The sequence below is a fragment of the Empedobacter sp. UBA7620 genome (genome assembly GCF_002484185.1).
Classification (GTDB): domain Bacteria; phylum Bacteroidota; class Bacteroidia; order Flavobacteriales; family Weeksellaceae; genus Empedobacter; species Empedobacter falsenii_C.
Genome location: NZ_DLJI01000030.1, coordinates 1 through 57671 on the forward strand (window position 1 = coordinate 1; position 57671 = coordinate 57671).

Below are 57671 nucleotides of genomic sequence, written 5' to 3' on the forward strand. Positions count from 1 at the left end.
GACTTATATAGAAGAACTGGCAATTTTGCAAGATCAGATTTGTATTAGTGCAGGAAAAAGAGGTTTACAAATTATTCTAAATCCCGAAGATTTAAAAAATTTAATTGAGGCTAAATTTGAAGATATTACACAATTTGATTCATAATTTATTTATTATTCAGAATAATTTTTTCTAAAATAGTTGGAAATTTTGCTTCATCTTCAAACGTCAAATCTGGATTCGCATACACAATAATTCCATTTTTATCAATCACATAAGTCGCTCTATTATTGTAACCTAAACGATTATAAGAATTATACAGCAACGAAATTGCATAATTCTCATCATTCAAATACGTAATATTATTTGTTCGCAAAGCTGATTTCCATAATTCTAACAACGGATTTGTAGAACTAGAAACTGCGTAACTTTTTACATTCTGCAACAATGGATTATGATCGATTAATTGAATTTGAGCAGCACAAGTCATTGCAGCTTTTGTATCAATCGAAGTAAAATCAGGCAAAATTTGTCCACTAAACGCCGCAGGATAAAACGTTAAAACTTTAAAAGTCGATTTATCATCCAAAAATTTCTCTGTTGAATTAGTCTTATAATTTGGGCCATTCAACATAAAATCTGGTGCTTTATCGCCTACTTTTAAGGTGTTATTATCTGTGATATTTACTTCTATGTTATCTATTTTAGACGTTCTTTTAATCAATCTTTCCAAAGGTTTTAGATGTTCGCCTTGCGCACGATAATCATTATCTCGCATCAAAATTTTATTGTTTTGATCCACTAGAAAAAGAATCGAACTTTCTACTAAAACATTGTTAGAATTTGACGTAGGAATTATACTCGATATTGAATTTTGCTTGAAAGGTTTCAAACCAATTTTATTGTAAACTTTTCCAGTTTCATCATAAATCACCTTCGTTCCATCCAACTTATTTTGGTTGGTCGTTTCATTAAAAGCAAACGTTTGTTGCGGTTCTTTACTCCATTTATCATCTTCATTTACAATATAAATCACATCAATTTTTGGAGAATTTTGAGACGAAAATGCCAAATTCTTTACAAAATAATAATTCAGCGAAGTTGTCATCATGCTCGCATACGGATTCGTTTTGTATAAACTTGGCGTAAATACAATAATTTTCAAGTTTGAAGATTGATTGATACTTTCAATTTTATTAATCGGAAACTGAGCACCAACATTCAAATTTTGAGCTTTTGTAAAACAAAAACCGCATATAATTAACACTATCGAATAGATTCGTAACATAAAATGTTTATTTTAAATAAACTAATATATAAAAACTACCACAAGATAACTAAAATTCTACTTTCTCAAAAAAACTATTCATTAAATTCTCATTAGAATTGACGATTAACTTTTGAAATTATCGAGTCTTTTTCGCAGTAAATCAGTTATCTTTGCGTTGATTTTAATTTAAAAATTACACAAATGGAATTCAATGTTAGCAATGCTTTGAAACAATTAAATAATAATTATTCAGAAGATAAAGCGTCAGAAATTATCGAAAACTTATTGTATAATTCGACTGATTTTTCTGATGAAGACCATGAAATAATCAATCAATTGGGAGATAAATTTCTACGAATTGCTGCACAAATTTTTGTGGAAGATTTGGCGTATGATTTCAATACTTTGGTGAATTATTGGGAAGCTTTTATTGGACAATTAACAGAAGAGCAATCTCAAAACTTATTGAATTTCGCGATCGAACAGACGGATACAGAATTTGTAGAGGATTTTATTATTGGATACCGAAAATTTTATTCAAATCCGAAAGAAAGTATTACGTTTTTCAATAAACTGAATGAAGACGAATTTTACGAAATTAAATTCTTCAAAGCACGTTGTTACGAGGTTTTAGGAGAAAATGAAAAAGCTGTGGAAGCTTATAATAATTACTTAAATTCTGCACATTTCAAAAAAGAAGAAAATGCTGAACAAGCTGCTGTAAACGAGTTTTATATCAGTCATAGCATTGCGCCTTTGTTGGTGAGCATGAAAAAATATGATGAAGCCAAAGTTTATTTTGATCGTGTTTTAGGTAATATCGAATTTGAAGATTATTTAGCTAATTTTGAAGGTTCTAATCAACAAGAAATCAAAAGTTTCTTGGAGGATTATGTCACAACTTTGGAAGAAACTGACGATAAAAAAACTGCTGAAACAATTTCAAAAAAAATAATGCAATATTTTTCTTAGAATTACAACATTCGAAAATATAGTATTGATTTTTTATAGAATACTCATAAATAGGTAGATTTAATATTTTATTAACATTAATATAAATCCTATCTATCTGAGTATAAAAAAATAAATATTAATTTATTTATCAAATTAAGAAATTCACCTACCTTTGTACTATAAATAATTTATTCATAGTTGTTAAGGATAATGAAGTTGATTTTCTGAAGAAGAATATCCTTAATCAAATAGAGTTTTTTTTATAGTATTTTTAGGTTGGTTAGTGGTTCAATGCAAGTTGAACCATTTTTTATTTCTTATAACCATAAGCGCAATGTCTGCAACCATTTTTGCAACATTTTCCTTTCTGATAATGGAAAAATTCTGTAAAAACCCAATACCCGTTTTCGATATAATAATGTATATGAGGAACAAATTCCGAAGGCATTGTTGGATGTGGATATTGTTGATCTAGTTCTACAAAATAATTCAGTTTTTCTATACAAGAATTGCACAAACATTTGTAATTCGTCTTCTTTAAAAACTCTTTTATTTCGTCTTTTATAACAATTGTAGTACAAGCACAATTCGCAATGTCATCTACCTTACACTCCATTGTTTCGTTACAACGCGAACAATTTTCGATCATTTTTTCGGATTATTTATTTGATTTTTGAAAATACGAAAAATTCATAAACTTATCTTAAATCATCTCATTGAAATTCTCTATAACCATCATAAATAAATAGTTATAAATTAATTCTATCTAGACATAAAAGAAATCATTTAAGAATAATTGATTTAAAGTCAAAACTTTAAGAAATTTGTAAAAGAATAAAAGATAGACATTATCATTATTCAATTAGTGTTTTTATAGTAGTTTTGATTGGTTAAAATCCTCGGAATAATTTTCCGAGGATTTTTATTTTTTTAATCTATCAATCAGTAAACCAATCACAAAACCGATAATCGATGGAGCAATCCAACCTAAATCGTATTCGAAAAATGGAATTTTGTTCAGATTTTCTATTGTCGATTCATCTAACTTTCCTAATAATTTTAATAATCCTAAAATTGCAATGATTGTAGACGCAATTAATGCAAAAATATAAGGTGTTTTACTTTTAATTGTTTTTCCAAACAACACTATATAAATAACTAACGTGATTGTAATTGGATATACGAAAGCCAAAGGTGGATATGCAAAATTAATAATTTCGTCTACACCTTTTATCGATAAACCAAACGAAATTATTGTACATAAAACCACTAAAACAGTGTAGCTTACTTTCCCGTTTGTTAAACGTCCGAAAAATGTACCTACCGCTGATGTTAATGCGATTGAAGTGGTAAGACAAGCAAACGCCATACATAGAGCAATTGCAATTAAACCATATTGCCCTAATGTATTTCGAGAAATTTCTATTAATAATTCGGCACGAGAAATTTCTGGATTTGTGATTCCAGAAGTAGCTCCCAAATAAATCAATCCACCATAAACAAATAACAAACAAGTCGTAGACAATAATCCTGATATGATTACAATTTGAGATTTACTTTTGGTATCTGTATATCCTTTATCTCGTGCAGCTGAAATAATAATTCCTGCAAATATAACAGAAGCTAAAACATCTAATGTTTGATAACCTTCTATAAAACCTTTCGAAAAAGATTGCATCATCGTTAAATCTGAAGGCAAAAAGTCAGCAGTTGGATGTATAATTCCGATTATAATTAACAATGCCAATAAAATCAACAAAACTGGAGTTAAATAATTCCCGATAACATCTACAACCTTTGATGGACGAATCGCTAAACCTAATGTTATAACGAAAAAAATTAATGATCCCCATATTGGATCTAATGTTGGAAAAAATGGCTTTAATCCCACTTCGAATGTTGTTGCCGCAGTACGTGGAATCGCAATTAACGGTCCAATACAAATCATAATAATTGTACCTAAAATAGCCGCCAAATGTTTGTTTACACGATGCCCTAAATCATTAAAATTATCACCCGAAAAAACAACAGATAAAATTCCAGTAAATGGCAATAAAATTCCAGTTAATCCAAATGCAATCATTGCTACAAAATAATGAGAGCCTACTTCCAATCCAATTAATGGAGGTAATAGAAGATTTCCTGCTCCAAAAAACATTGCAAACAACGCAAATCCAAGCGTTAAAATATTGGATAACTTTTTACTTTTCATATATTTAATAATTCTAACTGTTCTAAAAAAATGGTTTGCAAATTACTACAATTGCATTTTGAAGCCCTAAACTTAGTAGAATTATTCGATAAACACACTGCTTATTTACAAATTTGACAGTTTTGAATAATAATTTTTATATTTATTAAAATTTAAACTTCATAAATTATGAATGTTTTAATCATCGATATCATCAAATCTCAACTCATTTGAAATTTTATCTAAAGAGGCAATTCGTCTTTGTAAAATAGATTGATTGAAATATAAACAATCGCTAAAACATAAAAAATAATAGAATAATTAGCTGTTTTCTTATTAAAATATTTTTTTACAACACCATAAATAATGTAACCTATAATAATCAAAAATACAATGTTCGTTACTAAAATAAATAAGATGATAATTCCGAAGTAAACATTCATAATAGAAAATTATTAAGCTTTTAATTTTAAAATTTTTGCGATAATATTTATGAGATAAATATTAAACATCATAAAACAGATTGATATTGAAGGATATCCGAAAACGGCGAAAAGTATTATAATCAAACTAAAAAATAGCATTAAAACAACCGCTAAAAAAATCGAAAAATAATTTAGATAACTAAAACCTATCGTTTCTTCATCATCAAAATTAGTGTAGAATATTGCAGCAAAAAAATTGACTATAACTAAAAGAAACAATAAATAACCTAAAAACGGCAAATAAAAACTTAAATCATGAAATCCACGAATAATTGTTTCATCCAAAACAAAAGCCGCTGAAATACAAAGCCATGTAATGTTAGTCCAAGCAAATATTTGTCCAGAATTGGAGAAAATTTTTCCTAAAAACAACTCCGAAATCTTATCAATTTTCAAATAAAATGACATTGCAAATAAGCAAATCACAAGCTCTAAAATAAAAATAGAAAAGCTGAAAATTGTATCATTATTTTTAACCACAATATCCGTAAAGGAAATTGCCATCAGTACAAGACCGATGACAAAAATCCCTAAAAATAAGTGTGCAAATGTTATTTTGTTTTGTTCCATTCGATGTTTTTTGAATAGTACATTAAGATTGCAACAATGATAAACAACCCTATACTTCCTACTAATAACGCGTGTTCTTTGAGTTGTAAAACACTGTAAATAAATGTGTATAATAAGATTAACATTAATGTAATTTTGAATGCTAAACCAAATGATTTTAGGAGAGAATTAACGAAAAATGTTATCAATAAAATGGTTGCACCAGATGAAATAAAGTAAGCAATATCAAATCCTAAATATTCTGACAACGATAACAATAACACAAAATTGACACAGATTGCAAATCCAACTAACGCATATTGTACCAAGTGAATGTTGAAATTATTTCGGCTTTCGATAAAGAAAAATGCTACAAATGTTAATCCAATGAACAGAATCGCATATTTTGTCGAACGATATGTTTTGTCATAATGATCGTTCATCTGCAAGAAATTAACGCCAAAACTATAATCAGAAAAGTTAGAAGCGTCTTGCCAAATCTGTCCTTGCAAAGGATTTTGTTGATAAATAGACCATTTTACATTTGTTTTTCCATTCTTCGTTTCGGGATCAGAATTAGGTAAAAAATTTCCATCATATTTCAAATCTTTCCAATTTGTAGCCAAATCAACTTTTGTATTAATCGCAGATGGAATGATATTCAACATTTGAGAACCTTTCATCACCAAATTGATTGAAACTTGATTAAAATCGAATGTAGAAGGATCTATTTTTTGAGACATCATTTGCACAGGCATCACTTTTTTAGTGGTACTCACTTGTTCCAAATATTCTCCATTTTCTACTCTAACTTCTGGTTGAATAGTAATTGTAGAAGTTATATTATCCATATTCAATGGATAATTTTTGTTGTTAGATTGTACAATTACTTTGTTCTCATATCCTTTAGAATCAGAGATTCCAAAAACAATTTTAGTCGAAACTACATTTTCTGCACTTACTTCCACTTCATTAAGCATTTCGCTATAATTCTTAAATTTCGAATTGATATTCAGTTTCGAATTGTAAACTACTGCTTCATAAATACTACGACTTTTTAACTGCGTATCAATCGTTCCATTTATATTTAAATCATTAGCAGAAATATACTTTTTCACTTGTTGCTTCACAACTTTTCCTTGTCCATCATTTACATTTTCCATGTAAGTAACCTCGATAAAAGGACCATAAATCGTCTGTTTCCCACTCCATTTATCTGAAATTTCGGTAATTACTTTTTCCTTGTTTCCTTGTCGTTCTTCAATTAAATTTAATATGAACGGAATCGGAATTAAAAGTCCTAAAACTAAAAGACATACCAAAAATCCTTTTATCATTGTTTTGTTTTGTGAATAAACTGATTGATTTTCAGGTTGATATTCATTTTTTAAATCATTGTTTTCCATAAGTTTGAATTTTATTATTTATTTTAAAAAGTACTTTGTTTTTCAAAGTTCAAATGCAAAAAAAATTATTTTATATTCTTTATTAATTTTTCAAGATAGTTCAAATGCTCCTGAAAAGCTTGTTTTCCAAGTGCTGTTATCGAATAAGTTGTATTCGTTTTTCGACCTATAAATCCTTTGTGTACAGTAATATAATCGTTTTCTTCTAGGTTTTTTAAGTGCGAAGCCAAGTTACCATCAGTCAAATCTAAAAAGTCTTTCAAATCCTTAAAAGAAATTTCTTCATTCATGACCAAAGCACTCATAATTCCCACACGAATACGATTATCAAAGACTTTGTTTAATTTATTAAGATTAAAATCCATGTTGCAAATTTAAGCTTTGTAATCATATTTTCGTACCATCCAAATCCCAAAAATTAGATGTAAAAGCCCGAAACCGATAAACCAAAACAATAAACCATTGAAAATAAAATAGAAAGCCAATAACCCTAAAAATATTTCACACATTGCCAAATATTTTATTTCTACAATTGTGTCACGTTCTACCGTATACAAAGCTAAGCCGTAAAACAAAAGCGTTGCTGGAGCTACATAAGCAAAACTAAAATTATTGATAAAGATTAAACTTACTAATCCTCCAACGATTAAAACAAAAAGAAATTTACGCAATATTCGTTTTGTAACTGGATTTATAAATTTAACGCCGTCTTTTGCCGATTTTTTAGTCATAAAAAAGAAACCTCCAATACAAGCAATTATTAAAGTTACAATTCCTAAAATGAATAATTTAATCTCTAAATTTTTCATTAAAATAGGCGTCAATGTTCCTCTGTAATTTACTTGAAGCGCATCTTGTAAAATCAAAACATAAGCGATAAAAGCAGAAATCATTCCCACTACTCCAACCCAAACACCGCTCCATCCACTAATGCTTGTGAATTTTGAGGTGCGTTGCATCATCGATTTGATTTCGTTTAAACTTTCTACAGGATTATTTGTGCTCATATCAAAAGTACTTTGTAATTCAAAGTTAATATAAAAAATGATTCTACAAAATATTTTTTCAAAAAAAAATCCAATTTCTAAATGAAATTGGATTTTAAAATATAATGAATCAAATTATTCTTAAGGATTTGTAGACCACAAAGATGCTGATGCCAACATTGCACGTTTATCTAGTTTTAATAAATCGACAATTAATTGAGCAAAATCCTCTGGTTGTAACACTTTTTCTGGATCTCCGTCTGTGATTTTCAATACATCTTTTGACATTTCAGATGCAATTGTACTTGGAGTTAAGGTCGTAACTCGAATGTTTTTCTTTCTTAATTCGAACATCAACGATTCTGATAAACCTATCAATCCCGCTTTTGATGCTGAATAAGCAGAAGTAACTGCGTTTCCTTTTAATCCAGCCGTAGACGAAACATTAATAATATCACCGCTTCCTAATTCTACCATCGAAGGAATTACAGCTTTAGAAACATAATATGGTCCGAATAAATTTGTTCTTACAATCTCTTCCCAATCATTTTCTGGCATTTCCAAAAAACTTCCGAAAGCCGCTATACCAGCATTATTAATCAAAATATCAAACGCTCCAAAACTCTCAATTAAACGCTCAAGTTGCATTTTCACTTCAACTTTTTCGGCTACATTAAAAATGGAATAATCCGCTTTTACACCAAAACTTTTAATCTCTTCTACAGTTTCTTCTAATGTTTTTGTATTTCGTCCTGTCACAGCTACATTAACACCTTCTTTAGCCAATGCCAAAGCAACAGCTTTTCCTAAACCTCTACTACCTCCTGTGACTAATGCATTTTTTCCTTTTAAATCTTGCATAATTATTTTATAATTAGAATTTTACAATTTATTTTTTGAAGATTTTTTATAATTTTGAAGTACAAAGATAAACAACATAGATTTCTAGTGAAAATATTTTTTATCTACTTAATTATAAGTATTTTTATTCCTTAATTACACACTGAATGGATAAATATTTATTTTTTACTCTACTCCTTATCAACGTCCTCTCTTTTTTTTTATTCAAAATAGATAAAAAAAATTCAATTATTGGTAAAAGGCGTATTTCCGAGTTAGCACTTTGTTTTGTGACTTTGATTGGCGGGACAATAGGTTCTCTTATGTCAATGCAGATTTATCGTCATAAAACAAGAAAAAAGTCTTTTATTTTTAAAATAGTAATGATTATAGCAATACAATGTAGTATATTAATTTTTTTAGTTGATCGAATTTAATTGTTCTAAAATTTAAACCTACGAGCATCTTTTTTCTCAGCTTGTTGTTTCTTTTGATTCAATCTTTTTTGTTGAGAAGCTTTCGTAGGTTTAGTCTTTTTTCTAAACTTTGGAATAATCAATGCTTTTTCGACCAATTCTAACATTTTCTTTGTTGCAGATTCTTTATTGTCCAATTGAGAACGAGATTCTTGTGAATTGATTTGTAGAAATCCTTCTGAATTAATCTTATTTTTTAGCTTTTCTGTAATTAATGCTTTTTCTTCCTCCGAAAAAAACAGAGAAGATTCAATATTCCATTTTGCTAAAACCATTGTTTCAACTTTGTTTACATTTTGTCCTCCAGCTCCACTACTTCGTGCTGTTTTATATGTTATTTCAGAAGAAAAGTCTTTCATCACTTATTATTTTTATTGAATAAAATATGAGAAATCAAACAAATTAAAGTAAAAAATACGCCAACAGCAACCACTCCATTCCACTGAAATTTATCCCATGCATTTGCAGCAATAAATGTTCCTAAAGATCCACCAATAAAATAGCTCGTCATATAAACCGTATTCACTCGATTTCCTGCTTTAGCATCTAATCCAAAAATAATGGTTTGATTGGAAACGTGCATCGCTTGCAAACCTAAATCGATTAAAATTACGCCTACAATTAATCCCCAATATGTATAACCAAATTCATAGAAAAATCCCCAAGAAATTAACATAATGATGATGGAGTAAAGGATAATTTTTGAGGTCGACAAAACTTTTGAAACTCTACCAACTAACGCTGCTGCCAATGCTCCTACTGCACCAATTAATCCAAATGCTCCAGCGACATCGCTTCCAACAAAAAAAGGTGCTTCTTCTAAGTGAAAAACCAATGTTGTCCAAAATGCACTAAATGCTGCAAAACCTGTAGCTCCGCGAAAAGAAGCTAATCTTAATTGTGGTTGAGTCTTTACTAAATCTACAATCGATTTCATCAAATTACCATAAGTTCCTTTGAAATTTGGCTGTATTTCTGGTAAAAATATATAGATGAATATCCATAGTACAAACATTAAAATTGCACCTATCAAATAAACTTCTCGCCATCCTAAATATTCGCCAATAAAGCCACTAAAAACGCGAGAAAGTAGAATACCAACAAGCAAACCACTCATAACCATTCCGACAGCTTGTGCTTTTTTTTGAGGTTCTGCTAATTCAGATGCCATTGGCACAAAAACTTGCGGAATAACTGAGGTGAAACCGATTAGAAAACTTAATGGAAAAAGCCAACTTACGGATGGTGCGAAATACATTCCCAAAAGAGCTGCAATTATAAAAACAAAATCGATTAAAATCATTCGTTTTCGTTTCAATAAATCTCCTAAAGGAATAATAAATAACAATCCACACGCATAACCTATTTGTGTTAGCATTGCAATATTAGATACTTTACTTTCGGAAACATTAAAGTCTTTTGCAATTAATGACAATAAGGGCTGATTGTAATAATTATTCGCCACAACCAAACCACTTCCAATAATCATTATCCATAAAATGATTGGAGTTAATCTGGGTTTCATTTGTAAATTTTCCATTCTAATATTCGCTTGCTTCGGTCAAAAGTTTCACATCATCATGAGATAATTGTACATTTACTGCTTCTACAAAAGCATCAAGATGTTGTTCCTTAGTTGCACTCGCAATAGGAGCTACAACTGTTTTCTGATCCATTAACCAAGCCAAAGCAACTGCCGAATAAGAAATATTATATCGTGTAGAAATAGTTTGTAAAGCGTCCAAAATTTTAAATCCTCTTTCGTTCAAATATTTTTTGATTCCTTGCCCGCGCAAACTTTGTTGTAAATCTTCTTCAGTTTTATATTTACCTGATAAAAAACCACTCGCTAAACTGTAATAAGGAATAACAGCTAAATTATATTTCTCTGCAACAGGCTGCAAAAATTCTTCAAAATGCTGACGATCATACAAATTATATTCAGGTTGTAAAGTTTTGTATTGCGGTAAATTGTAAAGTTCTGATTTATCCAACGATTCAATCAATCGTTCTGAAGAAAAATTAGACGCACCAATATATCTCACTTTCCCTTCTTTTATCAATTGATTATAAGCCGATAAAGTTTCTTCAACAGGTGTATTTATATCATCATAATGTGTTTGATACAAGTCGATATAATCTGTTTGTAAACGGATAAGTGATTCTTCTACTTCTTTTAAGATATGAGCTTTTGTAGTATTTGGCTTATCTTGAATCATATTTCGTCCACCAACTTTCGTTGCCAAAACGATTTGATCTCTCACTCCTCTCGATTTTAACCAATTTCCAATAATTCTCTCAGATTCTGTTCCGACATTGCCTTCAATCCAATACGAATAGTTATTTGCAGTGTCTATCGCATTAAATCCTCTATCCAAAAATCCATCTAAAATTCGAAAAGATTCTTCTTCATTCAATGTCCAACCAAAAACATTTCCTCCGAAAAAAATTGGTTTTATCTCTAAATCTGTATTTCCTAATTGTACATTTTTCATGGGTATAAAGATAAAAAAAAGCTACTTTGCAGTAGCTTCTTGTTGTAAAATTTTTTGACTCACACGTCGAAAAATGTAACTTTTAAGATACTTTATGGTGTCTTCATAGGTTTAGAAAACAAAGCATCAAAGTTTAATACTTAGTTTGAAATCGATACTGCAAATATATATACTGAATAATATCTATCATTAAAATAGAGTTTAGATTTCGTTAATTCACGTTTCAGCAAGGTGAATTGTAAATTTATTCAGGTGAAATTTTAATCAACTTTCAAAATCATTCGAACTTTTGTTCCTTTTTCATGAAAATCTATAAAAATATTTTCTTCAATATTATGATTAAGCAATCGTAAACGCTCATTAATTATTTTAAGTGCTTTCGAATCGTGAGTTTTATTTTGCGTAATTTGTGTTGTATTTCCCTTTCCATTATCTTCAATAATTATTTCTAAATAATCACTTTTTAATCTAATAATCAATTTGATAATCGGTTGTAAATGATTTTGATCAAATGCGTGAACAAAAGAATTTTCGATAATTGGCTGAATCAACATTGGCGGAATTTTGATACGATAAATATCCAATTGGCTATCAATTTGAACATCAAATTCTATTTTATTTTTCCATCTAAAATTCTCAACTTCAACATATAATTTCAAGAAATCAATTTCGTCTTTCAAACTAATTTCATCTTTTGTTGAAAGATTTAACATCTGACGAATCAAGTGAGAAAAACGTCCCAACGAATTTAACGCATTATCAATATCATTATCCAAAATATAAAACTGAATAGAATTCAACACATTGAAAATAAAATGCGGATTCATTTGCGATTGTAAGGCTGTTAACTTCGTTTCGGTTAATTGTCGCTCTAATTGCAAACGTTGATTTTCTTGTGTATTTTTCTCATTTAATTGACTAATTTTTAATTGATTAAATTTATTTAACGTCTTGATTTTATTTGTATTATAACGATAAATAATTAATCCTAAAGTTAAGACTGACAACAAAATAAAATAAATGTTCAAGTAAAAAGGTTCGTCAACATTCAACGAAACCAAATCAATAATTTGTTTTTGTCCGTTGCTTGTATCTGTTATTTCTAATTGAATACGATATTTACCATATGGTATATTCCGCAAATAAATAGATGGGTTATAAAAATACTCGTTCCACTTTTCATCAGGATTTACACGATATCTGTACTTATAACTTTGAGCGAAATTTGCATCAACCACAGCAAAATTTAGTGTAATATTGTTCTCATTATTTTTTAAATTCAAATCTTTATCAATCAAATCAAACCACATAAATTTATCTATCCCAAAAGATTCATCATTAATTTTAAAACTTGTAATAATAATCTCTTTCGACTGATTTTTTTGCTTTAATAAATTCTCAAGATTTAACTTATAATATCCATTTTCAACACCAATTGTAGCCGTTTTTCCGTCAAAAATAGAAGAATGTATATCCTTATTCACAAAACCTTGTTCATTGCCAATCATATATGTTTTACCATTATTGAAAACGAGTAAATTACGATTGGTTCCGATTAAAATTGAGTTCCCAAAAATGTCAATTGAACTAATATTTTCTCCACCAATTTCACGAATATTAATTACTTTTTTTGTGATTAATTCATCTCCTTTTATCTCTAAAATATAAACTTTCGCAAATTCTGTTGCAACCAACAACTGATTATCTCCAACGCATTTTATCATTTTAATTTTAGATTCTTTAAACTGATTATTTTGCAAATACGAAATAAAATTTTCATTTTCATACTTGAATAATCCATCTAAAGAAGATCCAAAAAATACAGCTTTTTTATTTTGACAAATCGAAACAACATCTTTCGGTACATTGGCTTGTGCAGCAGAATATGAGTGATATTTTAGGTTATTCAAATCATCAAAAACTAAAATTCCACCAAAAGGATTTGTCTGAATAAATTGATTATTAAAATACGTAAATTGACTTGTTCGATTAGGTAAATAATCTTTGAATTCTCCATTAAAATCTAACTCGAAAAGTCCTAAATTAGTTGCTATAATGAATGAATTGTGACGGATAATCATTTTATAAAAACGAAGGTTTTTTTCTTTCAAATCAAAATCTATTTCATAAAAATCTTTATTCGATTGACTTAAAAAATCTTTGAATTTTGACTTATTTCGAAGCATATATTGATAAAAAGCATCTCTCTTTATCTGCTTATTAAATACATTGTTCTCCTGAAAATAAAGACCTTCTGGCGTTAAAAAATATTGTGTATTTTCAACTTTTAGAATTTCAATGACTTTTTTATTATCAATCGTAGAAAAATCTAAAAAATGATTAAAATGAACTTCAAAAAGTCCTTTATCAGCACTTCCTACATAAATTAAATCATCCGTTTTACTACTAAAAACTCGATATGGATAATCCGAAGTGATTTTAAAATTTTCTGTTTGATCTGTTATTTTATTATTCTTTAACTCCGCAACCATACCATTTCCCGCACCCGTTTCGTAACCAGCTAATAAAAGAGAATGACGTTTATCTGAAATGTTGTGATTTCTAAAAACTGGAAAATCATACGTTTTAAAATTCAATTTTTTATTCAAGAAATCGTTTATCGGAATAACATTAAGACCTTTAGACGATGACAAATACAAATCATTATTATACAAAAAACTATAATTAATTCGATTGAAAGGATTGACCAACTTCAACTTATCACGATGAACTTCATAAACACCATGATCGATTGTTGCAACATAAACTTTATTTTGATATTCGAAAAAAGACACCGCTTCGAACACAATATTGTTATTTTTTTCGAAAGAAGGATTGTAAATTTTCTTTGATTTTGTATCAATAATCGAAACGCCTCCTTGCGCAGCAACATATATTAAATCATCTAAATAAAATAAATTTCGAACGCGATCCGAAACCAACCCTTTCGCTGTATTAATTTGTTCAAAACGTTGACCTGTAAATTTCAATATTCCTTGTCCATAACTTCCAAACCAAACATTATGCTGTCTATCTTCTATTATTGTCCAAACATTATTGTATTGTACTTTCTCGAAGCGTTTCATCATTTTGAAATTATCCATGTCTTTCACAAACACGCCAAAACGAGTTCCAACCCATAAAATTTTTCGAGAATCTTTGTAGACACTCAAAATCTCATTGGCAGGCAAACCATTTTCGTACGTGTATTGTTTTGTCAAAACATATTGCGCAGAAAGTTGATGAGAGCAAAGAAATAAAAGAAGTAAAAAAATGAAGTTACGCAACCACATTCGATAAAATTTTATACCCCAAAGAAGTCACAGGCAGATTTGATTCGCCGTCTTTTGGATGACAATTAAGAATCAATAAATTGTTTCGTTTATCAAATTTTTTAGCAAAATTAATATTGACTAAATATGATCTATTAACACGAAAAAAATTGGTTTGATCAATCAAGTTTTCTACCTCTTTCAGCGTTTTAGTTACCATGTACGCCTCTTTTTCGGTAAAAATTGTACAATAACTATCATCCGCTTTGCAGTAAATAATATCTTCAATTTTCAGTACCAAAACCTCTGTTATAGATGGAATAAAAATAATTCCATGTTCATTTTTGAAAACATCTTTCAGATTATCAGTTTCTACCTCATCTTCAAAATCATCTGCAATATTGATAATCTCTTTCGAGGTTTTTGTTTGATTTTGACGTTCTACAAAACGATTCAATAATACTTTAAGGTCAGAAATTGAAATAGGTTTCATCAAATATCCCAAACATCCCCATTGATTTACGGCTTCTAAAATATAGTCTGAATGAGCTGTTGTAAAAATGACATCAAACGTAATATCATCAAAATAATCAAATAATTTAAACCCAAATTCCTCTGGCATCTGAATATCCAAAAAAACTATATCTGGTTGATTTTCCTTAATTTTTTCAACACCTTCTTTTACAGAATTCGCAGTATCAATGGAAACAAAAAAATCTGGCAAAGCATGTTGAATAATTTTCTTTAACCCTTGTTGAGCAAAGTGTTCATCGTCTATAATAAGAGCTTTGTAATGATTCATTTGAGTTTAATTTGTACAAATATAAACTAAAAAAGGATGCTCCGTAGAACATCCTTTGATTATGATTGAAGTAATATTTTTAAACTCTTTTCGATTTTAATTGTAAAAAGATTGCTGCAATTATTGATCCGACCGAAGCCATAATAAAGCCAACCCACAATTGTGAATTAAATCCTAATCCCATTGCAATCGGAATTCCTCCTAAAAATGCACCTAAAGCATTTCCGATATTAAAACTTGCTTGACCAGCCGCTGCGGCTAAAGTTTCAGATCCTTTTCCATTATTAATCAACATCATTTGAATTGGGGAACCAATTGTAAACGCAATTAATCCTGTAATAAACGACATGATATAAGCCATTATTTGTATATGAGAAGTGAAATAAACAATCACTAAACAAACCGCCATCGACGCAAAAGAGATGATTGCAGCTTTATTTGGTGACATGGTATCTGCCAATTTTCCACCTATAAAATTACCGACAAACATTCCTAAACCAATCAAAGTCATAATTATTGGAACTTTTGTTTTAGGTAAATCTGCCACATTTGTCATTAATGGAGAAATGTAACTTATCCACGCAAATAATCCTGAAGTTCCAATAGAAATCATCACAATTAATACCCAAGCTTCCCATTTTTTGAAAAAACTTAATTGTTCTACTAAACTTCCTTTGTTTGTATTTTTAAGATTCGGAACCCAAAGAGAAATCGCTAACATCGTGATTAATCCTAAACTTGCAATAATCCCAAATGTTAATCGCCACGAAAAAACTTGTCCTAATTTTGTTCCTAATGGAACACCGACCAAATTCGCAAACGTTAATCCTGCAAACATAATCGAAATAGCTTGCGCTTCTTTTCCTTTTGTTGCTAATTGTGCTGCCACAACAGATCCTACTCCAAAAAACGCTCCGTGAGGCAAACCAGACATAAAACGAGCAATTAATAAGGTATTGTAACTTGGTGCAATAACAAAAAGTGAGTTAAAAATAGTAAACAATAACATAAAAAAGATCAATACTTTTTTTGGCGAATATTTACTTGTAGCCATAATCAATGTTGGAGCTCCAACCATTACGCCCATTGCGTACATTGATATAAAATTCCCTGCTGTTGGAATTGAAATATTCAAATCTTTTGCAAAATCTTCTAAAACTCCCATCATCGAAAATTCCGTCATTCCGATGGCTAAACCTCCCATTGCTAAGGCAAGTAAACTCTTTTTTACCATTTATTCTTCTATTCTTCGTATAATTCTATCGGCAAACCATCGGGATCTTCAAAAAAAGTGAACTTCTTTTGCGTGTATTCATCCACACGAATTGGCTCTACCGTTACATTCAACTGCGTTAGTTTTTCTACTTCATTTTCTATATTTCCCACAGCAAAAGCAATATGTCTCAATCCAGAAGCTTCTGGTCGAGAAACACGTTTTGGGGGATTAGGAAAAGAAAATAATTCGATGCAGTAATAATTTTGCAAAGCTAAATCTAATTTATAAGAATCACGTTCTTTTCTATAAACTTCTTGCACAATTTCGAAACCTAAAATTTCTGTGTAAAAATGTTTTGATTTTTGATAATCTGAACAAATAATTGCAATATGATGGATTTTTTTTAATGCTAACATGGTTTATGCGTAATGATTATTTTTTGCTCTTTCATATTGTGGCAACCACTTAATATCTTCTTCTAACTCTTTTGCAGCACACAATGCAAAATATGGATCACGTAATAATTCTCTTCCTAAAAATATTAAATCAGCTTCATTATTTTGAAGAATTTCTTCGGCTTGTTTTGGTTCAAAAATTAATCCAACAGCTCCAGTAATTATTTCAACTTGATTTTTAATTTCATTTGCGAATGGGACTTGATAATTTTTTTTGACATCAATTTTTTGATGACTCACTCCACCTCCAGACGAAACATCAATCACTTCTACTCCATTTTGTTTTAATATTTTACACAATTCAATTGTTTCATCTAAATTCCAACCATTTTCTGCCCAATCCGAAGCTGACAAACGAATCCAAAGTGATTGAGTTGTAATATATTTTTGCATTTCTTCAACAATTTCCAACACAAAACGAATTCTATTCTCGAAACTTCCACCATATTCATCTGTTCTATTATTGATTAAAGGCGAAAGAAATTGATGAACCAAATAACCATGCGCACCATGAATTTCTAAAATTTCAAAACCAGCTTTTATAGCACGATCCGTTGCTTTTCCCCATTCTTTTACAACATCTTTAATTTCAGAAATTGTTAATTGATGTGGAATTTCATCCGATTCATTAAAAGGTAAATTAGAACTCGAAACTGTTTTCCAGCCATTTTTTTCGTCAGATTTTATTTGATTGTGTCCCAACCAAGGTTTTTCTGTACTTGCTTTTCTTCCTGCATGCGCTAACTGAATCCCAGGAACGCAATTGTATTTTTTGATTTCGGAAGTTAATTTTTGATACGCTTCGATATGTTCATCTTTCCAAATTCCTAAATCACCATACGAAATTCGACCTTCTGCAACAACTGCTGTTGCTTCTTGTATAATTGCCGAAACATTGCCCACAGCACGCGAAACATAATGCTGAAAATGCCAATCATTTGGAAAACCATCTTCCGAAGAATATTGGCACATTGGCGACATAATAATTCTATTTTTTAATGAAATAGATTCATTTATATTGATTGATTCAAATAATTTGCTCATTACTTGTTTTTTTTGACTTGATTAATTTGGAATAAAATTCGTGAATTTGATTGATTTCTTAAAATGATTCAGCTTAAAAATTGTTTAAATTTTAATCTTTCATAAAAATTAAAAAAGCTTGAAAACACGTAAAATCACAAATAATTTTAACAATTTATTTAAAACTGACAAAAAACATGAATTTAAAAAAATCTAATAATCAATCCGATATCATAGTAAATATCTAAGGTTCAGAATAATTTTTAATAAATCTTTCATTGTTTCTTAGTTTGTTCGTAATTTTACAAAAAAGTGAATTTTGGAAAAGAAAAAGATTGTCATTTTAGGTGCTGGATTTGCCGGACTTAAATTAGCCCGTAAATTAAATAATAACCCACACTTTTCTGTTACACTTATTGACCGTTATAACTATCATCAATTTCAACCTCTTTTTTATCAGGTTGCTACAGCAGGAATTAACGCTAGTGATATTTCATTTCCAATACGAAAAGTATTTCAAGGAAGTAAAAATGTCAGCGTACGATTAGCTGAAGTAACAGCAATAAAAAAAGAAGCTAATATTGTTGAAACCACAATCGGAGATTTTTCTTACGATTATTTGGTTATTGCCATGGGATGTACCACAAATTTCTTTGGTAATAAACAAATTGAGGAATTATCATTCCCAATGAAATCCACAAACGAAGCTTTAACGCTAAAAAACAGATTGTTAACAAATTTTGAAAGTGCTTATTCTGCTGAGTCAGAAGAAGAATTAGAAGAAATTTTAAACATTGTTGTTGTTGGTGGAGGACCAACTGGAGTAGAACTTTCTGGTGCAATTGCACACATGAAAAAACACATTCTACCAAAAGATTATCCAGATTTAGATTTCTCTAAATTGAATATTTATTTGATTGAAGGAAGTCCTAATTTATTAGGACCTATGTCTGATTTAGCTCATAAAAAGTCTCACGAATATTTGACAAATATGGGAGTGCATATTTGGACAGAAGGACGAGTTACAGATTATGATGGAAAAACTATTTCCTTAGCTGACGGACGCACAATCAAAACAAAAAATTTAATTTGGTCTGCTGGTGTTACAGGAAACATTCCTGAAGGAGCTGTTTCTCAGGAAGAGTTACAAAGAGGTAACCGTTTTAAGGTAGATCGTACAAGTAAAATTATTGGAACTGATAACATATATGCTATTGGTGATATTTCTTGTATGGAAACACCTAAATACCCTCATGGACATCCTCAATTAGCACGCGTTGCTGGGGATCAAGCTATGAATTTAGCCAAAAATTTCAATAAAATTGGACAAGGTTTATCGGAAGATAAATTAGCTTTATTTGAATATCAAGATCCAGGCTCTATGGCTACAATAGGAAAACATAAAGCTGTTGTTGACTTACCTAAATTCTCTTTCTCTGGGCGTTTAGCATGGTTTACATGGATGTTCTTACACTTAATGTTAATCTTGACCGTTCGCAACAAACTGGCAATTTTCTTCAATTGGGCTCAAAATTATTTTACAAATGATTCATCATTACGTATTATTGTTCGTCCAACGAAAAAAGATTTTAGATTTAATTTGAAAGGTTATCGCCGTTTCCCAAAGAATCGTGATAAAGAAGTAGAAGCTTAATCAAAAAAGTATATCAATAAAAAACACCGCTAAAAATTTAGCGGAGTTTTTTTTATCTATAAATTGAAATTTTATTTTCTTGCAGAAGGTCTTCTCACTCCTGTTTTTACTCTTTCTGTTGTTGCTGATTTTGCATTTACAGCACCTTTTGCAGATTTGTTGTATAATTGAATGAAATCAAACAATCCGTCAAAATCACCCGTCAATGTTTTACCATTCGAAACTCTCAAAGCAAAGTTTGTAGACAATAAACTTCTGTTATAAGGATCAAAATAATTTTTTAAGTTAATAGATCCTGAAGAGAAATCTGTATCTAATAATGCAAATGTTCCTGAATTAAGAACTGGTACATAATTTTGCATAATAGGATCTTCGTAATATTCGATATAATCCAATCCTCTATCATTATTTTCTGTTACGTAAGTTCCATTAAAATTTAAATCACCTCTTTGAAAGATTTCTAAATACAAATAAGAGCCATATAATTTTCCATTTTTAGGAACCGGATTCGTCGATAACTCTACACTATAATAATATCCTCCATCTGCTTTTTCAATATCAGCTACAACTGCATTTCGAAGCGGAAATGATACACCATCATAATTGATTTGTCCAACATTAACAATTTCAGGTTCATAATAGCCATCATCATTATTCACACAAGATGTTAATGAGATAGACGAGACAGCTAACATTGCTAAAAATATAATTTTTTTCATAATTTCTAAATTTTCAAACTAATTATATTGCCAGTATTACAAATAGCGTGCTAAAAAATAACAACAACTAGTTTTAGCATAAAAAAAGTGTTACACAATCGTGTAACACTTTGATATTAAATAAAATATTTTTTAACAAAGAAAATTATCCTTTGATAATGATTTCCATTTTTTCTTGCTCTTCTAAAGCTAATTCCAAATCAACTAAGATACGTCCTGAATGTTCGTCAGCGATAATTTTTTTACGTTGAGCGATATCCATTTGTCTTTGTGGTGGAATTGTAAAGAAAGATCCCGCAGAAGCTCCACGTTGTACAGGAACAACAGCTAAACCATTTTTCACAGAATTTCTGATACGGCTGTAAGCGTCTAATAATCTTTGTTCGATTTTAGCAGAATATTCAGAAGATAATTTCAATAAATTACTTTCTTCTTTTTCTGTATCTTTTACAATTGTATCCAACTCAGCTTGTTTGTGAGATAAATGCTCTTTCATTGAATTTAATTTTGCATTAAATTCTTCAACTTGTGCATTTTTTTGAGAAATTTTAACTGTAAACTCGCGAATACGTTTTTCAGATAACTCAATTTCCAAACCTTGATACTCAACTTCTTTAGCTAAAGCATCAAATTCTCTGTTATTTCGTACGTTATCTTGTTGTTTCGTGTATTTTTTAATTAAAGCTTCAGCATTTTTGATTGCTTCTTTCTTCAATTTAATTTCTTCATCCAAACCTTTAGTTTCGTCAACTATTTTTTGGATTCTCGTTTCTAATTGTGCAACATCGTCGCTCAAATCTTCAACTTCTAAAGGTAATTCACCTCTTGTGTTTCTGATTTCATCTAAACGTGAATCAATTAATTGCAAGTCGTATAACGCGCGAAGTTTTTCTTCTACGCTTAGTTCTTTGATATTTTTTGTTTCAGACATAGTTAACAATAATTAACAGGATTGGTATTAATTCCAGAATTAAAGACCACAAAATTAGTAAATTTTTCTTTAAGATACGAAGTTATTAAGTTTTTTGTAAACTGTTCCGATTCAAAATGCCCAATATCTGCCAAAACAAGCTTATTTTCAGCAGTAAAAAAATCGTGATATTTCAAATCTGCCGTGATATAAATGTCCGCTCCAGCCGAAATTGCATTTTTTATTCCAAATGCGCCAGAACCTCCAAGTACAGCAACCTTCTTTATTTTTTTGTTTAATAATTTCGAATGACGAATAACGGGTGTATTCATTTGAGTTTTTAGATAATTGAAAAAATCGAGTTCTTCCATTTCATTTTCTAACTCTCCAATCATTCCAATTCCAATATAATTGTTTTGATTATTCAACGAAATAACAGAATATGCAACTTCTTCGTACGGATGATTTTTGAACAAAGCATTCATCACATCACCTTCCAAATGTTGCGGAACCACAACTTCTATTCGCGTTTCGTTTACTGTTTCCAGCTTACCAACTTCTCCAATAAAAGGATTTGCGCCATCAATTGGTCGAAAATTTCCTTTGCCTTCTATCGCAAAACCGCACGAATCGTAATTCCCAATTTTCCCTGCACCCGCTTCATACAACGCAGATTTCAATTGCTCAGCATGTTCTGTTGGAACATAAGTTATCAATTGTTTGATGGTTTGAGACTTTGGAATAAGAATTTTAGTATTCAATAAAGATAATTGTTCAGAAATTTTGAAATTAACACCAACTTTCGAATTATCTAAAGCCGTATGCGTTGCATAAATATTAATTCCATTTTTGATTGCTGTCATCACTGCTTTTTCAACATAATTTTTTCCGTTAAATTTCTTTAAACCAGAAAAAATAATTGGATGAAAACTCACAATCAAATTACAATTTTTCTCAATCGCTTCTTCCACAACTTCTGGGGTTGTGTCCAACGTTACCAAGATTCCTGTTACCTCATCATTGTAATCACCAACTAGCAATCCAACATTGTCAAAATCTTCTGCATACGCCAAAGGCGCTATTTCTTCCATCGCCAAAGCGACATCTTTTACTCGTATCATTTCTCTTTTAAAAGCAATTTTTCTGTAGGCAAATCATTTTCGATGCCTTTCCAATACGATTCAAAATTAAACTTTTCTAACAACTTTCTCGAAGCAACATTATCAGGATCGATAACAGCCATTACTTGCAAATCTGGAAATTTTTCTTTTGATTCTGCTAATAAATGTTCACAAATCATTGATCCAAAACCTTTTCTCCAAAATTCTTTTTTCAATAAATAACCTATTTCAAGTGAATTTTCGATGTGTTTGTTGTAAACCAATTTACAATCACCTAAAAGATTATCATTTTCATCATAAACTTTGAAAAAACCTAAATTTTCATCAACTTCTCCTTTTTCTAAAATTGAAGTGAATTTATGATTTGCTTGCTCTTCATTCAAACCTTTGCCAGAAATGTATTTCATCACTTCGTCGTCCTGAACAAGTTTAAAAAAGTTATTAAAATCTGTAGGTTTATATTTTTCGAACCGAATTTTCTTCATGAAATTTTGTTAATGCTTTTAATAAATTGATTTGATTAATCGTACGATTTAGATTTTGTTTTGGATAAGAAATCGAATAATAAATATCGTTTTCTAAATAATCTGCCAAAAATCTAACCGCTTGAATATAAATCACAATATACGCAACAAAATCCATATTATCAAGCTCGACAGGCGTTAACACATTTTTTAGGTGTTCTTGAAAACCATTTTTGACAGCCAAATAATAATCCGCCGAAAAACCATTTTCTCCATTTGGATCGTCTTCTGCTTTCAGATTTGCGTATGTACGAATCATATCTCCAAAATCGCACAAAATATTCCCTGGCATTATTGTATCCCAGTCTATCACAGCAATTGCTTGCGAATGATTATCATTATTAAATAAGAAATTACTAATTTTTGCATCAGCATGAACGACACGTTTTGGGAAATCTATTTCTAAGTATTTTTCAACTTGATATAGATTATCCAAAATATAAGCAACTTCTTCTTTCGTTTCTTCTAAACGCTCTATTGAAGCATTTTTCAATGCATTTTTGAAATCATTTACACGTTTATGATAATCTAAAAACCCGACAATCGAAGGATGAATTTCATCAACATTAACATCTAACAAATACGAATGAAATTCACTAATTGTTTTCGCCGCTTCATACGCTTGTTCCGCAGATTCCACTTTCTCAAAACAAATAGAATTTGGAATAAAAGAAGTCATTCGCCAAATTTCTCCATCTTCTTTTGCTAATAAATTTCCTTGCAAATCTTTTACAATTTCGATTACCGAATTTTGATACCCCTTTGATTTTAGATGACGAGAAATGATGTCAATATTGTTAGAAATTACTTCTGGTTGAGGAAAAACGTGCGTGTTTATTTTTTGTAAAATATATTTTTTTCCCTCGTACCCAACTTCATAAGTAGAATTAATCCAACCAGAACTGATTGGATTAATACTAACTTGATCTATATTTTCGAAATAATGTTTTAATATTTTCTCCATTATAATTTATGTCCAAAGTGAATTTGGATATTTTTGATCATTGATTAAATTGTGAATAGAATTTACTACAACTTCTCTGTCTTCTGGATAAGTCATTCCGAACCAATTGTCATCCGATTTTTCTACAATCACTTCCAATTGATCTTCTTTGATCATATCATTTACAACTTTCGGCAAGAAAAATTCTGCTTTCAATTGAGAAGCATTTTCGTGAAGAAATTCCTCAAATTTATCTTCTAATTTTCTAAAAATAGAAGGATGTAAAACGAAGAAATTCATCGATACAGTCGTATCTCCATCTAATGGTAAAACGTTATTATCTTCTTCGAAAACAATTTCTCCATTCTCGTTAGAATAGATATTTGTACGCTCTACTACATTCTCCAAATGACCGTTAGTTACTGTACAAACTCCGCGAGAAACAGAACCATTTTCGCTAATCGTATTGGCCAATTTGTACGCAACCATACCATAAGTATTTGCTGTAATTTTTTCGTTTTGAACCAATTCATTTGCTTTCTCAAATGCTTTACGACCATAAAAATCGTCTGCATTAATCACAATAAATGGATTATTTAAATGATTTTTTGTAATCATTAAAGCATGTCCCGTTCCCCAAGGTTTTTCTCTTTTTTCTATTGTATCGTAAATTCCTCTCGGAACAGAAGTATACGTTGTTTGGAGAACAAACTCAGCTGAACCTCCATTTTTTTCAATTAAATTTTGAAAATATTTTTTGGTTTCAACATCAAGTTGATCATTAATAATGAATACAAAATGTTTTATTCCGCAAGAAAAAGCATCGAAAATTGAATATTCCATCAACGTTTCTTTACTTGGTCCAATTGGATCAATTTGTTTTTGTCCTTTGTAGCGGCTTCCCATTCCACCTGCTAAAATGACTAATGATAAGGTTTTAGATTCCATAATCTTCTGTACCAAAAACTGGTTTTCTTGTTTTATATTTTCCTCTTGTAAAATCTGGCATTTCTTGAGAAGCACCATTTCCTTCGATAGATTTTTCACTTAATGGTGTTACTGCATACCAAGTTGCTAAATCGTATACATCGAATGGGAATTCTTTGTTTGCTTTAATACACTCGATAAAATCATTCATTAAGAAGAAATCCATTCCTCCGTGTCCTGCTCCTTCTGCTTGAGTTTCGTATTTTTTCCAATATGGGTGATCGTAAGTTTTTAAATGATCTTCTGAACTCGCCCATTTGTGAGAATGTTTCATTTCATCTTCGAAATAAATGAAACCTTGACTAAATCCTCCAGAACCGATATCTTGCCAAATACCATCAGTTCCTTGAATACGGAAACCTAAGTTATATGGACGCTGTAAAGATGTATCATGTGTTAATAGGATTGTTTCTCCGTTCTCACATTTTAACATTGTTTGAACAATATCTCCTTGTTTAAATTTAACCTTTGCATTTGGATGATCTGCACCTCCATTCTTCACGATATAATCAGTTAAACCTGCTTGTTGAGAAGCCATAGAAGTTAAGTGTGTAATTCTATTTCCACGGTTAACATCCATCATTGTACCAATTGGTCCTAAACCATGCGTTGGATATAATTCTGCATTACGTTTTACATAATGATTTGTACGCCAAGCAGCTTCAGAGAAACCTTTGTCTCCAAATTCAACTCCACCACCATAAGGTTGTTTACCATCATTGAATAATACATTTCTTAAATCGTGTTGGTAACCACCTTGTCCATGAACAATTTGACCAAACATTCCTTTACGAACCATATTCATTATAGCCATCACATCGCGACGGTAACAAACATTCTCCATCATAAATACAGGAACTTTGGTTTTTTCATAGGTATCTACGTAATCCCAACATTCTTGCAAATTCATTGCTCCACACACTTCTAAACCAACAATTTTACCAGCATTCATTGCTGCAATTGTTTGCTCAGCATGAAACTCCCATGGCGTAGCTATAATTACAGCATGAATTTTCTTATTCTTATATAATTTTTTATATCCATCTAAACCTTTAAAATACTCTACAGGTTTTTTCTTGTATTTCGCAAAAATTTTGTTCGAACGATCAATCATTCGTTGATCTGGTTCAGCGATCCCAACGACTTCTACATCATTTCTTTTTAACAATTCATCTAAATGTACCTGTCCTCTCATTCCACAGCCAACAATTCCTACTCTCACTTTATCAATTTTTGATGAAAAATCAAATAATGAATCTGGTGATACTAATGCTACCGTAGATGCTGCAGCAGTCGATTTAATAAAATTTCTTCTGTCCATAGTTGTATTTAATTGTTTGCTTTATTTTTTAAAAATGCAAAATATGAAAAAAAATCAATAAAACTTTCTGCTTATCAGTAAAATTAGTAGGTTTTAGGCGAATCCTTAGGAATTACTATAATAAATTCTGTCGTAGTAACATTTTCGTTTTTTGATTTAATTGCAGATAATTTTTCATTTAAATCTTCACTTTCTAGAATTTCAATTACAGCGATTTTGAGCTCAGGTCGAAAATATTTCAAATACCAATAAATTCCGCCATAATTTTTAGAATGATAATCACCATTGTAATGAATAAATAGATTATTTTTCTTCAAATTATTCAAAATTGATTCTGACATAGTAGCATCCTTTGTAGCTTGTGCTGCAACAAACTGTTTTGCCTTCACTCCAGCGTGATCTCCCATCATTCTTATCATTTCAGGATAACCAGGCGCATCATAATCTATGGTAATAGGAAGTTTCGCAATATAAGCTTTCTCATTGTTAGAAATAGTATCCAAAGATTCAAGCCCATTCTTAGCAACATACGAAGCATATTTGCGCGTTACATTAGTCGCTATAAAATCTAAATTCTTCTCTTTTGCAAAATCTACAAGCGGTTTATAATCTGTTTTGTAATTATTCCAAAGCTTTGTACTCTTTTGAAATTCTTCATCCGTCGTTTTACCTTTCAAATAATTCGTTAAATCATTTTGTTGATGACGCTCGAACATTTCTGCTCCGAGTATCAATTGATTTCCTTTTATCTTATACAATTCTTTTGTCGTTTGCAATTGCAACCAATGATTTACTGCATTATTATGATGTTCGCCAAATAAAACCACATCATATTTCGCTAATTCTTTAATCATTTTATCAAAATCAACCTTCTTTTCTTGTTGATTATAAATTTGATAAATTTTTCCGTTTTGCGCTTTAGCCTGAATTGTAAGTACAATTAATAAGGTATAAAGTATCGTTCTCATGTTATTTAAATTAATTCTAAATTGTAACAAATTAACGAAAAACTCTACATATAAAGAAAACAAATTCAACTACTATGAATAAAGTTCTTGAAATTAATCAACTTACAAAAAAATTTGGCAGTTTTACAGCGGTCAACAATGTCACTTTTTCGGTAGAAAAAGGAAACGTTTATGGATTACTTGGTCCAAACGGAAGTGGAAAATCGACAACATTAGGAATGATTCTTAATGTGATCAATCCTACAGCGGGTTCATGGAAATGGTTCGATAAGGAACCAGATAACGATTCGTTGAAAAAAATTGGAGCAATTATCGAAAGTCCAAAATTCTATCCTTATTTATCAGCAGAAAAAAATCTTGAAATTGTTGCGGATATTAAAGAAGTTAATTACGCAAAAATTGACGAAAAGCTTGAATTAGTCGGATTACTTTCTCGTAAAAAAGATAAATTTCAACAATATTCGTTGGGAATGAAGCAACGTTTGGCTATTGCGGCTGCGTTGTTAAATGATCCTGAAGTGTTGATTTTAGACGAACCTACAAATGGTTTAGATCCGCAAGGAATTATTCAGATTCGTGAATTGATTATTAAAATTGCACAACAAGGCACAACAATTATTTTAGCAAGCCATTTATTGGACGAAGTAGAAAAAGTATGTTCGCATGTGGTGGTTCTTAATCAAGGTAAAATGCTTTATGCGGGTTCTGTAGATCAAATGAATTCGAGTTTTGGAAGCATTGAAGTTGCTGCGCAAAATATGGAAAGTTTGGAATATACATTAAAAACGTTCTCATTCGTTTCGAAAGTTACCAAAGAGAATAACAAACTTTTTGCTGTTTTATCAGAAGAAAAAGATCCTGCAGAAATCAACAAAATGCTTTATGAACAAGGGATTATCGTAAATCATTTGGTAAAACGTAAAGAATCTTTAGAACAACAATTTTTCCAATTAATCCAAAAACAGAACTAACATGAAAAGATTATTTAGCATAGAATGGAATAAATTATTCTACAACAAAGGAACACGAATTTTCATTATTTTATACTTCGTGATGATTCTGTTAATGGGAATTACGTTGCCAAATTTCAAACCAAATATGAATGGAATTGAAGTTGATTTAATCAAATTGGGAGCATTAGAGTTTCCTGTAATTTGGCATAATATTACGTGGTTAATTGGTTTTGGAAAATTCTTTTTAGCTATTATTGTCATTAATAATATTACCAACGAATATTCTTTCGGAACTTTCAAACAAAATACAATTGATGGTTTATCGAAAACAGAGTTTCTTAACACTAAAGTTTTGATGAACGTTGTGATAACATTGATTTCTACATTTTTAGTTGGCGTTTTAGTTTTTGCATTAGGTTCTATTTTTAGCGAAAAATTTGATTTTGTAAACGGAATTGAATTCTTAGGTGGATATTTCGTCGAAATCTTCGCTTACATTGTTTTCGCCATGTTTTTATCATTTTTATTAAAGAAAAGTGCTTTTGCGATTTTATCTTTAATTGTTTTGAATATTATAGAATCTGTTGCTAAAGTTGTTGAATTTTTAGTGCGTTTTGGTAAAAATCCTCCAAAAAATCCTGAAGAAATTAAAATCTTAACTAATTATTTACCACTAAACTCAAACGGAAAAATAGTTGATTATCCTTCTGTAGATATACAAAAAGCGATTATGGAAGGAAAATTATTTGTTGCGGATCATTTACAATGGGAATATTTTGCTGCAAATGTTTTCTACATCATTTTATTTCTTGGTTTATCCTTATTAATTATCAAGAAAAGAGATTTATAAATTATAACGTTTCATAAAAACAAGAAAACCTCCAAATTTGGAGGTTTTCTTGTTTTTATGAATTCATCTTATCGTTAATGCTTAAATTTATTTTTCTTGACAAATTGTAGAAAATTCATATACATGTTTCTCTAAATCTCTCCAAGAAATATCACTTTTATATTTATCTACTAACGTTTGACATGACTGATACATTGGAATAAAAGCGTCTTTGTAATCAGACTTCTCTATTTTATACGCTGTTTCTCCATCTTTTGAAATATAATAAGATTTATCAATTCATCCAGCAACTTTAATACCTCCAAAACCTAAAGAAGTCGTTTCACCTGCATAAGGATCATGATATACTTTGATTGTAGAACTGAAATCTGGATTTAGAAGTTGCATTAACATATTCGTTCTTTTTTTCTTAACCATAACAGGAACATTCTCAAAATAAACATATCCTTGACCAGTCAAGGCATTATTCAATCTTTTATCTGCATAATTATTCACTTCATGTAATGCTTCTGACATTTTTGTAAGTTTATTCAACTTTGTTGGCATCAAATACATCGATTTAACTTGTTCGGGCTTCAGTTTTATCTTTTTATTATTACCATCTTTAATTACAATTTCCTCTATCAAACCTTTTTTTCGGTCAATATCATCTACAGTTCCTTGTAATTCTGTACCATCTGCTAATGTTAAATAAACAATTTCTTTATGCGAAAATGCATCTGATGGTTGTAAAAACTCTTGTCCAAAAGCAATCCCTCCTAATAGGATTGCTAAAAAAGTAGTCTTTTTCATAATTAGATTTATTATATAGTTGATTATAAGTTATATCAACAAATATAATCGAATTAATATTTGTTTTACATTTTTTTATTATTCTGATTTTATTTTTAATAATCATAAAACGGAATTATAACAATTCATCAACAAAATATGCACATTGAAAATAAATAATTCATTTAAATTTTGCAGTTTTCTTCTTCAAAGCAATTTACAATATCAGTTGTTTGTTTATCTTTGCAACTATGCAAATGACAAATTTCGAAGAGTTAAAAACTCTTTTAAAATCAACACCAAAGAAAATTGCAATTCTACCGCACAAAAATCCTGATGGAGATGCGATAGGTTCTACATTGGCGATGTATCATTATTTGAATAAATTGGGACACACGTGTAACATTGTTTCACCAAACGATTTTCCGAAGTTCCTAAAATGGATGCCTTCAGCAAAAGATATTGTAATTGCAGATTACCGACCAAAAGTTGCCGAAGCAATTATACATCAAGCTGAGTTGATTTTTATCTTAGATTTTAATACTGTAAAACGAATTGATGACTTAGGAAACTGGGTTGAACGTTCGAAAGCGCCAAAAATATTAATCGATCATCACCGCGAACCAGATACATTTGATTTTATGTATTCGGATATCGAAATGCCAGCGACTTGTCAAATGGTTTATAATTTTATCGAAGCGATGAATGATTTGGATAAAATTGACAAAGGCATTGCTGAATGTATTTATACTGGAATAATGACGGATACAGGTGGATTCCGTTTTCGTAATACATCGGCAGATACGCACAGAATTGTGGCAGAATTGATTGATAAAGGTGTAGAAGTTGACAAAGTGACTTCGTATGTTAACGATTCGCAAACGCAAGGACGTTTAAAATTGTTATCATTAACCCTAAATAATCTAACTTTTTTACCAGAACATCGTACAGCTTTCATGTTCTTAAAACGCGAAGATTTATTAGCAAATGGTTTTCAAAAAGGAGATACAGAAGGTTTTGTAAATTATGGTTTGAGTGTAGAGAATTTTATCTTTTCTGTAATTTTTATTGAAGATACACATCATAATTTCATTAAAATTTCGTTACGTTCTAAAGGTGATTTTGATGTGAATGAATTTTCTCGCAAACATTTTAATGGCGGTGGTCATATGAATGCGGCTGGAGGTCGTTCGGATATGAATATGGAAGAAACAATTGCTTATTTCCAATCACTTTTACCAGAATATCAAGAAAAATTAGCTAGTATCGTTATCTAATGAAAAAAGTTATTTTATTCACTTTCGCTGTTTTTGCGTTAATGAGTTGTGATCAAAAAGTGATACAATATCCCGTTTCATATTCTAATGATGATTTTATGAAACGTTCGCAAGAGCGTGGAAAATTATTGCATCAAGAAGAATTGCAATGGTTTGATGATTATATGAAAACATCTGACCTAAAATTTGTTAAAACGAGTTCGGGTTTTTGGATTTCGAATAGTGGTCAACGAACAGCTCAAACAGCTAATAATGGAGATTATATCGAATTTGAATATCAAGTAACTGATATCGAAAACAACATTTTATATTCGTTTAACGATAATAAAATTCAGAAAATAATTTTAGGAAAAGCTGATATTGTGAGAGGTTTACAAGCTGGTTTACAATTAATTCCTGAAGGTGAAACTGCTAAATTATTGTTACCTTCGTTTTTAGCTTATGGAGGTTATGGCGATACGCAAAAAATTGCGCCAGACTCGCCTATTATTATGGATGTAAAAGTTTTGAAAATAAAAAAACACTAATAAACACAAAGACTGTAAAGTTAAAATGAGAAAAATATTATTAATCTTAACTGTCATCACTACCCTTGTTAGTTGTGGCGTTAAAATTCCAAAATCGATGAGTAAAGAAGAATTTAAAAGTTTAGAAGACGGATTGTATGCAAAAATGACAACAAATCATGGTGCAATGACAATCAAATTATACGAAGAAGAAGCGCCAATGACGGTTGCTAACTTTGTTGGATTAGCAGAAGGTACAAAAGAAAATAAAGCAAAAGCAAAAGGAGTTCCTTTTTATGATGGAATCATTTTTCACCGTGTGATCAAAGATTTCATGATTCAAGGTGGAGATCCAGACGGAATTGGTACAGGTGGACCTGGTTACGATTTCGAAGATGAGTTTGAACCAACTTTAAAACACGATAAAAAAGGTGTTTTATCTATGGCAAATTCAGGACCAGCTACAAACGGTTCTCAATTCTTCATCACAGAAGTTCCTACACCATGGTTAGACGGACGTCACACTATTTTCGGACAAGTTGTAGAAGGTTTAGATGTAGTTGATTCTATTGCAAATGTAGAAAAAACGCCAAGTGATAAACCAGTTGTTCCAGTTGTAATTGAGAAAGTAGAAATCGCTCGTAAAGGTGATAAATATGCTAAATACAACGGAGCTGAAGCATTTGAAGCTGCAAAAGCAAATCACGCAAAAAAACAAGCTGAAGCTGAAGCGAAAGCAAAAGCTGAAAAAGATGCAGAAATTGCTCGTCAAAAAGAATTAGAAGCAAAAGCTCAATCAACTCCTTCTGGATTAAAATATGTAATTTTAGAAGAAGGTAACGGAGCAAAACCAGTTCAAGGAGATCCAATTCAAGTACATTATACTTTACGTTTAAACGATGGTGAAAAATTAGATTCTTCTTACGATCGCAATCAACCATTAGATGCTACAGTTGGTGTAACAGGATTAATCCAAGGTTGGATGGAAGCATTAACAATGTTCAACAGAGGTTCTAAAGTTTTCTTAATTATCCCTGCTGAATTAGGTTACGGATCAAGAGGTGCTGGAGGTGTTGTACCACCAAATGCAACTTTATATTTTGATATGGAAGTTTTAGATAAATAATTTATCTATTCAAAATAAGTAGAAAAGCCACTCAAATTGAGTGGCTTTCTTTTTGTCTACATTTTTGAAATAACTATTTTACCATTCTCAATTTACAACCAGCTACTACGAAAAAATTGTAAACTTTAACTCCTATTAGTGTTTCATGAAAAGACAATTTAAAAACAATTTAAATAATTACAATTCAATATTTTAATACAATTCACTCCACATACTTGGAATGCGACTGATAAGCAAACTAATCAAGTTAGAGCTAGTTTTATACAAGATATTCATCATTATTTTGGATGGTATAATAACGTAATCGAACTTTGACAAATAAATAAGGTGTTGAAAATCTGGCGAATGAAATTGCGAAAAAGTTCAAAGATTACAAAATCATTCTTTTCTGAATATAATGCAGAAACTAATCTTAAAAGAAAAATCATTTCAGATAAAATTATTTGGAACTATGATACAAAATATAAAACTTCTCAAAAAGAAGCCACTACGAAAGATATTCATGTGGAACTTTAATGAGAAATAATATAATAAAAAAGGCTTAAAATTAATTTTTAAGCCTTTTTCAAAATAATCATATAAGTTATTTCCAAATATATTTTTCACCTAACCCTAGTGTAGATTTTATAATATAATTACCTTCATCATTTTTCTCTGTAAGAACTAAAATTGGATAATATTCTCCAGCAGGTACTAGTTTTGTAATGTTAGAAGTAAAAGTTAGCTTTTCTGCCTTAGTATTTCCAGAAATCGGAAATATATCGAAGTTTAATAATTCAAAACCATCTATTTCTTTTGCATCTGAAATATTTTGTTTTGAAAAATAAACCAATAACTTTAACTTATTTGTTGGTTTTGACCCTAAATTTTGAATAGAATTATTGATTCCATCTACGGTAACCATCAAAGTATTAAAATCAATTTCTAACTTCCAAACGCCTGATAATTTTACTTTTCTATTTGCATTTTCTATATCTAAAGAACTCTCAACAGGTGTGTATATATCTGATAAAGTAGCGTCTATATTCTTTGTAGAAGCTAAAGTATTATCATTTGTAACCTGAGGTAATTCTACATTCTTTACAACTTTATCAATTAATATATTATTAGATTCTAAAGAAATTTTATTACTCAAAACTTTATAATTCAAAATAGAACCAGATTCTTTTTCTTTCAATAACAAAATTGGTGTATAATCTCCTTGTGATAAGGCTTGTACATCAGATCCTTTGAATGTTACAATCACATTATTGAAACTAGTTCCGTTACCTTCTAAATTCCCTAATTGTGCATTTGTATTGATTTTATTCGGTAAATTATATAAATCTACAGATGTTTTTGATGGAGCAAAATATAAATCAAGAAATAAAGTCTGACTTGTTTTGTTTGAATAATTTGTCAATTTTCCTCCAGAAATTTTATAGTTAGATGTATTTCCGTCGTTAGAAATTTTCCATATTCCTTCAAAAGAATAATCTTTATTAATCGTTGTTGGTAAATTAGTAATGTTTATACTATCTTGTTGAGCAGCAACAAAACTACTCGCCATAACAGTTGTGGTTAAAAATAGTTTAGTAAAAATATTCATAGGTTATATTTTAAGCTTTCTCACAAAAATAAGAATTTTATTTACAAAAAGTGTTTAAAATCGGATATTTTAAAATTTATATGCAAACTATTAATTTTTGATTAATTAATTTTGCGTCGAATTATAGAATCATGACTAAAATATCACCAAAAGATACAGACCAGTTTGACAATTTTGTTCACAAAGAAACAACGACATTTGAAGATTTAACTGTTTTCGATCGCAATAATTTGGCACCAATATCTATTGATAATCAATTTGGTTTAATAGATAAAGAAGGAAATGTAATTATTCCGTTCGAATATCAAAAACTTGTACTTACAACTGTTAATGCCTACAGCGCACAAAAAGATAATAAGTGGGGAATTATAACAAAATCTAACCAAATTTTGATTCCGTTCGAATATGATTTAACAAGTGATTTTATTGAAAATATTTGTGCTGTAAAAAAAGATGGAAAATGGGGGTTTATTGATTTATTAAATCAAGTTGTGATTCCGTTCGAATATGATGGTTGTACAGATTTTAGAGCTGGTTTAGCTGGAGTTGAAAAAGATAGAAAATGGGGAATGATTGATAAAAATAATCAGTTAATTATAGATTATCAATACGAATATTTAACGCCAGTTGATCAAAATTTTGCCACTTTTGGAGAAGCTACTTCACTAAAAATTGAGCGTCCAGATATATTAGCTTATTTTCCATATTTCTTATCAAAAGAGAATTATTTGATGCATTTTGGTTTAATTTCAACAAAAAACGAACAAATTTTAGGTCCAATTTCTGAATTACCAATTTTAGAAAGTTTCGAAAATCAAGCTATTATTCGTCAAAATTATCAATTAGGTTACTTAAAAGATGGAAAAAATTTTGTGAAATTTGAACAATTTACAATCGATCCTTACGAAGAAAAAATCTTAACTCAATTAGGAGTGATGAAATAAAAAAAGAGCTTTTCTGAAAGCTCTTTTTTATTATCTATTGTTTTGGTTTGTATTGCATATGTTCATGATTTTCGCTCATCAACATTTTTTCCCCTACCACTTCAAAACCTTTTCTTTCGTACAATTTCTTTGCATTTGGATTTGTAAAATCGACCAATAAACCTAAAGTTTTGCCTTGCTTATTTCCTATTCCATCAATCAAATAATCCAATATTTTAGAACCTATTCCTTTTCCTCTAAAATCTTCAGAAACTGCAATTGTGTCAATATATATTTCACCTGCTTGTGTTTCATCTTGCGGATGAATAATTTGGTTATAATCATTTTTCAATAATTCTAGAACTGGTTTTCGAAGTTCTTCTAATTTTCCTCCATCATAAAAAGTTGTTGTTCCAGCAAATTGATTATCATATTCTACAACAACTGTATTTTGATAACTATATTGATTTTCTTCTTGTTCAATTAATTTTTTCAAGAAGTTAACTCCTTCTTCATAATCTGTTTTTCCAATAAAATCATAAACGATTTTATCCATCGCTAACATCATCAATCTTGCAATTGATAACGCATCTGTCTTTGTTGCTTCTCTAAAATTTAACATAAAAAATAGCCTTGAGATTTCTCAAGGCTAAGTTAGCAATAATTATTTTGAAATTATTTCGCTTTTAATTTATCTAACGTATTGTTATATCCTTCTTTTGCTTTTTCTCCAGCTTCTTTCGCTTCTGCTTTCACATCTTTTGCAGCTGCATTGATATCAGCTTTTGCATCTACTTTATCTACAGTATTATTCACTCCATCTTTTACATCTTGCGCAGCATTATTTACAGCAGCTTTTGCATCAATCCACGCTTTATTAGCATCGTCATAAGCTTTTTGTGCAGCTTCTGTTGCAGCTTTATCACCTTTCGCTTTTGCTTCATCTAAAGCTTTTTTTGCTTCGTCTACTTTCGCTTTTGCATCAGTTTCTGATAATGTAGTTGTTGTAGTTGTCGTTTCTTTGATAACAGCCGTAGAATCATTAGCTAATGAATCTACAGTTACATTAGTTTCAGTTGTTTTTGAAGTTTCTTGTTTACAAGAAGTAGCAAATGATAATGAAGCAACTGCCACTAATACAAATAATTTTTTCATAGTTGTTTATTTAATTGTTTTAATAATAGAATCAATTCTAACAATTTTAATACCAAATTGCGAACGATTATTGAATTAAAATTAAATCTTTTCAGAAAATAAAACAAGATTTTTATAAATAATTATTGATTAGAAGCACTTAACATACGATCATTTCCAGAAATATCTTTGTGAATGATTACATTTTGATAAAACTTTTGGAATAATTGTTTTGTTTCTTCTCCCAAATATTGATTGATTTCGCAATAAATTTTTCCATTCTCTTTCAAATGATTTTTAGCAAAATCTATTACTCTTTCATAAAAAATTAAAGCATCATCATTTTCAACAAAAAGCGCCAAATGAGGTTCAAAATTCAAAACATTTTGATGCATTTCTTCTTTTTCAAGATTTCGGATATAAGGTGGATTTGAAATAATTACATCAAATTTCTGGTTTAATTGAATATCCTCCAGTAAATTATTGTGATAAAAATTTATATTAACTTTTAAATTTTCAGCATTTGATTGTGCTATTTTCAATGCATTTTCAGAAATATCTAATGCTGAAACATTTGCATTTGGAAATAATTTTGCCAACGAAATAGGAATACATCCTGTTCCTGTTCCTAAATCAATCATAGAAATATCTTGATTTTGAGCATAATCATTTCTAATTAATTCAACCAATTCTTCCGTTTCTGGACGAGGAATTAATGTATGTTCATTCACAAAAAAGAAATCGTTATAGAAAAAAGCTTTTCCAGTAATATGTTGTATCGGTTGACCTTTTTTTAATTGTTCTAAATCTGATAAAATTTCAGTCGTTAATTCAATTTCATCTCGGCTAGATAAATCAAGATTCAACTTATCTTCTACATAAATCATGAAAATATGAGAAGCTTCTTCTTTATCATATAGTAATTGCAATTTATCTAAAAACAATTGTTTTAGCTTAACTAAAGTCATTCTGTTAAATTTTTGTAAAGTTAGATTTTATTAATTGAAAGTGCACGATTCTTGATTTCTAAAAAAGTAACCAAAAAATAAATCACAATGAAAATGAATAAATTATTATGTGCTGTTACAATGTTATTTATTAGTCACCTTTCTTTTGCGCAGATAGAAATTGATGGAAATAATAAAAAACTAACATTAGATTGTAAGGGACAAAAAGTAGAAGTTGGCGGAAGTGGACATGTGATCAATTTGAAAGGAGATTGTACCAAAGTTGAAATCATGGGAACAAATAATACAATATCTGTTAATGGATTAACTTCTGCTGAATTAGCTGGCGAAGGAAATACATTATATTATCGTAAAGCATTATCTAAAAATGGTAAATTACCTCAAATAATTGAGGGAAACAACAATACAATTATCAAAAAGCAGTAAAAATCTTTTCATTTATTATGTCTTTAATAGTTAGAATCTCTTTCTTAATTGTATTATTAAAGAAAGGGATTCTTTATTATTTTAATGTTTAACCCAACTTCATATCACCGTCTTTTATCCAGTTTTTCTTTTTCATAAAAATGTAAATTAAATATGAAATAATTGCTGGAGCAATGATTTGCAAAATCAAGATTGACGTTAATATATATGATGTATCGTATTTCGATTTCATAGCATTGAAAGTTCCTATTTGTCCAACCAAACCACAAGAACCCATCCCCGATTCTAGAGCTGTATTTTCCATATTGAAATAAATAATTGCAATTGGACCTATAATCGCTGAAGCTAAAGTTGGTGGAATCCAAATTTTCCAATTTTTATAAATGTTCGGAACCTGTAACATACTTGTCCCTAATCCTTGTGCTAAAACACCTTTCAAACCATTATCCTTAAAACTGATTGTAGCAAATCCAATCATTTGTGCACAACAACCTATTGTTGCAGCTCCAGCTGCTGAACCGTCTAATTCTAACATTAGACACAAAGCAGCTGATGAAATTGGTAAAGTCAAAACCATACCGACAATTACAGCAATTACAACTCCCATTATCAAAGGATTAGAATCGGTTGAAAATATAATTATTTCACCAATCCATTTCATCATTTGTTGAACAGAAGGACCAATGATTTGTGCTAAGATTACTCCAACCAAAACAGTAATAATCGGTGTAATTACAATATCTATACGTGTTTCGCCTGCTACCATTTTTCCCACTTCAACCGCTACAATTGTCGCTATAAAAACACCTAAAGGTCCACCTAATTGATATGCTGCAATTCCTATAACTGCTGACGAAAATAACACCAATTGAGGTGCTCGTAAACTATAAGCAATAGCCAATGCTATCGCAGGTCCTGTCGCTTGATTCGCAACTGGCCAAACAATATCAGTTAAAAAAGAAATATCTAACTCTTCACCAATAGTTTTCAAAATTGTACCAACCAATAAAGTCGCAAATAAACCATAAGCCATTGCGCCCATTGCATCGATAAAATATCGTTTTGCAGAAATTTGTATATCTTTTTTGAGTAGGAAATCTTTCATGAATTAATTATTCTAGTACAAAGATGAAATAAAATGTTGTATTTATTTTTATTATATTTAATAACTAATCAACTACCTAAGAAAAATGAAAATCAACATATATTTAACATTATCAATATTCTTAACTATAATTTCTTGTCAAAAAGAAGATAAAATTTCCGCAAATTTAGATTCTCCTCAAAGGATTATAACTACTCAAGTAAAAGATACTATTAAATCGTTAAACATTTTTTATTCAAATAAAAACAATAATATATTAAGAGTTTTTGTTCCAAATAAAAATCAAACTAATTCATATTTTTATTCAGATACTGCAATCGTTTTGAAAATTGAATCTATTTCAAGTTCTAACAAACGAAAATTAGTTGATTTATTACATTTAGATTGGACATATTTAACAATCGATAGCGCAAGTATTAATGTAAAAACTTTTCAGAATAAACCTTTTTTATTTTTTTCAGCTAAAACTGATTATATGGGTAGAGCAGTCAATATAAAATCTGTCTATTTTTTGGATGATTAACACGAAAAACATAAAAGAGAATTATAAGCTCACCTACACTGGTTACTTATCTCCTATTTGTGATGAATGTATCAAAGGTGATTTTGAAAAAAATAATCTCCCTAAAGAAATAGAAAATAGTTTATTAGATTTTGCCAAAACTTCAAGTTTAATATTAAAAAAAACGAATAAAAAAGAAGATACTTATAAAGATTATGAAGATAAATGGCAAATGGATAATAATCTAGATGGACATTTCGGAGCAGGAAATCTTGAACCACTACATAAAATTTATTCAACTTATTACAAAGAGAATTTATTTAAAATTGGAGGTGGTTCTTCTACAAAAATTGAGAATGATGATTATATTATTAATTCTTATTTTAGAGGTAATTTGATTGGATATGATAAAAATAAAAAAGTATACTTTCCAATTCTTGTCGAAAGCTGTAGTTATTCATGCGATAAAAAAATTGAGTTTGTAAATTCAAATACAATCAAAATAGAATACGAAGATTCAACTGAATATGAAATTGATTTATCAAAAATAATATTCAAATAAAAAAACCTCCGCCAAAATTTAGCGAAGGTTTTTACAATATTAAAAAATTATATTTCTTACATATTTCTACGATACTGCCCACCTACTTCGAACAAGGCAGAAGTAATTTGCCCTAACGAACAAACTTTGGTAGCTTCCATCAAAACTTCAAAAATATTTTGGTTGTTAACAGCTGCTTGTTGCGCATCTTCCAATGCACTTTCAGCTTGTTGTTCATTAATTTTATTCAAATTTTCTTTAGTGTGAATTTGGAATTGTTTTTCTTCCTCTGTCGCACGAATTACCTCCGCAGGCACCACGGTTGGCGAACCTTTTGAACTTAAGAACGTATTTACACCAATAATTGGGAACGTTCCGTTGTGTTTCAATGTTTCGTAATACAATGATTCTTCCTGAATTTTAGAACGTTGATACATCGTTTCCATTGCTCCTAAAACACCTCCACGCTCTGTAATACGATCAAATTCTTGTAAAACTGCTTCTTCAACTAAATCTGTTAATTCTTCTATTATAAACGAACCTTGAATTGGATTTTCGTTCTTTGCCAAACCTAATTCTTTGTTGATAATCAACTGAATAGCCATTGCACGACGAACCGATTCTTCTGTTGGCGTTGTAATTGCTTCATCATACGCATTGGTGTGCAATGAGTTACAGTTGTCGTAAATTGCATATAAAGCTTGCAAAGTTGTACGAATATCATTGAAATCAATTTCTTGTGCGTGTAACGAACGACCCGAAGTTTGAATATGGTATTTTAACATTTGCGCTCGTTCATTAGCTCCGTATTTATTTTTCAAGGCTTTTGCCCAAATTTTACGTGCCACACGACCAATTACCGAATATTCTGGATCGATACCATTCGAGAAGAAAAACGATAAGTTTGGCCCAAACGCATTGATATCCATTCCGCGAGATAAATAATACTCAACATACGTAAAGCCGTTTGCTAATGTAAACGCTAACTGCGTAATAGGATTCGCTCCTGCTTCTGCAATATGGTAACCCGAAATAGAAACCGAATAGAAATTACGTACATTTTGATTGATGAAATACTCTTGCACATCCCCCATTAAACGCAACGCAAATTCAGTTGAGAAAATACACGTATTTTGTGCTTGATCTTCTTTTAAAATATCTGCCTGAACCGTTCCACGAACTTGAGCTAACGTATTTTTCTTAATTTCAGCATACACATCCGCAGGTAAAACTTGATCTCCCGTTACACCTAAAAGCATCAATCCTAAACCATCATTTCCTTCTGGTAAATCGCCATTATAACGAGGTCTTTCCAAACCTTTATCTTCATAAATAGCTTTGATTTTTGCTTCAATTTCAGCTTCTAAACCATTTTCTTTGATGTATTTCTCACAATTTTGATCAATCGCGGCATTCATAAAGAAACCTAACAACATAGGTGCTGGTCCATTAATCGTCATCGAAACCGAAGTTGCTGGATGCGATAAATCGAAACCAGAATATAATTTCTTCGCATCATCTAAACAACAAATCGAAACTCCGGCATTACCGATTTTTCCGTAAATATCAGGACGATGACCAGGATCATTTCCATACAATGTTACCGAATCAAACGCTGTAGACAAACGCTTTGCAGGCATTCCTTTCGATACATAATGGAAACGACGATTGGTTCTTTCCGGACCACCTTCACCAGCAAACATACGCGTTGGATCTTCGCCTTCACGTTTGAAAGGATATAATCCTGAAGTAAATGGAAACTCTCCCGGTACATTTTCTTGTAAAACCCAACGTAAAATATCGCCCCAAGCTTCGTACTTTGGCAACGCAATTTTTGGAATTTGTAAGTGTGATAAAGACTCAGAATGTGTCTGAATTTTAATTTCTTTATCACGCACTTTAAATGTATAAACTGGATTTTTATATTTATTTACCTTTTCATCCCAAGTCGTAATTACTTCCCAGTTGAAAGGATCTAAATTCATTTTTAATTTATCAAATTCAGCTAAAAGAACTTTAACCAAATCAGCATTATCAGTTCCAGAAATATCAATCCCGTGTTGAGAAATCGTTGGCGTTTTTCCAGAAAGTGTTTCAATTGTTTTAAAGAAACCATATAGTTTTTGAGCAACATCTCTCTGCGCATTTGCACGCACATCATATCCACGATTATTCTCTGAAATCTCAGACAAATAGCGCGTTCTTGAAGGTGGAATAACAAAAATCTTTTCAGACATTTCTTTTGTAATTTGAAAAGATGATTTCAAATCGGCACCTGTTTTTTCAACAACTTTATCAATGATTGATTTGTATAATTGATTGGTTCCTGGATCGTTAAATTGAGAAGCAATTGTACCAAAAACTGGCATTTCATCAGGATTTACATCCCACAAATTATGATTACGTTGATATTGTTTTTTTACATCGCGCAACGCATCTAAAGCACCACGTTTATCGAATTTGTTAATCGCAACAATGTCAGCGAAATCTAACATATCAATCTTTTCCAATTGCGTTGCAGCACCAAATTCCGGTGTCATAATGTACAATGAAGCATCAGAATGATCTAAAATTTCGGTATCTGACTGACCAATTCCAGAAGTTTCTAAAATAATCAAATCATATTTCGCTGCTTTCAACACCTGAATTGCTTCCTCTACATATTTAGATAACGCTAAATTTGATTGACGAGTAGCCAACGAACGCATATAAACACGAGGATTGTTGATAGAATTCATACGAATACGATCGCCTAACAAAGCGCCACCTGTTTTCTTTTTTGATGGATCAACAGAAACCAAGGCAATTGATTTTTCAGGAAAATCAATCAAGAAACGACGAACTAATTCATCAACCATCGACGATTTTCCTGCTCCACCTGTTCCCGTAATTCCTAAAACTGGTGCAGATTTATCAGCTACTTTATCGAAATCAAATGCTTTTAAAAAGTCTTCTTCACGATTTTCAGCCAACGAAATTAATCGCGCAATCGTCGTGATGTCTTTATCTTCTAATGATTGATACACATCTTTTCCTTCTGGTAATTCTAATGCCCCTGTCGGAAAATCTGCTTTCTCTACCATATCATTAATCATTCCTTGCAAACCTAATTCTCTACCATCATCAGGAGAGTATAAACGTGTAATTCCATAATCCATCAATTCTTTAATCTCTGACGGCAAAATTACACCTCCACCTCCACCTACAATGCGGATGTGACCTGCTCCTTTTTCTTGAAGCAAATCGTACATATATTTGAAATATTCGTTGTGCCCTCCTTGGTAAGATGTCATTGCAATTGCATTTGCATCTTCCTGAATCGCTGTATTTACAACATCTTCAACAGATTTATCGTGACCTAAATGGATTACCTCGCAACCCGTTGCCTGAATGATACGGCGCATAATATTGATCGACGCATCGTGCCCATCAAACAAAGCCGCTGCGGTTACAATTCGCACTTTATTTTTGGGAGTGTATACTTCTTGTATTGGATGTACAAACTTTTCTTTCTTTTCTTCTTGAGTAATTTGTGACATTTATTTGTGATTTTGATTTTTATGACTCTTGCTAAGATAACATAAATTTCAATGTTTTTAGTACAGATGAAATTATCATATTCAGTAAAATATTGAAGTTTTATTAATAAATCACCATAGTTTATATTGATTTATTTACAATATATTATTAACTTTAAAGAGAACTATTTAGAATTCTACTTATGAATACTTATTCTCTAAAAAATCTATCAGACCTGTCAAGACTAGATGAACAAATGATTATTTTATGGAATAAAAAGTTCAATTTGTTTAACGAAGATAAGATTGATAAAAATTCACTATTTAATCATGATCACTTAAAAAAATTAATTATTATTTCTTTTTTAAGTGAATCAAACAAAAAAAATACAGTAGAAAATTTAAGTGTAAAATCACTTTCTGAAATACAAGTTTTATCCGAATTTGAAATTCAAAATTATATCCAGAAATACAAAAGTTATGAACCAATTATTGAGTTATTAATCTGTTCTTGTTTTTCATATGATACACGTTTTTTTGACACAATTCTTACACTTTGTTTCAATAAAATTGGAATCGAAAAATGTTGTATAGATATAGTTTTCCCTTTTTTAAGTAAAATGTCTATCATTCTAGAAAAGTATACTATTCAAGAATCGGTTATTTCTTTTTCTAAAAATCTAATTAGAAAACATCTTTTTTATTTGATTAAATCAATTCCATATTCAGATCAAAATTCTCGTAAATGGCTTTTATTTTTACCTGAAAAAGAAAATGAAGATTTAGAATTAATTTATACTTATCTTCTTTTAAAAATTAATAACGAAAAAGGAATTTATTTAGGCGAAAATCAAAGTTTAAATTCTATTTTAGAATGTATTGAAAATACTCAAATTACACATATTTTTATTTATATCTCTAAAAACTATGACTCTTCTTCTCTTGAAATTTATCTCGAATCAATCAAGAAAAATCTTCCAAACATTACCATTTTTGTGGCAACATATGCTGTTCTAAAAGATAAAATAACCGAAAAAGTTCCGTATATAAATGTAAACAATCCAACAGCTTTTAATTCTTATTTACAAAAAATTATGACGATGTAAATTATTTGTTTTTGATTTCCCAATTTATAGGTTGTAAGTTCTTACTTTTCAAAAAATCATTTGTTTTCGAAAAAGGTTTACTCCCCCAAAAACCTCTGTAAGCTCCTAATGGAGAAGGATGAGCAGATTCTATTACAAAGTGTTTATTTCGGTCAATTTTTGCTCCTTTTTTTTGAGCATAAGCTCCCCAAAGTATAAAAACAAGGTTTTCTTTTTGATCAGAAAGCTTCTGTATTACAGCATCTGTAAATATTTCCCAACCTTTTTTCTGGTGCGAACCTGCCTTAGAAGCTTCAACCGTCAAAGTTGCATTTAATAATAATACACCTTGTTTAGCCCATGTTTCCAAATTTCCTGAAGTCGAAACTCCTATTCCTAAATCATCATTTAACTCTTTATAAATATTCTGCAAACTTGGAGGTAATTTAATTCCATCGGCAACCGAAAAAGACAAACCATTTGCTTGTCCAATCCCATGATAAGGATCTTGACCAATTAAAACAACTTTAACATCATTAAAAGGTGTATAATCAAATGCAGAAAATATTTTGGATGCGGGGGGATATATTGTTTTTGTTTTGTACTCATTTCGTACAAAATCTGTCAATATTTTAAAGTAATCTTTTTCAAATTCATCCTTTAAAACTTCTTTCCAAGAAGCATCTAATTTCACATCCATATTATTCTTTTATGGAAACAAAATTATTCTTTTTATACTTGCTGGAGTAATTTTTCAAACTAAATCTGAGATTCATTTATCCATTTACCAACTGTAGGAGCTTTATAATTTTTTAATTTCTCAAATAAAAGATCTAGATTATCACTAACAATTAGCATATCATAATTTTCTTGTTTCAGAAAACCTTTGGTAACCATACTTTTAATAAAAAGTAAAAGATCATCAAAAAAACCATCTATATTGTAAATAGCAATTGGTTTTTTATGTAATCCTAATTGAGCCCATGTCAACATTTCGAAAAACTCTTCAAGTGTACCAAAACCTCCAGGTAAAGTTATAACACCATCAGAAAGTTCATTCATTTTCGCCTTACGTTCATGCATAGAATCTACTAAAATAAGTTCACTTAATCCTTTATACTCAACTTCAACTTTCTTCAAAAAGTTTGGTAAAACTCCAATAGCTACACCTCTATTTTCTAAAACTGAATCTGCTATTACGCCCATTAACCCTACATTAGCTCCACCATAAACAAGTTCAATTTTATTTTCTGCTAATTTTTGACCTAATTTATATGCTTCTTCTTTAAAAATCTTATTTGAGCCATTACTCGACCCACAAAATACTGTTAATCTCTTCATTCCATAAATATAAAAATCAATATCCATCAAAATATAAATTATAGATTTAATAAATTATTAAATCTATATGTAAATAGTATTATCTGTCATTTATTTCTAACTAAAGAATTTATCCGTAATTTTGCGTTAATGCAAATATCAGAACAAACTTTAAAAGATTTAGAATTTAATGCGGTTCAGAAAGAAATCGCTGAATTTGCTTATACAGAAAAGGTTGAAGCGTTTATTTTTAACTTAAAACCTTACCAAGATCATCAACTTTTAGTACAAGATCTACAAACGACAAACGAATATTTAACAAGTTTCGAGACGGGAAATCGTTTTCCGTTTTCAGAATATTATATTTTAGATGAAAATTTAAGCCGATTAGAAATCGAAAACTATTATTTGCCTGCAGAAGAATTCTTCAAAATCAAGGCAAATACGCTTCAAGTGAAAGAAATCTTGAAATATTTGACAGCTTTCAACGAATATGCACCTGTTTTGTTTGAAAAAGCTTCAACGATTACTTACGAAAAAAATATCGTAAAATTAATCGATCAAGTATTCAATAAATTTGGAGAAATCAAAGACGACGCAAGCCCAGAGCTGAAAATTGTGCGCGATCGTTTGCGTCATTTAAATGGCCGAATTACCGAATTATTCAATAAATCAATGTCTTATCATTCGGATTATTTGGATGACATTCGCGAATCTGTCGTTGGAAATCGTCGCGTTTTAGCTGTTAAATCAGCTTTGAGAAAACGTGTGAAAGGACAATTTTTAGGTACTTCAAAAACTGGATCGATTACGTTTATTGAGCCAGAAAGTGTACAAAATCCTCGTCGCGAATGGGAAGAATTGAAAGAAGAAGAAAAACATTTGGTTATTCAGATTTTGTTAGATTTAACTGCTCAAATTGCGGAATACAAACCAAAACTTGAAGAATATCAAACATTTTTAGAGTACATCGATTTTACACAAGCGAAAGCAAATTATGCTTTTTTGATTAATGGAATTTTACCTCAACTTTCTGAGAATCGAATTATCAAATTAGTCGATGCTTATCATCCTGTTTTATTTTTAAACAATAAAAGAAAAGCTCAAAAAACGATTCCGCAGAGTTTAGAAATTAACGAAGATTGTCGTATTATCATTATTTCTGGTCCAAATGCTGGAGGAAAATCAATTACGTTAAAAACGATTGGTTTACTTCAAATTATGATTCAGAGTGGTGTTTTAGTTCCTGTAAAAGATGAAAGTCAATTTGGATTTTTTAATCAAATTTTTACAGATATTGGAGATAATCAATCCATTGAAAATCATTTATCAACCTACAGTTATCGTCTAAAACAAATGTCGTATTTTTTGAAAAATGCTGATGATAAAACATTGTTGTTAGTTGATGAATTTGGTACAGGTTCTGATCCTGAATTAGGTGGAGCTTTGGCGGAAGTTTTCTTTGAAGAGTTTTATGAACGCAATTCTTTCGGTGTTTTTACAACGCATTATACAAATATCAAATTGAGCGCAGAAAGTTTGCCAGAAGCGATAAATGCTTGTATGTTGTTTGATAAAAAAACATTGGAACCACTTTACCGTTTGGAAATTGGACAAGCCGGAAGTTCGTTTACTTTTGAAGTTGCAGAGAAAAATAAAATTCCGTTTCGTTTGATTAATCGCGCAAAGAAAAAAGTTGAAAGTGAAAAAGTGAGTTTGGATAAAACTATATTAAAACTTCAACAAGAGAAATTTGAAATTCAGAAAACAAAAGATCATGTTGAAGAGTTGCGCGAAACGAATATTGAACATAATGAAAAATTAGAGCAAACGAACGAAAAAATTCAACAAAAACTATATGATTTTCAGCAATTATATGATCGTGAACAAAAACGTTTGAAACTTGGTGAACGTATTTCAGACATGGCGGATTCTTACTTGAAAACGAAAAATAAAAAACAAATGATTTCGAATTTCTTGAAATTAATTGAAATGGAAAATTCGAAAAAAACGAAAGAAGTTCAACAATTAAAGAAAATCGAAAAAATTGTAGAGAAAGAAGTTAAGCGTGAATTAAAAGAAAATTCTGAAACAATTTCTCAACAAAAACATGTGATCGAAAAGAAAGAAAAAGCAGCTACGCAAAAGAAAATTGATGCGTTAAAAGTTGGTGATCGCGTCAAAATTCATGGTTCGTCGAGTGTTGGAACAATTGATAAAATAAAAAAGGAAATTGTTTTTGTAAATTATGGTTTATTTACAACTCAAATCAATGTTAATGAAGTCTATAAAATCTAATATGATCAATCAAAAAATAATAACGTTCCTCCTATTCCTTGTTTTTTCTAATTTAGGTTTTGCACAAACAAATCAAAATTGGAATTGGTTAATCGGAAATTGGGAAGGCGTTGGTAATGGAAAGCCAGGAGAAGGAAAAGGCGTTTTTTCTTTTGAATACCAATTGGATCAAAATGTAATTGTTAGAAAAAGTCATTCCGAATATCCTTCGCGAGATTCTAAAAAAATGACAATTCATGATGATTTATTGGTTGTTTATTTAGATGAAAATAAAAATTTATCGAAAGCCATTTATTTTGATAACGAAGGTCATGTTATCAATTATTCGATTACTTATACCGAAAAAACAATTACATTTCTGAGTGAAACAAAACCCAATCAACCAACATTTAGATTGATATACTCGCTACTAGAAAATAAAGAAGTTAATACAGCTTTTGAAATTTCGATGGATGGAAAAAATTTCAATACATATATAGAAGGAAAAAGTAAAAAAATATAAAACGAAAAAGGTTAGTGAATTCACTAACCTTTTTCGTTTTAATATCTTAATCTTTCTCTACGCCTTGATTTATTATTCCTCCAGATTTTCCCATCGATTTCTCAATCTCCTTATCATATTCTTCCTTGGTTATTTTCTTCGATTTATTTGGCAATTCTATTTTACCTGCATATGGTTTTACATCAATTGCCGTAAAACTAACATTTGTATCCATATCACTTGTAAATGGTAATTTGAATTTAATTTTTAAAATTAGACCTGGTAATCCATTAAAACGAGAAGGTCCATCTCGAAAAGGCAAATCTGGCGCATACCACGCTTCTACTGTCTGTGTTAGATTTGTATATGTTGCTTTTCTGACTTTGTTACCTAAAATTGTTGACTCTTCTTTACTTAACACCCAAGGAAAGGTCTGGATAGAATCTTTGATGAATAGTTTAGGTTTCATTTTATTGTTCTCATACAATTCTTTCGAGTTAAAATCTTTATAAATATTAGAACTAACATTGCTTAATAATCCTACAGAAATTCCACGACCTTGTTCATTATTTATACGTTCAATCTCCGTAAAGTTAGAATTTGTAGCATTTACAAATAACTCAAAATAATATCGTTTATTTTCTGAATTGACAAGCATTTCTTCCATTCTAGCTGATGTTTGTTTTATATTATTTCTATCAAATTCTTGACGAACTTCATATTCTACACGAACAGCATCTTGGGCAAATCCAATTATTGGAAGTATTAAAAATAAATATTTTAGCATTTTATAGTGTTTATTATTCTACTAATATAGAAATAAAATTTAATTCATTTTAAATAATCATCAACATAAGCAATATCATTCTTTAAGGTAAATAATCTTCGTAAATTAGCGTAGAGATAAGATAAAAAGGTTTGTTGTATTGAATTTCAATAGAATATTAACTCAATAATTATTATTAATCATATATCATAAATATAATTTATAGTTTAATCTATATTTGAAATTGAAAATATATGGACAGTTTAAAATATCAGTCTAAATTTGCATCAGTAAAAGAGATAAAAACTGTAACAAGTTTTATCAAATCGAGAAGTAAAAAACAAAATATAAAAAATTAAAATTATGTCATTAGTAGGAAAAAAAGCGCCTTTATTCACAGCGCCAGCAGTAATTGATGGAGACGAAATCGTAGAAAACTTTTCAATGCCAATCGGAGAAAAAAACATCGTTTTATTCTTCTATCCAAAAGATTTTACATTTGTTTGTCCAACAGAATTACACGCATTCCAAGCTAAATTAGCTGAATTCGAAAAAAGAGATGCTGTTGTAATTGCTGCTTCTTGTGATTCAGAAGAAACACACTTAGCATGGTTAAACACTGCTAAAGATAACGGAGGTATCGAAGGTGTTACTTACCCAATCGTTGCTGACTTAGCAAAAACTATCGCTATGGATTACGGAGTTTTGGCTGGTGAGTATGTTTACAATGAAGAAAATGATTCTTTAAAATTTGAAGGAGCTCCAGTTGCTTACCGTGGTACTTTCATCATCGACAAAAATGGTGTTGTTCGTCACGAAACAATCAACGATTTACCATTAGGACGTAACATCGATGAGTATGTACGTTTATTAGACGCTATTTTACACGTTGAGAAATATGGTGAAGTTTGTCCAGCAAACTGGGAAGAAGGAAAAGATGCAATGAACGCTACTAAAGATGGTGTAGCTTCTTACTTAGCTTCTCACTAAAAATAACTTGAAAATCTTTTGATTTTCAAAATTCACGAAGAGGCTGTCTAAAAAATTTGACAGGAGATTTTAACGGATTAATTTTCAATAAAAATCACTAAGCTCAACACTTAGACAGCCTTTTTTATACCCAATTTTTAACCATAAAAATTAATAAAATGTTTGCAGAATTAGAACAAGATAACTTAGCACAAGTAGTTGCTGATAACAATATAGTAATTGTACAATATGGTGCTGGATGGTGTGGAAACTGCCGTTTAGTAAAACCAAAATTCAAAAAATTAGCGGCTGAATATGAAGGTCAAGCTGAGTTTTTATATGTTGATGCTGAGAAATTAGTAGAATCAAGAAAATTAGCTGATGTTCCTAACTTACCAACTTTCGCGGTATTTAAAGGAGGACAAAATGTAGGACAAGTAACTGCGTCTAAAATTGATGCTGTAAAAGAATTGATCAATGAAGCTGCCGGTATTTAAAAATTTAGCAAAAAATGTTTCTATTGAAGCAATGGAAACAGCTTTAGAAGTTTTGGAAGTTTATGCTGATTCTCCAGCTGTAAAAGAGCCAGAACAAGAAGTGATTGGTGAAATGATTTCTAACATTTGTGGAGCTATGGAAATGAAGCAAATGATGGAAGAAGAAGGTTTGGATGAGCGTACTGCTGCCAATACTTTTATGCAACGCGTAATGGGTTCGATTGATAAATAATTTTATCAATTAGTTCATATAAAAGAAAAGGATTTCAATTGAAATCCTTTTTTGTTTAGGTTAATTTTTATCTACTCCTTGATATTCATTCGAACTTTGTTGGTTATAATCAGCTTTCAGCTTTTCAAATTCTGCTTTAGAAATTTCCTTAGCCTTGAATAATTTCTTAAATTCTAAATGATCTTTTGTTGTAACAGAAGTTGCTTTCAAAGAATAAGATGGATCAATAATTCCATTTCGAATAGATTCTACTTTTAATACCAAACCTGGAAGATTAATAAATTCTTTTGGACCAAAACGTTTGGGTAAACTTGGTGCGTACCAAATAATTGATTTGTTATTATCATCATATTTTACAACTGCTTGTTTAACATCAAAACCCAAATAAGTAGATTTTTCTTGTGTTAATTCGTATTTATAATGTGTAGAAATGGTATCACTTACAAGGTATTTTTTATTCTCTATCATCCATTCTTGTTTCATTTTATTTTGATTGAAATCTTGCTCAAAATTATACGAAAAAATACCATACATCGTAACCGATGCCTTACCTTGAGAATTATTAATTTTCTCAATCTTAGAAAAAACACTTTTTCCTTTTTCTATTTGTAGCACATAATTTTTTGGAACAGAAAGTGCTTTTATAAAATCATCATCCAATTTTTCTTCCTTCCCATCTTTTCCTATTATTCGTGGAATAGAAACTTCTTCGTATTCAATCTCTAGAGCTTCTTGCGCTTGAATTAAACTACAAAAAAAACCAATGAAAATTACTAAATATTTCATTCAAAATTATTTTTTGTCCACTCCTATCGAAAAAGATTCTCTCATTTTTTGACGAGATTCATCTTGCAATTTTTTAAACTCTTCTTGTGTTATTTCTTCACCTTTTATAGGTTTAGTTTTAGACATTTTCTTAGGGTTTAAGGTAATTTTATCCGCTTCATAAGTCATAATCGAACCTAATTTACCACCCGTTTCGCTCACCGTTTTCAGAATCAAACCAGGCAATCCATTCACTTGATTTGGCCCTGCATCAATCTTAATATCTGGCGCAAACCAAGCTGCTATTTGTTTACCTTTATCATTACCAATAGCTTTTTTTACTTTGTGACCCAAAATCGTATCTTCAATATCTGTAATTTTCCATTCATAATCTTTATATGGCGTAACCACAATAAAACTTTGTTTATCTAAAACGACTTCTTGACGAAACGCTTTCTTACTTGTTTCATTAATCAGATCTTTATATTCTCCTCCAATATTAATTGAAAAAGCCCCCATAGAGCTACCATTTTGATCATTATTTATAGTTTCTATTTTTTTGTAAATGGACTGATGATCACTATATTCTAATTGATAATAAATATTTGGAGACCCACCAATTTTTATTGTACCTCCTCCTTTTTGTGCTTGCTCTCTTTCAAACTCCTTTATTTTTTCTTCATCATGCTTTATATCGTATTTATAATCGACAATAAACTTTTCTTGCCCAAAACCAAAATTCGAAAAAAGTAAAAATCCAGCTAGTAATAATTGTTTCATTATGTTGTAGTTTATAATTAATACTCTAAAATAATTTTTATTTTTCAATTCTACAATAATAGAACATATAATTAACACAACATTGGGAAAAGAAAAAAATTCAACTAAATGGTTGAACTTTTATATAACTCCTAGTAAATACTTATACTCCCAATTCCAAATAAGTGATATAATTAAGAATTAAATTTAGTTTCCTTGATAAATCATTCCGCTCAAAATGAAAAACGATTAAATAAATATCAATCTTTTTATATTATAGGTTTAACAAATCATCTTTCCTTTTATCTCCTAAAATAATATCATATCTTACATTAATACCTGTTGTTCATTTGGATAATTTTAGCAATTAAACCGTCAATTCGAGTGAAATTCTGTAAGAATTTTGTATCGAGAATAAGGTTTTAGAAGATAAAATTCTATTCTCGATACAATTTTTATTCATTTCATTTCTAAAAATCACTCGAATTGACGAATTTTAATTCAAAATGCACAACAGGTACATTAATTTATTTCTCTATAAATGGATCTTCTAACAATTGTAAGTTTTGTGTTAAATAATATAGCAATTGTTCTCTATCTAAATAGTAATCAAATAAAATCCCTATACGTAAATTACTCTTCAAAAGTAAAAAAAAATTAGACTGTACTTTACCAAAACGATCTTTAGTGTAATGAATAAAATAACCTGAAATTTCGTGATTATAGATTTTTTGCTTCTTAAAACCAAACCTACTAATTAACTCGAAATAATTATGGTAGATATTAATTTTATAAATTTTTTCAAAAATCAAAAAATAAAATAATATCATAATAGATATTGGTAATGAGATAAATAGTTTAATGAAAAAATTTTCTCCTTTAAGTTCTAAAAGAAAATATACACCAGCCCCTAATAAAGCAATAATAATTAAAATTGCCAGTAATATACTGGCTAAATTAAATTTGGTTATGTAAATTGGTTTCATTGTAGATTTTATAGCTTTCTAAATTATCTCAAAGTGTTTCAGCGCATTCCATATTCCGTGATTATCCGCAGAAGTTGTATAATAATCAGCGGCTTCACGAACATTCTCCTTCGCATCGCCCATTGCTACACCAATTTTGCAGCCTTTCAACATACTAATATCGTTACCGCCATCGCCAAAAGCCATTGTTTTAGATAAATCCAAATTATCGCGCTCAGCCATTCGTTCTATTCCACGCATTTTACTAATATCTTTCGGATTTATATCGGCGAAATATTCTATCCAACGTGTTCCTACACTGTTTGTCAACACATTTTTCATCAAATAATCTTCTTGTTCTTCATTCACAAAAAAGTTCATTTGCATGATATTATCTTTCGGTAAAGTTCGAGGATCAACCACTTCTGGAACTTCCATTCCAAAATATGCAAACGATTTTTCTACATTTTCATTCACACGATTAATACTAAACGCTTCTTTGGTCATATACGAAAATGAAAAAGGATTTTCATCATCATATTGCAACAAAGCCTCTATATCATTAGGATTGATATAATCTACAAAAAACGATTGTCGATTTTCATCCGAGCACATTCCACCATTATTATTGATATAACCATCAAAACCGTAATCAAAAATATGTTCGGGCATATCCACCATATTTCGTCCAGTTGCGATGTATATTTTTTTATTTTTTTGTTTTAATAATTTCAACGCTTCAATTGTAGAATCACTGATTTCGTGGTTTTCAAAACCTTGTAATGTTCCGTCAAAATCGAAGAAAAAAGAATCTATCATACTTTAGTTTTATCTTTTACAAAATTAAAAAAGCAACCTTTGTTTGGTTGCTTTTGCTGTTTATTTTAACGCTAATTTAATAATTTCTATTGCTTTATTGGTATCTTCTTCAGAAATATTGAGATGAGGGCGCATTCGCACAGAGTTTTCACCACAAGGAAGAATAATCATGTGATTTTCGAAACATGTTTTGATGAACTCTGAACGATCCAAATCTGATGAAAAATCAAACGCAATGAACAACCCTAATCCACGAACCGAATGAATTTTCTTCGTTTCTTTTGCGATTTCATTCAATTTTGATAAAATATATTTTCCTTTTTCTGCCGCATTTTCTACTAATTTTTCTTGTTCAATTACTTCTAAAATTAATTTGAAGCGCAACATATCGATATAATTCCCACCAAAAGTTGAATTGATTCGGCTTGATTCCTTGAAAACATTATTCGGAATTTGATCTAACTTTTCTTTATTCGCTAAAATTCCACAAACTTGTGTTTTCTTTCCAAACGAAATCACATCAGGAATCACATCATAATGCTGAAAAGCCCACATTTTACCAGTCATTCCCATTCCTGTTTGTACCTCATCAAAAATCAATAAAATCTCTTCTCGATCACAAATTTCTCTCAATTTCTGAAAGAATTCTTTTCGAAAATAATTATCTCCTCCTTCACCTTGAATCGGCTCAATAATAATACAAGCAACTTTATTTTTGCGTGTTTCTAAAGCATTTTCAATTTGTTCAATCGCTCGTTTTTCAGCCTCAACAACCTTGCATAAATTATCTTCTGTAACAGGATAAATTCGTTTTGGATTTTCAATTCTTGGCCAATCAAATTTTGGAAAATATTCGTATTTACGAGGATCTTTCGTATTCGTCAGCGATAATGTATAACCAGAACGCCCATGAAACGCTTGCTTAAAATGAATGACATCACTTGCTTCTTTTTCAATTCCTTTCAAAAAATTTAATCTTGTTTTCCAATCAAAAGCCGTTTTCAATGCATTTTCTACTGCTAATGTTCCTCCAGAAATAAAGAATAAATATTGCAATTCTTTCGGCATCGCAACACGCTCAAATGTATCAATTAAATCTGCATAATCTTTTGTATAAATGTCTGACATCGCAGGTTTATTAACTGCATTTCGACCTAAAAAATCAATTTTCGCCATCAAATGTGGATGATTATAACCAATCGCCGTCGAAGCAAACATTGAAAATAAATCCAAATATTCAACACCATTTTCGTCTACAACATAGGAACCATGCGACTTATCCATATCCATTACAATCGGATATCCATCTGCCAATATATGTTTTGCTAATCTTTCGTGTACTGTACTCATCTCTGTAATTTTTTAAAAATCAAACTTAATTCCTTGCGCCAATGGCACTTCTGTCGAATAATTAATTGTATTCGTTTGTCGTCGCATATACGCTTTCCAAGCATCCGAACCCGACTCACGTCCACCTCCAGTTTCCTTTTCTCCACCGAAAGCTCCACCAATTTCAGCACCAGAAGTTCCGATATTTACATTTGCAATTCCACAATCAGAACCTTGTTGACTCAAGAATAATTCAGCTTCGCGAAGATTATTTGTCATGATAGAAGACGATAAACCTTGCGCTACATTATTCTGAATTTCGATGGCATTTAACACATCTCCAGAATATTTGATTAAATATAAAATTGGAGCAAAAGTTTCGTGTTGAACAATTTTATAATGATTCTCAACCTCAGCAATTACAGGTTTTACATAACAACCACTTTCAAAACCATTTCCTTCTAAAACTCCTCCTTCAACAATAATACTTCCTCCTTCTTGATTGATTTTATCTAAAGCATTTGAATACATTTCAACCGCATGTTTATCGATCAACGGACCAACATGATTTGCTGTATCCAACGGATTACCTATTTTTATTTGTTTGTAAGCATTTACCAACGATTCTTTTACTTTATCATAAATCGATTCGTGAACAATCAAACGTCTTGTTGTTGTACAACGTTGACCAGCAGTACCAACCGCACCAAAAACAGCTGAAGTTAACATAATTTTTAGATCAGCATCCGGCGTAACAATAATCGCATTATTTCCGCCTAATTCTAAAATTGTTTTACCCAAACGTGCTGCAACAACTTTATTCACTTCGATTCCCATTCGCGTAGAACCTGTTGCAGAAACCAAAGCCACACGAGCATCTTGCGCAATTAATTCTCCGATTGCTTTATCTCCCATTACCAAAGAAGAAACGCCTTCTAAAACATTATTTGCTTTTAAAACTTCTGCTAAAATATGTTGACACGCAACCGCACACAAAGGTGTTTTTTCACTTGGTTTCCAAACTACAACATCACCGCAAACCATCGCTAAACATGTATTCCAAGACCAAACCGCAACAGGAAAATTGAACGCAGAAATCACGCCTACAATTCCAAGCGGATGATATTGATCGTACATGCGATGCAAAGGTCTTTCCGAATGAATTGTCGAACCATATAATTGACGCGATAATCCAACCGAAAAATCACAAATGTCAATCATTTCTTGTACTTCACCCAAACCTTCTTGATAGGATTTTCCCATTTCATATGAAACCAATTTTCCCAAGGAAGCCTTTTTCTCACGAAGTTTATCTCCAAATTGACGCACAATCTCTCCTCGTTTCGGAGCAGGAATCATTCGCCATTCTTTGAAAGCAACTTGTGCTTTTTTTATCACTTCTTCATAATCATCTTTGGTTGATGATTTTACTTTTCCAATCAATTTTCCGTCTACTGGCGAGTAAGAAGAAAGTTCTTCACCTTTTCCAAACCAAGTATTTCCTGTCGATGTTCCGAGATTTTCGGAAGAAATACCTAATTCTTTTAATTCGTTTTCTATCATTTTTTTGTGTTATTTTGTGTTTTTAACTTTTACCTAAATTAGTCAAAAGTTTCATAAATTAAAATTTTTAATAAATATTATTCAGAAT

60 protein-coding genes are annotated in these 57671 nt (G+C 30.3%); 19 read left to right on the forward strand and 41 right to left on the reverse strand.

What is annotated here, in order from left to right; all coding sequences use genetic code 11:
- Nucleotides 1-146: 146 nt before the first annotated feature.
- Complete coding sequence (locus tag B2217_RS06170; RefSeq protein ID WP_280046227.1) at nucleotides 147-1268, reverse strand: redoxin domain-containing protein; 1122 nt, start codon at nucleotides 1266-1268, stop codon at nucleotides 147-149.
- A gap of 183 nt (nucleotides 1269-1451) precedes the next feature.
- Here B2217_RS06170 and B2217_RS06175 point away from each other — a divergent pair, with 183 nt between their 5' ends.
- The gene (locus B2217_RS06175; RefSeq protein WP_180904583.1) at nucleotides 1452-2222 is read left to right on the forward strand and encodes a hypothetical protein; all 771 of its coding nucleotides are present in this window, start codon (nucleotides 1452-1454) and stop codon (nucleotides 2220-2222) included.
- Between the two features lie 292 nt (nucleotides 2223-2514).
- Here B2217_RS06175 and B2217_RS06180 read toward each other — a convergent pair whose 3' ends face one another.
- The 8 genes from B2217_RS06180 to B2217_RS06215 all read right to left on the reverse strand — a co-directional run bounded on the left by B2217_RS06180 (nucleotide 2515) and on the right by B2217_RS06215 (nucleotide 8682).
- Nucleotides 2515-2853, reverse strand: a complete 339-nt coding sequence (locus B2217_RS06180; RefSeq protein ID WP_180904584.1) for a cysteine-rich CWC family protein — start codon at nucleotides 2851-2853, stop codon at nucleotides 2515-2517.
- Nucleotides 2854-3126: 273 nt separating this feature from the next.
- The gene (gene brnQ / locus B2217_RS06185) at nucleotides 3127-4416 is read right to left on the reverse strand and encodes a branched-chain amino acid transport system II carrier protein (protein ID WP_180904585.1); all 1290 of its coding nucleotides are present in this window, start codon (nucleotides 4414-4416) and stop codon (nucleotides 3127-3129) included.
- A gap of 221 nt (nucleotides 4417-4637) precedes the next feature.
- Nucleotides 4638-4838 (reverse strand): hypothetical protein, encoded by a 201-nt coding sequence (locus B2217_RS06190; protein ID WP_180904586.1) that lies wholly within the window; start codon nucleotides 4836-4838, stop codon nucleotides 4638-4640.
- A 12-nt stretch (nucleotides 4839-4850) separates the two neighbouring features.
- On the reverse strand, nucleotides 4851-5450 hold the full coding sequence (locus B2217_RS06195; RefSeq protein ID WP_180904587.1) for a hypothetical protein: 600 nt from the start codon (nucleotides 5448-5450) through the stop codon (nucleotides 4851-4853).
- A complete protein-coding gene (gene creD / locus B2217_RS06200) occupies nucleotides 5432-6835 on the reverse strand; it encodes a cell envelope integrity protein CreD (protein ID WP_291122207.1) in 1404 nt (467 codons plus the stop codon). Before creD ends, B2217_RS06195 begins: the two co-directional genes overlap by 19 nt.
- Before the next feature lie 65 nt (nucleotides 6836-6900).
- Nucleotides 6901-7200, reverse strand: a complete 300-nt coding sequence (locus B2217_RS06205) for a winged helix-turn-helix domain-containing protein (protein WP_038331250.1) — start codon at nucleotides 7198-7200, stop codon at nucleotides 6901-6903.
- Between the two features lie 9 nt (nucleotides 7201-7209).
- Nucleotides 7210-7842: a hypothetical protein gene (locus B2217_RS06210; protein ID WP_291122208.1), complete on the reverse strand. Its 633-nt coding sequence runs from the start codon at nucleotides 7840-7842 to the stop codon at nucleotides 7210-7212.
- 120 nt (nucleotides 7843-7962) lie between these two features.
- Nucleotides 7963-8682 carry a 3-ketoacyl-ACP reductase gene (locus tag B2217_RS06215; protein ID WP_180904591.1) on the reverse strand — a complete coding sequence of 240 codons (720 nt, stop codon included), beginning with the start codon at nucleotides 8680-8682 and terminating at the stop codon, nucleotides 7963-7965.
- 146 nt (nucleotides 8683-8828) lie between these two features.
- On the opposite strand from B2217_RS06215, the gene B2217_RS06220 reads away from it, so the two are divergent.
- Nucleotides 8829-9098 carry a DUF1294 domain-containing protein gene (locus B2217_RS06220; RefSeq protein WP_115000878.1) on the forward strand — a complete coding sequence of 90 codons (270 nt, stop codon included), beginning with the start codon at nucleotides 8829-8831 and terminating at the stop codon, nucleotides 9096-9098.
- Nucleotides 9099-9103: 5 nt separating this feature from the next.
- Here B2217_RS06220 and arfB read toward each other — a convergent pair whose 3' ends face one another.
- From arfB to B2217_RS06260, 8 genes are all read right to left on the reverse strand, one after another.
- Entirely contained in the window at nucleotides 9104-9496 is a 393-nt protein-coding gene (gene arfB / locus B2217_RS06225; protein WP_180904592.1) for an alternative ribosome rescue aminoacyl-tRNA hydrolase ArfB, read from the reverse strand.
- Nucleotides 9496-10662, reverse strand: a complete 1167-nt coding sequence (locus tag B2217_RS06230; protein WP_244957945.1) for an MFS transporter — start codon at nucleotides 10660-10662, stop codon at nucleotides 9496-9498. Before B2217_RS06230 ends, arfB begins: the two co-directional genes overlap by 1 nt.
- Before the next feature lie 16 nt (nucleotides 10663-10678).
- Nucleotides 10679-11632, reverse strand: coding sequence for an aldo/keto reductase (locus B2217_RS06235; protein ID WP_180904594.1), 954 nt, complete (start codon nucleotides 11630-11632; stop codon nucleotides 10679-10681).
- Between the two features lie 260 nt (nucleotides 11633-11892).
- Nucleotides 11893-14925 carry a sensor histidine kinase gene (locus tag B2217_RS06240; protein ID WP_180904595.1) on the reverse strand — a complete coding sequence of 1011 codons (3033 nt, stop codon included), beginning with the start codon at nucleotides 14923-14925 and terminating at the stop codon, nucleotides 11893-11895.
- Complete coding sequence (locus B2217_RS06245) at nucleotides 14912-15706, reverse strand: LytR/AlgR family response regulator transcription factor (protein ID WP_180904596.1); 795 nt, start codon at nucleotides 15704-15706, stop codon at nucleotides 14912-14914. Before B2217_RS06245 ends, B2217_RS06240 begins: the two co-directional genes overlap by 14 nt.
- 79 nt (nucleotides 15707-15785) lie before the next feature.
- Nucleotides 15786-16940: an MFS transporter gene (locus tag B2217_RS06250; RefSeq protein ID WP_038331221.1), complete on the reverse strand. Its 1155-nt coding sequence runs from the start codon at nucleotides 16938-16940 to the stop codon at nucleotides 15786-15788.
- Nucleotides 16941-16948: 8 nt separating this feature from the next.
- Nucleotides 16949-17338: a VOC family protein gene (locus B2217_RS06255; protein WP_180904597.1), complete on the reverse strand. Its 390-nt coding sequence runs from the start codon at nucleotides 17336-17338 to the stop codon at nucleotides 16949-16951.
- Between the two features lie 3 nt (nucleotides 17339-17341).
- On the reverse strand, nucleotides 17342-18421 hold the full coding sequence (locus tag B2217_RS06260) for an NADH:flavin oxidoreductase/NADH oxidase (protein ID WP_180904598.1): 1080 nt from the start codon (nucleotides 18419-18421) through the stop codon (nucleotides 17342-17344).
- Between the two features lie 298 nt (nucleotides 18422-18719).
- Between B2217_RS06260 and B2217_RS06265 the strand changes: the two genes are divergently transcribed.
- Nucleotides 18720-20054: an NAD(P)/FAD-dependent oxidoreductase gene (locus B2217_RS06265; RefSeq protein WP_291122209.1), complete on the forward strand. Its 1335-nt coding sequence runs from the start codon at nucleotides 18720-18722 to the stop codon at nucleotides 20052-20054.
- Nucleotides 20055-20125: 71 nt separating this feature from the next.
- Here the strand turns inward: B2217_RS06265 and B2217_RS06270 are convergent, their stop codons facing one another.
- The 8 genes from B2217_RS06270 to B2217_RS06305 all read right to left on the reverse strand — a co-directional run bounded on the left by B2217_RS06270 (nucleotide 20126) and on the right by B2217_RS06305 (nucleotide 27547).
- The gene (locus B2217_RS06270; RefSeq protein ID WP_291122210.1) at nucleotides 20126-20773 is read right to left on the reverse strand and encodes a hypothetical protein; all 648 of its coding nucleotides are present in this window, start codon (nucleotides 20771-20773) and stop codon (nucleotides 20126-20128) included.
- A 145-nt stretch (nucleotides 20774-20918) separates the two neighbouring features.
- Nucleotides 20919-21704 (reverse strand): zinc ribbon domain-containing protein, encoded by a 786-nt coding sequence (locus B2217_RS06275; RefSeq protein WP_115000894.1) that lies wholly within the window; start codon nucleotides 21702-21704, stop codon nucleotides 20919-20921.
- Nucleotides 21705-21706: 2 nt separating this feature from the next.
- On the reverse strand, nucleotides 21707-22804 hold the full coding sequence (locus tag B2217_RS06280) for a Nif3-like dinuclear metal center hexameric protein (protein ID WP_414647361.1): 1098 nt from the start codon (nucleotides 22802-22804) through the stop codon (nucleotides 21707-21709).
- Entirely contained in the window at nucleotides 22801-23289 is a 489-nt protein-coding gene (locus B2217_RS06285) for a GNAT family N-acetyltransferase (RefSeq protein ID WP_180904602.1), read from the reverse strand. Before B2217_RS06285 ends, B2217_RS06280 begins: the two co-directional genes overlap by 4 nt.
- Nucleotides 23261-24292, reverse strand: a complete 1032-nt coding sequence (locus B2217_RS06290; RefSeq protein ID WP_180904603.1) for a phosphotransferase enzyme family protein — start codon at nucleotides 24290-24292, stop codon at nucleotides 23261-23263. The genes B2217_RS06285 and B2217_RS06290 overlap by 29 nt, the downstream gene beginning before the upstream one ends.
- A 6-nt stretch (nucleotides 24293-24298) precedes the next feature.
- On the reverse strand, nucleotides 24299-25219 hold the full coding sequence (locus B2217_RS06295; protein ID WP_180904604.1) for a nucleotidyltransferase family protein: 921 nt from the start codon (nucleotides 25217-25219) through the stop codon (nucleotides 24299-24301).
- Complete coding sequence (locus tag B2217_RS06300) at nucleotides 25209-26579, reverse strand: Gfo/Idh/MocA family protein (RefSeq protein ID WP_180904605.1); 1371 nt, start codon at nucleotides 26577-26579, stop codon at nucleotides 25209-25211. The genes B2217_RS06295 and B2217_RS06300 overlap by 11 nt, the downstream gene beginning before the upstream one ends.
- A gap of 83 nt (nucleotides 26580-26662) precedes the next feature.
- Nucleotides 26663-27547, reverse strand: a complete 885-nt coding sequence (locus tag B2217_RS06305; RefSeq protein ID WP_180904606.1) for a ChaN family lipoprotein — start codon at nucleotides 27545-27547, stop codon at nucleotides 26663-26665.
- A gap of 74 nt (nucleotides 27548-27621) precedes the next feature.
- On the opposite strand from B2217_RS06305, the gene B2217_RS06310 reads away from it, so the two are divergent.
- Nucleotides 27622-28518 carry an ABC transporter ATP-binding protein gene (locus tag B2217_RS06310; protein ID WP_180904607.1) on the forward strand — a complete coding sequence of 299 codons (897 nt, stop codon included), beginning with the start codon at nucleotides 27622-27624 and terminating at the stop codon, nucleotides 28516-28518.
- A gap of 1 nt (nucleotide 28519) precedes the next feature.
- On the forward strand, nucleotides 28520-29350 hold the full coding sequence (locus tag B2217_RS06315) for an ABC transporter permease (protein WP_180904608.1): 831 nt from the start codon (nucleotides 28520-28522) through the stop codon (nucleotides 29348-29350).
- 279 nt (nucleotides 29351-29629) lie between these two features.
- Here B2217_RS06315 and B2217_RS06320 read toward each other — a convergent pair whose 3' ends face one another.
- Complete coding sequence (locus B2217_RS06320; protein ID WP_180904609.1) at nucleotides 29630-30142, reverse strand: hypothetical protein; 513 nt, start codon at nucleotides 30140-30142, stop codon at nucleotides 29630-29632.
- A gap of 230 nt (nucleotides 30143-30372) precedes the next feature.
- Between B2217_RS06320 and B2217_RS06325 the strand changes: the two genes are divergently transcribed.
- The 4 genes from B2217_RS06325 to B2217_RS06340 all read left to right on the forward strand — a co-directional run bounded on the left by B2217_RS06325 (nucleotide 30373) and on the right by B2217_RS06340 (nucleotide 33546).
- Nucleotides 30373-31398 (forward strand): DHH family phosphoesterase, encoded by a 1026-nt coding sequence (locus B2217_RS06325; RefSeq protein ID WP_180904610.1) that lies wholly within the window; start codon nucleotides 30373-30375, stop codon nucleotides 31396-31398.
- A complete protein-coding gene (locus tag B2217_RS06330; protein WP_180904611.1) occupies nucleotides 31398-31925 on the forward strand; it encodes an FKBP-type peptidyl-prolyl cis-trans isomerase in 528 nt (175 codons plus the stop codon). The genes B2217_RS06325 and B2217_RS06330 overlap by 1 nt, the downstream gene beginning before the upstream one ends.
- A 25-nt stretch (nucleotides 31926-31950) precedes the next feature.
- Nucleotides 31951-33030, forward strand: coding sequence for a peptidylprolyl isomerase (locus B2217_RS06335; protein ID WP_244957946.1), 1080 nt, complete (start codon nucleotides 31951-31953; stop codon nucleotides 33028-33030).
- Nucleotides 33031-33375: 345 nt separating this feature from the next.
- Nucleotides 33376-33546, forward strand: coding sequence for a hypothetical protein (locus B2217_RS06340; RefSeq protein WP_180904612.1), 171 nt, complete (start codon nucleotides 33376-33378; stop codon nucleotides 33544-33546).
- Nucleotides 33547-33613: 67 nt separating this feature from the next.
- Here the strand turns inward: B2217_RS06340 and B2217_RS06345 are convergent, their stop codons facing one another.
- A complete protein-coding gene (locus tag B2217_RS06345) occupies nucleotides 33614-34618 on the reverse strand; it encodes a hypothetical protein (RefSeq protein WP_180904613.1) in 1005 nt (334 codons plus the stop codon).
- A 131-nt stretch (nucleotides 34619-34749) separates the two neighbouring features.
- Here B2217_RS06345 and B2217_RS06350 point away from each other — a divergent pair, with 131 nt between their 5' ends.
- Nucleotides 34750-35562 carry a WG repeat-containing protein gene (locus tag B2217_RS06350; protein WP_291090351.1) on the forward strand — a complete coding sequence of 271 codons (813 nt, stop codon included), beginning with the start codon at nucleotides 34750-34752 and terminating at the stop codon, nucleotides 35560-35562.
- A 34-nt stretch (nucleotides 35563-35596) separates the two neighbouring features.
- Here the strand turns inward: B2217_RS06350 and B2217_RS06355 are convergent, their stop codons facing one another.
- The 3 genes from B2217_RS06355 to prmC all read right to left on the reverse strand — a co-directional run bounded on the left by B2217_RS06355 (nucleotide 35597) and on the right by prmC (nucleotide 37643).
- Complete coding sequence (locus B2217_RS06355) at nucleotides 35597-36163, reverse strand: GNAT family N-acetyltransferase (protein ID WP_291122211.1); 567 nt, start codon at nucleotides 36161-36163, stop codon at nucleotides 35597-35599.
- Between the two features lie 53 nt (nucleotides 36164-36216).
- The gene (locus tag B2217_RS06360; protein ID WP_280038042.1) at nucleotides 36217-36696 is read right to left on the reverse strand and encodes a hypothetical protein; all 480 of its coding nucleotides are present in this window, start codon (nucleotides 36694-36696) and stop codon (nucleotides 36217-36219) included.
- 122 nt (nucleotides 36697-36818) lie between these two features.
- Nucleotides 36819-37643, reverse strand: coding sequence for a peptide chain release factor N(5)-glutamine methyltransferase (gene prmC, locus B2217_RS06365; RefSeq protein ID WP_291122212.1), 825 nt, complete (start codon nucleotides 37641-37643; stop codon nucleotides 36819-36821).
- A gap of 93 nt (nucleotides 37644-37736) precedes the next feature.
- On the opposite strand from prmC, the gene B2217_RS06370 reads away from it, so the two are divergent.
- Nucleotides 37737-38069: a DUF3060 domain-containing protein gene (locus B2217_RS06370; protein WP_160279610.1), complete on the forward strand. Its 333-nt coding sequence runs from the start codon at nucleotides 37737-37739 to the stop codon at nucleotides 38067-38069.
- An 88-nt stretch (nucleotides 38070-38157) separates the two neighbouring features.
- Here the strand turns inward: B2217_RS06370 and B2217_RS06375 are convergent, their stop codons facing one another.
- Complete coding sequence (locus tag B2217_RS06375; protein ID WP_291122213.1) at nucleotides 38158-39174, reverse strand: PTS transporter subunit IIC; 1017 nt, start codon at nucleotides 39172-39174, stop codon at nucleotides 38158-38160.
- 85 nt (nucleotides 39175-39259) lie between these two features.
- Here B2217_RS06375 and B2217_RS06380 point away from each other — a divergent pair, with 85 nt between their 5' ends.
- Both B2217_RS06380 and B2217_RS06385 read left to right on the forward strand, forming a co-directional pair.
- Nucleotides 39260-39697 carry a hypothetical protein gene (locus B2217_RS06380; protein WP_180904620.1) on the forward strand — a complete coding sequence of 146 codons (438 nt, stop codon included), beginning with the start codon at nucleotides 39260-39262 and terminating at the stop codon, nucleotides 39695-39697.
- Complete coding sequence (locus B2217_RS06385; RefSeq protein WP_180904621.1) at nucleotides 39690-40238, forward strand: hypothetical protein; 549 nt, start codon at nucleotides 39690-39692, stop codon at nucleotides 40236-40238. Before B2217_RS06380 ends, B2217_RS06385 begins: the two co-directional genes overlap by 8 nt.
- 56 nt (nucleotides 40239-40294) lie before the next feature.
- Here B2217_RS06385 and B2217_RS06390 read toward each other — a convergent pair whose 3' ends face one another.
- On the reverse strand, nucleotides 40295-43756 hold the full coding sequence (locus tag B2217_RS06390; protein WP_221627908.1) for a methylmalonyl-CoA mutase family protein: 3462 nt from the start codon (nucleotides 43754-43756) through the stop codon (nucleotides 40295-40297).
- A 182-nt stretch (nucleotides 43757-43938) separates the two neighbouring features.
- Here B2217_RS06390 and B2217_RS06395 point away from each other — a divergent pair, with 182 nt between their 5' ends.
- Nucleotides 43939-44841 (forward strand): hypothetical protein, encoded by a 903-nt coding sequence (locus tag B2217_RS06395; protein WP_180904622.1) that lies wholly within the window; start codon nucleotides 43939-43941, stop codon nucleotides 44839-44841.
- A gap of 1 nt (nucleotide 44842) precedes the next feature.
- Here B2217_RS06395 and B2217_RS06400 read toward each other — a convergent pair whose 3' ends face one another.
- Together B2217_RS06400 and B2217_RS06405 are read right to left on the reverse strand one after the other, a co-directional pair.
- Nucleotides 44843-45520, reverse strand: coding sequence for a uracil-DNA glycosylase (locus B2217_RS06400; RefSeq protein WP_180904623.1), 678 nt, complete (start codon nucleotides 45518-45520; stop codon nucleotides 44843-44845).
- Nucleotides 45521-45579: 59 nt separating this feature from the next.
- Entirely contained in the window at nucleotides 45580-46161 is a 582-nt protein-coding gene (locus B2217_RS06405; protein WP_180906842.1) for a TIGR00730 family Rossman fold protein, read from the reverse strand.
- 129 nt (nucleotides 46162-46290) lie between these two features.
- On the opposite strand from B2217_RS06405, the gene B2217_RS06410 reads away from it, so the two are divergent.
- Together B2217_RS06410 and B2217_RS06415 are read left to right on the forward strand one after the other, a co-directional pair.
- Nucleotides 46291-48438, forward strand: a complete 2148-nt coding sequence (locus B2217_RS06410) for an endonuclease MutS2 (protein WP_180904624.1) — start codon at nucleotides 46291-46293, stop codon at nucleotides 48436-48438.
- Nucleotides 48419-48940, forward strand: coding sequence for a hypothetical protein (locus tag B2217_RS06415; RefSeq protein ID WP_180904625.1), 522 nt, complete (start codon nucleotides 48419-48421; stop codon nucleotides 48938-48940). The genes B2217_RS06410 and B2217_RS06415 overlap by 20 nt, the downstream gene beginning before the upstream one ends.
- A gap of 46 nt (nucleotides 48941-48986) precedes the next feature.
- Here the strand turns inward: B2217_RS06415 and B2217_RS06420 are convergent, their stop codons facing one another.
- Nucleotides 48987-49706, reverse strand: a complete 720-nt coding sequence (locus B2217_RS06420) for a GLPGLI family protein (protein WP_180904626.1) — start codon at nucleotides 49704-49706, stop codon at nucleotides 48987-48989.
- Nucleotides 49707-50048: 342 nt separating this feature from the next.
- On the opposite strand from B2217_RS06420, the gene B2217_RS06425 reads away from it, so the two are divergent.
- From B2217_RS06425 to B2217_RS06435, 3 genes are all read left to right on the forward strand, one after another.
- A complete protein-coding gene (locus B2217_RS06425; RefSeq protein WP_038336698.1) occupies nucleotides 50049-50675 on the forward strand; it encodes a peroxiredoxin in 627 nt (208 codons plus the stop codon).
- Between the two features lie 158 nt (nucleotides 50676-50833).
- On the forward strand, nucleotides 50834-51151 hold the full coding sequence (locus B2217_RS06430; RefSeq protein WP_180904627.1) for a thioredoxin family protein: 318 nt from the start codon (nucleotides 50834-50836) through the stop codon (nucleotides 51149-51151).
- A complete protein-coding gene (locus tag B2217_RS06435; RefSeq protein WP_038336694.1) occupies nucleotides 51132-51383 on the forward strand; it encodes a DUF6952 family protein in 252 nt (83 codons plus the stop codon). Before B2217_RS06430 ends, B2217_RS06435 begins: the two co-directional genes overlap by 20 nt.
- 60 nt (nucleotides 51384-51443) lie before the next feature.
- Here the strand turns inward: B2217_RS06435 and B2217_RS06440 are convergent, their stop codons facing one another.
- The 6 genes from B2217_RS06440 to B2217_RS06465 all read right to left on the reverse strand — a co-directional run bounded on the left by B2217_RS06440 (nucleotide 51444) and on the right by B2217_RS06465 (nucleotide 57583).
- On the reverse strand, nucleotides 51444-52169 hold the full coding sequence (locus tag B2217_RS06440) for a GLPGLI family protein (protein WP_180904628.1): 726 nt from the start codon (nucleotides 52167-52169) through the stop codon (nucleotides 51444-51446).
- A gap of 6 nt (nucleotides 52170-52175) precedes the next feature.
- Entirely contained in the window at nucleotides 52176-52928 is a 753-nt protein-coding gene (locus B2217_RS06445) for a GLPGLI family protein (RefSeq protein WP_180904629.1), read from the reverse strand.
- Nucleotides 52929-53434: 506 nt separating this feature from the next.
- Nucleotides 53435-53893, reverse strand: coding sequence for a hypothetical protein (locus tag B2217_RS06450; RefSeq protein WP_180904630.1), 459 nt, complete (start codon nucleotides 53891-53893; stop codon nucleotides 53435-53437).
- Nucleotides 53894-53911: 18 nt separating this feature from the next.
- Entirely contained in the window at nucleotides 53912-54691 is a 780-nt protein-coding gene (locus B2217_RS06455; RefSeq protein WP_280046332.1) for an HAD family hydrolase, read from the reverse strand.
- 60 nt (nucleotides 54692-54751) lie between these two features.
- Nucleotides 54752-56041: an L-lysine 6-transaminase gene (lat, locus tag B2217_RS06460; protein ID WP_180904632.1), complete on the reverse strand. Its 1290-nt coding sequence runs from the start codon at nucleotides 56039-56041 to the stop codon at nucleotides 54752-54754.
- A 12-nt stretch (nucleotides 56042-56053) separates the two neighbouring features.
- On the reverse strand, nucleotides 56054-57583 hold the full coding sequence (locus B2217_RS06465; protein ID WP_180904633.1) for an aldehyde dehydrogenase family protein: 1530 nt from the start codon (nucleotides 57581-57583) through the stop codon (nucleotides 56054-56056).
- Between the last annotated feature and the right edge of the window lie 88 nt (nucleotides 57584-57671).

What these genes read in the sequence shown, in the direction of transcription:
- B2217_RS06345 (WP_180904613.1), bottom strand. Translation starts at nt 34,618, where the DNA reads ATGAATATTTTTACTAAACTATTTTTAACCACAACTGTTATGGCGAGT.
- B2217_RS06380 (WP_180904620.1), top strand. Translation starts at nt 39,260, where the DNA reads ATGAAAATCAACATATATTTAACATTATCAATATTCTTAACTATAATT.
- creD (WP_291122207.1), bottom strand. Translation starts at nt 6,835, where the DNA reads ATGGAAAACAATGATTTAAAAAATGAATATCAACCTGAAAATCAATCA.
- B2217_RS06450 (WP_180904630.1), bottom strand. Translation starts at nt 53,893, where the DNA reads ATGAAACCAATTTACATAACCAAATTTAATTTAGCCAGTATATTACTG.
- B2217_RS06305 (WP_180904606.1), bottom strand. Translation starts at nt 27,547, where the DNA reads ATGAGAACGATACTTTATACCTTATTAATTGTACTTACAATTCAGGCT.
- B2217_RS06285 (WP_180904602.1), bottom strand. Translation starts at nt 23,289, where the DNA reads ATGAAGAAAATTCGGTTCGAAAAATATAAACCTACAGATTTTAATAAC.
- B2217_RS06315 (WP_180904608.1), top strand. Translation starts at nt 28,520, where the DNA reads ATGAAAAGATTATTTAGCATAGAATGGAATAAATTATTCTACAACAAA.
- B2217_RS06280 (WP_414647361.1), bottom strand. Translation starts at nt 22,804, where the DNA reads ATGATACGAGTAAAAGATGTCGCTTTGGCGATGGAAGAAATAGCGCCT.
- B2217_RS06455 (WP_280046332.1), bottom strand. Translation starts at nt 54,691, where the DNA reads ATGATAGATTCTTTTTTCTTCGATTTTGACGGAACATTACAAGGTTTT.
- B2217_RS06195 (WP_180904587.1), bottom strand. Translation starts at nt 5,450, where the DNA reads ATGGAACAAAACAAAATAACATTTGCACACTTATTTTTAGGGATTTTT.
- B2217_RS06240 (WP_180904595.1), bottom strand. Translation starts at nt 14,925, where the DNA reads ATGTGGTTGCGTAACTTCATTTTTTTACTTCTTTTATTTCTTTGCTCT.
- lat (WP_180904632.1), bottom strand. Translation starts at nt 56,041, where the DNA reads ATGAGTACAGTACACGAAAGATTAGCAAAACATATATTGGCAGATGGA.
- B2217_RS06440 (WP_180904628.1), bottom strand. Translation starts at nt 52,169, where the DNA reads ATGAAATATTTAGTAATTTTCATTGGTTTTTTTTGTAGTTTAATTCAA.
- B2217_RS06170 (WP_280046227.1), bottom strand. Translation starts at nt 1,268, where the DNA reads ATGTTACGAATCTATTCGATAGTGTTAATTATATGCGGTTTTTGTTTT.
- arfB (WP_180904592.1), bottom strand. Translation starts at nt 9,496, where the DNA reads ATGAAAGACTTTTCTTCTGAAATAACATATAAAACAGCACGAAGTAGT.
- brnQ (WP_180904585.1), bottom strand. Translation starts at nt 4,416, where the DNA reads ATGAAAAGTAAAAAGTTATCCAATATTTTAACGCTTGGATTTGCGTTG.
- B2217_RS06205 (WP_038331250.1), bottom strand. Translation starts at nt 7,200, where the DNA reads ATGGATTTTAATCTTAATAAATTAAACAAAGTCTTTGATAATCGTATT.
- B2217_RS06400 (WP_180904623.1), bottom strand. Translation starts at nt 45,520, where the DNA reads ATGGATGTGAAATTAGATGCTTCTTGGAAAGAAGTTTTAAAGGATGAA.
- B2217_RS06275 (WP_115000894.1), bottom strand. Translation starts at nt 21,704, where the DNA reads ATGTCTGAAACAAAAAATATCAAAGAACTAAGCGTAGAAGAAAAACTT.
- B2217_RS06310 (WP_180904607.1), top strand. Translation starts at nt 27,622, where the DNA reads ATGAATAAAGTTCTTGAAATTAATCAACTTACAAAAAAATTTGGCAGT.
- B2217_RS06395 (WP_180904622.1), top strand. Translation starts at nt 43,939, where the DNA reads ATGAATACTTATTCTCTAAAAAATCTATCAGACCTGTCAAGACTAGAT.
- B2217_RS06300 (WP_180904605.1), bottom strand. Translation starts at nt 26,579, where the DNA reads ATGGACAGAAGAAATTTTATTAAATCGACTGCTGCAGCATCTACGGTA.
- B2217_RS06410 (WP_180904624.1), top strand. Translation starts at nt 46,291, where the DNA reads ATGCAAATATCAGAACAAACTTTAAAAGATTTAGAATTTAATGCGGTT.
- B2217_RS06260 (WP_180904598.1), bottom strand. Translation starts at nt 18,421, where the DNA reads ATGAGCAAATTATTTGAATCAATCAATATAAATGAATCTATTTCATTA.
- B2217_RS06320 (WP_180904609.1), bottom strand. Translation starts at nt 30,142, where the DNA reads ATGAAAAAGACTACTTTTTTAGCAATCCTATTAGGAGGGATTGCTTTT.
- B2217_RS06415 (WP_180904625.1), top strand. Translation starts at nt 48,419, where the DNA reads ATGAAGTCTATAAAATCTAATATGATCAATCAAAAAATAATAACGTTC.
- B2217_RS06220 (WP_115000878.1), top strand. Translation starts at nt 8,829, where the DNA reads ATGGATAAATATTTATTTTTTACTCTACTCCTTATCAACGTCCTCTCT.
- B2217_RS06180 (WP_180904584.1), bottom strand. Translation starts at nt 2,853, where the DNA reads ATGATCGAAAATTGTTCGCGTTGTAACGAAACAATGGAGTGTAAGGTA.
- B2217_RS06245 (WP_180904596.1), bottom strand. Translation starts at nt 15,706, where the DNA reads ATGAATCATTACAAAGCTCTTATTATAGACGATGAACACTTTGCTCAA.
- B2217_RS06355 (WP_291122211.1), bottom strand. Translation starts at nt 36,163, where the DNA reads ATGTTAAATTTTAGAGAAGCAACAAAGACAGATGCGTTATCAATTGCA.
- B2217_RS06295 (WP_180904604.1), bottom strand. Translation starts at nt 25,219, where the DNA reads ATGGAATCTAAAACCTTATCATTAGTCATTTTAGCAGGTGGAATGGGA.
- B2217_RS06290 (WP_180904603.1), bottom strand. Translation starts at nt 24,292, where the DNA reads ATGGAGAAAATATTAAAACATTATTTCGAAAATATAGATCAAGTTAGT.
- B2217_RS06190 (WP_180904586.1), bottom strand. Translation starts at nt 4,838, where the DNA reads ATGAATGTTTACTTCGGAATTATCATCTTATTTATTTTAGTAACGAAC.
- B2217_RS06250 (WP_038331221.1), bottom strand. Translation starts at nt 16,940, where the DNA reads ATGGTAAAAAAGAGTTTACTTGCCTTAGCAATGGGAGGTTTAGCCATC.
- B2217_RS06385 (WP_180904621.1), top strand. Translation starts at nt 39,690, where the DNA reads ATGATTAACACGAAAAACATAAAAGAGAATTATAAGCTCACCTACACT.
- B2217_RS06340 (WP_180904612.1), top strand. Translation starts at nt 33,376, where the DNA reads ATGAAATTGCGAAAAAGTTCAAAGATTACAAAATCATTCTTTTCTGAA.
- B2217_RS06270 (WP_291122210.1), bottom strand. Translation starts at nt 20,773, where the DNA reads ATGAAAAAAATTATATTTTTAGCAATGTTAGCTGTCTCGTCTATCTCA.
- B2217_RS06325 (WP_180904610.1), top strand. Translation starts at nt 30,373, where the DNA reads ATGCAAATGACAAATTTCGAAGAGTTAAAAACTCTTTTAAAATCAACA.
- B2217_RS06375 (WP_291122213.1), bottom strand. Translation starts at nt 39,174, where the DNA reads ATGAAAGATTTCCTACTCAAAAAAGATATACAAATTTCTGCAAAACGA.
- B2217_RS06215 (WP_180904591.1), bottom strand. Translation starts at nt 8,682, where the DNA reads ATGCAAGATTTAAAAGGAAAAAATGCATTAGTCACAGGAGGTAGTAGA.
- B2217_RS06405 (WP_180906842.1), bottom strand. Translation starts at nt 46,161, where the DNA reads ATGAAGAGATTAACAGTATTTTGTGGGTCGAGTAATGGCTCAAATAAG.
- B2217_RS06360 (WP_280038042.1), bottom strand. Translation starts at nt 36,696, where the DNA reads ATGAAAAAATTATTTGTATTAGTGGCAGTTGCTTCATTATCATTTGCT.
- B2217_RS06210 (WP_291122208.1), bottom strand. Translation starts at nt 7,842, where the DNA reads ATGAGCACAAATAATCCTGTAGAAAGTTTAAACGAAATCAAATCGATG.
- B2217_RS06425 (WP_038336698.1), top strand. Translation starts at nt 50,049, where the DNA reads ATGTCATTAGTAGGAAAAAAAGCGCCTTTATTCACAGCGCCAGCAGTA.
- B2217_RS06255 (WP_180904597.1), bottom strand. Translation starts at nt 17,338, where the DNA reads ATGTTAGCATTAAAAAAAATCCATCATATTGCAATTATTTGTTCAGAT.
- B2217_RS06330 (WP_180904611.1), top strand. Translation starts at nt 31,398, where the DNA reads ATGAAAAAAGTTATTTTATTCACTTTCGCTGTTTTTGCGTTAATGAGT.
- B2217_RS06370 (WP_160279610.1), top strand. Translation starts at nt 37,737, where the DNA reads ATGAATAAATTATTATGTGCTGTTACAATGTTATTTATTAGTCACCTT.
- B2217_RS06430 (WP_180904627.1), top strand. Translation starts at nt 50,834, where the DNA reads ATGTTTGCAGAATTAGAACAAGATAACTTAGCACAAGTAGTTGCTGAT.
- B2217_RS06350 (WP_291090351.1), top strand. Translation starts at nt 34,750, where the DNA reads ATGACTAAAATATCACCAAAAGATACAGACCAGTTTGACAATTTTGTT.
- B2217_RS06445 (WP_180904629.1), bottom strand. Translation starts at nt 52,928, where the DNA reads ATGAAACAATTATTACTAGCTGGATTTTTACTTTTTTCGAATTTTGGT.
- B2217_RS06230 (WP_244957945.1), bottom strand. Translation starts at nt 10,662, where the DNA reads ATGAAACCCAGATTAACTCCAATCATTTTATGGATAATGATTATTGGA.
- B2217_RS06175 (WP_180904583.1), top strand. Translation starts at nt 1,452, where the DNA reads ATGGAATTCAATGTTAGCAATGCTTTGAAACAATTAAATAATAATTAT.
- prmC (WP_291122212.1), bottom strand. Translation starts at nt 37,643, where the DNA reads ATGACTTTAGTTAAGCTAAAACAATTGTTTTTAGATAAATTGCAATTA.
- B2217_RS06390 (WP_221627908.1), bottom strand. Translation starts at nt 43,756, where the DNA reads ATGTCACAAATTACTCAAGAAGAAAAGAAAGAAAAGTTTGTACATCCA.
- B2217_RS06435 (WP_038336694.1), top strand. Translation starts at nt 51,132, where the DNA reads ATGAAGCTGCCGGTATTTAAAAATTTAGCAAAAAATGTTTCTATTGAA.
- B2217_RS06335 (WP_244957946.1), top strand. Translation starts at nt 31,951, where the DNA reads ATGAGAAAAATATTATTAATCTTAACTGTCATCACTACCCTTGTTAGT.
- B2217_RS06235 (WP_180904594.1), bottom strand. Translation starts at nt 11,632, where the DNA reads ATGAAAAATGTACAATTAGGAAATACAGATTTAGAGATAAAACCAATT.
- B2217_RS06420 (WP_180904626.1), bottom strand. Translation starts at nt 49,706, where the DNA reads ATGCTAAAATATTTATTTTTAATACTTCCAATAATTGGATTTGCCCAA.
- B2217_RS06465 (WP_180904633.1), bottom strand. Translation starts at nt 57,583, where the DNA reads ATGATAGAAAACGAATTAAAAGAATTAGGTATTTCTTCCGAAAATCTC.